The organism is Paraburkholderia solisilvae (assembly GCF_902859875.1).
Classification (GTDB): Bacteria; Pseudomonadota; Gammaproteobacteria; order Burkholderiales; family Burkholderiaceae; genus Paraburkholderia; species Paraburkholderia solisilvae.
Genome location: NZ_CADIKF010000044.1, coordinates 1 through 57,671, shown reverse-complemented (window position 1 = coordinate 57,671; position 57,671 = coordinate 1). Strand labels below are relative to the sequence as shown.

Here is a 57,671-nt window from a genome sequence, read left to right as displayed (position 1 = left end):
TGCCGATCGCGCACAAGGATGTGTTCGTTACGCGCGGCTGGCGCTCGACCGCCGGCTCGAAGATGCTCGAAAACTATACGAGCCCGTTCGATGCGACGGTCGTCGAGCGTCTCGCGCGCGCAGGCATGGTATGCGTCGGCAAGACCAATATGGACGAGTTCGCGATGGGTTCGTCCAATGAGAACTCCCATTTCGGCCCGGTGCACAACCCGTGGGACACCGCGGCGGTGCCCGGCGGTTCGTCGGGCGGCTCGGCCGCGGCGGTCGCCGCGCGTCTCGCGCCGGCCGCGACCGGCACCGACACCGGCGGTTCGATCCGTCAGCCCGCGTCGTTTTCGGGCGTCACCGGCATCAAGCCGACCTACGGCCGCGTGTCGCGCTACGGGATGATCGCGTTCGCTTCGTCGCTCGACCAGGGCGGCCCGTTTGCGCAAAGCGCGGCGGATTGCGCGCTGCTGCTCAACGCGATGGCCGGTTTCGACGAACGCGATTCGACCAGTCTCACGCGCGACGACGAAGACTTCACGCGTTATCTCGGTCAGACGTGGCAAGGCGCTACCCGCACAGCGGGCGCCAGCGCCGCCGCCGGCGCGGCGGACAAGCCGCTCGCCGGTTTGCGTATCGGCTTGCCGAAGGAATACTTCGGCGCCGGTCTCGCCGACGATGTGCGAGCCGCGATCGATGCCGCGTTGAAACAGTACGAAGCGCTGGGCGCGACGCTCGTCGATGTGTCGCTGCCGAAAACCGAACTGTCGATCCCCGTCTATTACGTGATCGCGCCGGCGGAAGCGTCGTCGAACCTGTCGCGTTTCGACGGCGTGCGCTACGGCCATCGCGCGTCGGACTACCGCGATCTGCTCGACATGTACAAGAAAACGCGCGCCGAAGGCTTCGGACCCGAAGTGAAGCGCCGCATTCTGGTGGGCGCGTACGTGCTGTCGCACGGCTACTACGACGCGTACTACCTGCAGGCGCAGAAAATCCGCCGCATCATCGCGCAAGACTTCCAGGAAGCGTTCAGGCAGTGCGACGTGATCATGGGCCCGGTTTCGCCGTCGGTCGCATGGGATATCGGCGCGAAGGGCGACGATCCGGTGCAGATGTATCTGGCCGATATCTATACGCTGTCGGTGAGCCTCGCGGGTCTGCCCGGCATGAGCGTGCCGTGCGGTTTCGGCGCGGGCGCGAATGCGAAGCGGCCGGTCGGCTTGCAGATCGTCGGCAACTATTTCAACGAAGCACGCATGCTGCAGGTTGCGGACGCGTTCCAGCGCGCGACCGACTGGCATCGCAAGTCGCCAGTAGAGGTCTAGCCATGGCAACACAATGGGAAGTCGTTATCGGTCTCGAGACGCACGCGCAACTGTCGACGGTCTCGAAGATCTTCTCCGGCGCCGCGACGCAGTTCGGCGCCGATCCGAACACGCAGGCCTGCCCGGTCGATCTCGCGCTGCCCGGCGTGCTGCCGGTGGCGAACCGCGGCGCAGTCGAGCGCGCGATCCGCTTCGGCCTCGCGATCGGCGCAACGATCGCGCCGCGCAGCATTTTCGCGCGCAAGAACTACTTCTATCCGGATCTGCCGAAGGGCTATCAGATCAGCCAGTACGAGATTCCGGTCGTGCAAGGCGGGCAGGTGACGATTCTGGTGCCCGCCAACGAAAAGTCCGGTAGCGAAGCCTACGAAAAAACCATCAACCTGACCCGCGCGCACCTCGAGGAAGATGCCGGCAAGTCGCTGCACGAAGACTTCGCGGGCATGACCGGCATCGACCTGAACCGCGCCGGCACGCCGCTGCTCGAAATCGTCACCGAGCCGGAAATGCGCAGCGCCGCGGAAGCGGTCGCCTATGCGAAGGCGCTGCACGGGCTCGTCGTGTGGCTCGGCATCTGCGACGGCAACATGCAGGAAGGCTCGTTTCGCTGCGACGCGAACGTGTCGGTGCGGCCGGTCGGCCAGAAGGAATTCGGCACGCGCGCGGAGATCAAGAACCTGAACTCGTTCCGCTTCCTCGAAGAGGCGATCCAGTACGAAGTGCGTCGCCAGGTCGAATTGATCGAAGACGGCGGCACGGTCGTGCAGGAAACGCGTCTGTACGATCCGGACAAGCGCGAGACGCGCTCGATGCGCAGCAAGGAAGATGCGCACGATTACCGCTATTTCCCGGACCCGGACCTGATGCCGCTCGTGATCGAACCGGCGTGGGTCGAGCGCGTGAAAGGCGAGATGCCGGAACTGCCGGAAGCGATGCAGCAGCGCTTTGTCGAGCAGTACGGGCTCACGCGCTATGACGCGGGTGTCGTGACCTCGAGCAAGGCGATGGCGGTGTACTACGAGGCGGTGGTCGCGAAGGCCGGCGCCGCGCAGGCGAAGGTCGCGGCGAACTGGCTGATGGGCGAGGTGTCGTCGCAGTTGAACCGCGAAGACCGTACGATCGACGCGAGCCCGGTGAGCGCCGCGCAGCTCGCGCTGATCTTGCAGCGCATCGCCGACGGCACGATTTCGAACAAGATCGCGAAGGAAATCTTCCAGGCGATCTGGGACGAGAAGGCCACCGACGAAGCCGCCGCGGATCGCATCATCGAAGCGAAGGGGCTCAAGCAGATCTCGGATACCGGCGCGCTCGAAGCGATCATCGACGAAGTGCTCGCGGCCAATGCGAAGTCGGTGGAAGAGTATCGCGCCGGCAAGGAGAAGGCGTTCAATGCGCTGATCGGCCAGGCGATGAAGGCGACCAGGGGCAAGGCGAATCCGCAGCAGGTCAACGAGCTGCTGAAGAAGAAGCTATCCTGAGCGGACCTCATGCATGCGCGCCGCGCGAGCGGCGCGCTTCGGTCACAAGGGCTAAGGGCTGTTGCCGGATCGAACGCACCGGGCAACGGCCCTTTTCGTTGGCGCGCGCGGCTTCAATAGCGCGTTTCTTGTGCAGCGCGCGCAGCTCATATTCAGGAGACGGACCCGATGGCAAAGAAGCCGGAACTCGACGATTTCCGCATCCCGTTTTTCGATGAAGGCAAGAAAGGCTCCGCGTTCAAGCTGAGCGAATTCGATCCGGGCGGCAAGCCGTTCTCGGCCGGTTCGAAACAATCCGATCGCGAGCTTTTGCTCGAGCTCGGCACCAAGCTCGATGCGCAGCAGGAACGGTTGCACGCGCAACGGCGGCAGCGCGTGCTGCTGGTGCTGCAAGGCATGGATACGAGCGGCAAGGACGGTACGGTTCGCGGGGTGTTTCACGAGGTCGATCCGCTCGGGTTGCGCATCGTGCCGTTCAAGGCGCCGACACCGGCCGAGGCGGCTCACGACTTTCTCTGGCGCGTGCACGCGCAGGCGCCGGCGGCGGGCGAATTGACGATCTTCAACCGCAGCCACTACGAAGACGTGCTGGTGCCGGTCGTGCTCGGTGAACTGGACAACGCGCAACGCGAACGCCGTTATCGGCATATCCGCCATTTCGAAGCGATGCTCGCCGACAGCGGCACGACGATCATCAAATGCATGCTGCACATTTCGAAGGATGAGCAGCGCGAGCGCTTGCAGGCGCGCATCGACGATCCGACCAAACACTGGAAGTTCGATGTATCGGATCTGGACGCGCGCAAGCTGTGGGACAAGTATCAGGACGCGTACGCCGACGCGCTCGCCGCGACGTCGACCGACTACGCGCCGTGGTACGTGATTCCCGCCAATTCGAAGACGCATCGCAACGTGATGGTCGCGCAGTTGCTGGTGCGCACGATGGAGTCGCTGAAGCTCGAATTTCCGCCGCCGAAAGATTCGCTGAAAGGCGTGATCGTCGAATGATCGCGCCGCGTCTGCGTGGAAGCAAACACATACATTGAATCGACAATAAAGGAACGACATGTTGCGCGTCATCACCGCCAATCTGAACGGAATCCGCTCCGCGGCCAGCAAGGGCTTTTTCAACTGGTTCGGCGAACAGGGCGCCGACGTGCTGTGCGTGCAGGAAATCAAATGCTCGCAGGACGATATGACGCCCGAGTTCCTCGCGCCGCACGATTTCACCGGCTATTTCCAGCACGCGGTGAAAAAGGGCTATAGCGGTGCGGGCGTTTATACGCGGCACGAGCCCGACGACGTGGTGATCGGCTTCGGCAGTGAAGAGTTCGACGCCGAAGGGCGCTATGTCGAATTGCGCTTCGGCAAATTGTCGGTGGTGTCGGTGTATGTGCCGTCGGGCTCGAGCGGCGAGGACCGGCAGCAGGCGAAATACCGCTTCATGGACCTGTTCATGCCGCATCTCGCCGCGTTACGCAAGAAACGCGAGGTGATCCTGTGCGGCGATGTGAACATCGTGCACAAAGAGATCGACATCAAGAACTGGAAGAGCAATCAGAAGAACTCCGGCTGTCTGCCGGAGGAACGTGCGTGGCTCACGAAGCTCTTCGACGAAGTCGGCTACGTCGACGTCTTTCGCACGCTCGACCAGCGGCCCGAGCAATACACGTGGTGGAGCAATCGCGGGCAGGCGTATGCGAAGAACGTCGGGTGGCGGATCGATTATCAGATCGCGACGCCGGGCATCGCGGCCAAGGCGAAGCGCGTCGAGGTTTTCCGCGACATCAAGTTCAGCGACCACGCGCCGCTGACGATCGACTACGACGAGACGCTCGCGAGCTGACGGGCGGACGGCGCGTCGCGTCGCATCGCGCCACTGCGAGCGCATGCGGACGCGGTGCGGCTGCGCTCAGCTCAACGCGCGCTATTCCCACGGCGCGCCGCGCTAAACGTGCGCTATTCCCGCGCCGTGGTGCGACGCTGGCGTCCCGCGCCCTGATAGTCGGGCAATGTATCGACGGTCTCGCCGATTGCCTTCGCGTACAGCGGCAACATGTCGGAGAGCCGTTTCACGATGTCCTGGCGGCGCGCGCTCGTGTACGGGTGCACGTAGATAAAGCCCTGCGCGCGATTGCCGCGCGTCGCGCTTGCCAGTTTGTCCCACAGCGTGACCGCCGCACGCGGATCGTAGCCGCCACGCGAAGCGATCTCGCTGCCGATCACATCGGCTTCGGTTTCGTCCGCGCGTTCATACTTCATATCGAGCAGCTGCGAGCCGATGCCAAGCGGCGAGTGGCCGAGATCGGCGAGGCCGAACAGTTGCGGAATCGGGCCCGAGCCCAGTTGCGTGGCCTGCTGTTCGCCGAGACGCTCGCGCGCATGCTCGCGCAGCGCGTGCGCGATTTCATGGCCGAGCAGCATGCCGAGCTCGTTGTCGTTGAGTTTCACGCGATCGAGCATCCCGCTGTAGACCACGATCTTTCCGCCTGGCAGGCAGTACATCCGGATGTCCGGTGAGCGGATCACCGCGATGTCCCATTTCCAGTGCTTCGTGTGGTCGCTCCACTTCAGCGAGTACGGAATGAGCCTGTCGGTAATCGTGCGCACGCGCATGACGCGCGCGTCGGTGGGCGCATACAGGCGGTTTGCGTGGCTCGCGCCGCGCACGATCTGATCGAACTCTTCCGCCGCTTGCGCTTCGAGCATCGATGACGGAATCAGATTGCGGAACATCGCCGCGTTGCCGTAGCGGATTTGCGCGCTCGGCTGGAACGGTGTGGGTGGGGCGTTCGATGCAGCGGGCGCGGTTGGCGCGGCGGAGGTCGTGGACGCCGCGGCGGCGGGAGCGGACGGCGCACTGGCAGTCGCTGCGGCCTCGGACTTCGGCGTGGCCGGCGTGCCTGCGCCGCTTGTGCCGCTTGTGCCGCTTGTGCCGCTCACGGCGCTCGTCGGCGCGTTCACTGCCGCGGCGTTCGGTGCACCGCTCGCCGTGTTGTTCGCACCGCCGCTGGCCGCATTGTTGGCCGTGCTGCCAGTAGCGTTGCCGGCCGCATTATTCGCCGCATTCGCCGCATTCGCCGCTTTGGCGGCCGAGCCGGACATCGCCCCCGACGCCGATCCCGCTGCGGCACCAGGCGCAGGACTCGTACCGGCGCTCGCAGCGGACCCGGCGGACGCATCCGCCGCGAACGCACCCGACGATATCGCGCTCGCACTGCCCGCGCACAGCAGCGCAAGCATCAGATGCATCAGACGAAAACGGCTTCCACGCGCGTCAGTCCACAGGTCGAAAGACGGATGCGGCCGATGCGCGTGGCTCGTTGCGCACCGTGGAACGCTCTGCGTCACGACGGCCTCCTCCACGGAGCAATCCGGAACAGAAGTAGCATACCGGGCAACGCGAGAAGGGTGCAGGCGATGAAATAATGGAACCAGCCGAACTGTGCGACAACGTACCCGCTCGCGGCTGACGCGAGCGTGCGCGGCACCGACGCGAGACTGGTGAAGAGCGCGAACTGCGTCGCCGAATAGCGCGGATCGGTCGTGCTCGCGATGTACGCGATGAACGCGGCGAGCGTCAGACCGGTGGTAAAGGTCTCGAACCCATAGACGAGCGCGAGCGCAAAGAGCTTCGGATCGAGCTGCACGGTCCAGTCGAGGCCGAGCGACGAGAAAAGCTGGGTCGCGTTCCGGCTGATCGATGCCGCGATGTGATACGTCGGCGCGAGGTCTGATGCGCCGGAGCCGAACTGCGCGAGCCATGCGAAGCCGAGCGTCGACAGCATCTGCAGGATGCCGAAGATCCACAGCCCGCGGCCGATGCCGATTTTCATCAGCCAGATGCCGCCGATAATGCCGCCCGCGAGGCTCGCGCCGAACGCAGTGGTTTTCGCGATCACGCCGATTTCCGTGCGCGAGAAACCGATGTCCAGAAAGAATGATGTGGACAGCGTGGTCGCCATCACGTCGCCGAGCTTGTACAGAAAGATAAAGCTCAGCACGAACAGCGCGCCGCGCCAGCCGTCGCGCAGGATGAACTCGCGAAACGGCTCGATGACCGCGGCGCGCAGGTTTTTGGGCGGCGCGCCGCGTATTTCAGGTTCGCGCACGACGAGCGTCATGATGATGCCCGGCAGCATGAATGCGGCCGTGAACGCGAACACCGTCGCCCACGGCAGATGGTCCGACAGGATCAGCGAAAGCGAACCGGGTATCAGCGCCGCGATCTTGTACGCGTTCACATGCACCGCGTTGCCGAGCCCCTGCTCGGTATCGTGCAGCAGTTCGCGCCGGTACGCGTCGATCACGATGTCCTGGCTTGCGCCGAAGAATGCGACGAGCGCGGTGAGCGCGGCGACGGTCCAGATCGAATCGCGCGGCGACACGATGCCGAGCGACGCGATCGCGCCGGCCACGAGAAGCTGCGTGACGAGCATCCAGCCGCGTCGCCGTCCGGGCCGCCAGCCGGGCAGGCGCGGCACGAAACGGTCCATCAGCGGCGCCCAGATGAATTTCCACGTGTACGGAAACTGGATCAGCGCGAACAGGCCGATTTCCTTCAGGTTCACGCCTTCGGAGCGCAGCCACGCCTGCACGAGGTAGACGAGCGTGAATAGCGGTAGACCCGACGTGAAGCCGAGAAAGACGCAGATCAGCACGCGCGTGTTCAGGAACGCGCGCCAACCGGGATGTTCTTCGTGTGCGTTAAGTGCGGGCGCCTCGTGTGGCGGGTTCGACATGTGTGCAGAGGGCGTTAGATTTTCTTGACGCGATAGACCGCAAGACTACCACGCCAGTTCACGCCCCAACGCACCGTCTGGCCGCCGTGCAGCACGACGCGATCGAGAATCTCGATACCGACTTCGGGCGCGAGCGCTTCGAAGTCGCGGATGGTCAGCACGCGCACATTCGGCGTGTTGTGCCATTGATAAGGCAGCGACTTCGACACCGGCATCCGGCCCTGCAACACCGCGAGCCGATGCGGCCAGTAGCCGAAGTTCGGGAACGACACGATGCATTCCTTGCCGACTCGCAGCGTCTCGCGCAGGATCGCCGCGGTCTGATGAATGGTCTGCAGCGTCTGCGACAGAATCGCGAAATCGAAGCTGCCGTCTTCGAAAAGACGCAAGCCGTCTTCCAGGTTCTGCTGGATCACGTTGACGCCGTTCTTTGTCGCGGCCAGCACGCCCGCGTCGTTGATCTCGATGCCGTAGCCCTGCACTTCGAGCTCTTCGGTGAGCAGCGACAGCAGCGAGCCGTCGCCGCAGCCGAGGTCCAGCACCGTCGCGCGCGGCTCGACCCAGCGTGCGATCGCGCGGAAATCCGCGCGTGTCGAGAGAAGATCGAAGGCTTGCTGGTTCATGCGTTCACCTCGAGCGCGATGCGTTCATAGTAGGTGCGCATCAGGTTGTGATAACGCGCGTCGTCGAGCAGGAACGCGTCGTGGCCGTGCGGTGCGTCGATTTCGCCGTAGGTGACGTGGCGCTTGTGATCGAGCAGCGCCTTGACGAGCTCGCGCGAGCGCGCCGGCGCGAAACGCCAGTCGGTCGTGAAACTCGCAATCAGATATTTCGCCTTGGTGTGCGCGAGCGCCGCGGTGAGGTCGCCGTCGAATGCCTTGGCCGGATCGAAGTAGTCGAGCGCGCGGGTGATCAGCAGATAGGTGTTCGCGTCGAAGTAATCGGCGAACTTGTCGCCCTGGTAGCGCAGATAGGACTCCACTTCGAATTCGACGTCGAAGTTGAAGTTGTATTCGTCGAGCGCGCCTTCCGCGCGTCGCAGCGCGCGGCCGAATTTCGCGGCCATGTCGTCGTCGGACAGGTACGTGATGTGGCCGATCATGCGCGCGACGCGCAAGCCGCGCCGCGGCTTCACGCCGTGCGCGTAGTAGTCGCCGCCGTGGAAGTCCGGGTCCGACAGGATCGCCGAACGCGCGACTTCGTTGAACGCGATGTTCTGCGCGGACAGTTTAGGGGTGGACGCCACCACGATGCAGTGCGCGACGCGCTCCGGATACATCGTGCTCCATGCGAGCGCCTGCATGCCGCCGAGGCTGCCGCCCATCACCGCGGCGAAGCGCTCGATGCCGAACACGTCCGCGACACGCGCCTGCGCGTTCACCCAGTCTTCGACCGTGACGACCGGAAAGCTCGCGCCGTAGGGCCGGCCGGTCGACGCGTCGATGCTCATCGGCCCGGTCGAACCGAAGCACGAGCCGAGGTTGTTCACGCCGATCACGAAGAAGCGGTTCGTATCGAGCGGCTTGCCGGGGCCGACCATGTTGTCCCACCAGCCGACGTCTTTCGGATTGTCCGCATAGACGCCCGCCACATGATGCGACGCGTTCAGCGCATGGCAGACCAGCACCGCATTGCTGCGTGCGCGGTTGAGCGTGCCGTAGGTTTCGACCATCAGGTCGTAGCCGGCGAGCGAACTGCCGTTCTGCAACGGCAGCGGCTCGGAGAAATGCATTTTTTGTGGAGCGACGATCCCGATCGATTCCATTTATTTCGCCTGTAACGACTGCTGGGCGGCTAAACGGTGTCGGCGATGCGCAAAAGAGGCGAAGTTCGCGCTGACGACCTCTTTAGCCGCATTTATGTGAACCGCGGACGAGGTGTCCGGCAGGTTCGCGCGCCCGCAATCGAGTCAGCAAATCGGCGCGCTACAACGTGTTTTACCGCGTGCTCAGGTTGGGCCGGGTTTCCCTTCGCGTTGGCCTGAGAAGATTCAAGTTCGTTTCGTTGCAACGGTCGATACTTCGCGCGCTGCAGCAATCAGGCGAAGAGTATAGCGGAAAAACCGCCGCGGCAGCGCCGCCGGGCGGCGGGCTTGCCCGTGCGTCACTGCAGGATCAGCAGCAACTGCGCATCCGCATGCTCGCCCGGAGCACGCGCAAAACCGCTGCGCACATAGCGATGCCAGCGGCCGATGATGTAGCTGAGCAGCAGATTCGCGCGGACCGCGGGATCGTAGCCGGCAGGCAGCGGTATCGCGATGATGTCCGTTGCGAGGCCGCTGCTCAATGCGGCTGACGGCGGCGTCGGAGCGGCGTCCTTACCGTTCGCGCTGTCGTCGACGATGAGATTCGCCGCGCTCACGGCCGGCGCTTGCGCGACGGGAAGCGCGTCTGCGTCCTGCCCGTTCGCCTCCGTGACGCCGACCCGCAGACATTGCTTCAACGACGTCTCGATGCGTTCCAGTATCTGGTTCACCCGCTCAGTGAGCCGTTCATGCTCGCCGACCAGCGCCTCGCAGGTCAGCACGCGGGTCATGCCCGGGTTTTTCGCGGAGAAATTCAGCAGCGTCAGCGCGATTGCGCGCGCTTGCAGCACGCCGTTCGGCTCTTTCGTGACAATCTGGTTGATCAGGCCGAAGAGCGTTTGCTCGATAAACTCGATCAGCCCCTCGAACATCTGCGCCTTGCTCGCGAAGTGGCGGTACAGCGCGGCTTCGGAGACGCCGAGGCGCGCGGCGAGCGCCGCCGTCGTGATCTTTTCGTTTTTCGGCGCTTCGAGCATGGCCGCGAGCGTTTGCAGAATATGGACGCGGCGCTCGCCCGGCTTCAGGCGGGTCGCGCGGACGCTGCCGCCGTTCGGGTCGGCGGCGCTGCCCAGCGCGCCGGGTTGGTCCGGCTGGTCTTCGGTTACGGCCTCGTCATGCTTGCGGATCGGCTGCATGTCTGTCGTCCCTTCAGTCGCGCCGAGCGGTTGCCCAGTCGTAGCGATTTTAACGAACGAATGCGCCGGTCGACATAATGCGGGCGGCCGGTGCCCGGCAATCGCGCCAATACGCCGTCCTCGCGCGCTTTGCGCGGCAGGTGGCCGACGATCCACACCGTGCGCAACCCGAGCCGCTTGTAGCTTTTCAGATGCCCGCGCGTGTCTTCGACGAGGATCGCATCGGCAAGATGCACGTGCGCGTCGCGCATCGCCTTGCGCAGCATCGCCGGGTCGGGCTTCGCGCGCCAGCCGCGGCGGTCGCGCATATGCTCGACCGCGATCACGCGCTCGAACAGCCGGTCGATGCGCAGTTCCGCGAGCACCGCGTGCGCGTAGGCCTGCGGGCCGTTCGTCAGCACGATCTTGCGGCCCGGCAGCGCGGCGAGCAGGCGGGCGAGGCCGCGCTCGCTGCGCAGCATCGTGCGCAAATCCGCAAACGTGTGGACGACTTTCAGAAAGTCGTGAGGATCGACCGGATGGTGGCGCGTGAGGCCGAGCAGCGTCGCGCCGTAGCGTTGCGTATACCCGACGCGCAACCGGTCCGCTTCTTCGTGTTCGACTTGCAGCGCGTCGATGATGTATTGCGTCATCGCGGTGTTGATGGCGGGGAAGATCGCGTGCGATGCGCGGTGCAGTGTGTTGTCGAGATCGAACAGCCAGACGGGGCTGCCGGCCTCGACCCGCGGACGGCGTCTCGGGTGGGCGTGGCGCATGGTTTTATTTGGCATGCCGGGCGGCCGGCGCCGGCCGGGCGCGGTGGGCGTGCGGTTCGTGCTGCCGGTGTGCGGCGCAGGCGAACGCGCGAACACCGCGCAATGGGACGAAGTCCACAGTATGCCCTTTATTGTGCGCGTTGCGGCACGGTGCGGCGTGTCGAGGCTGGGCTGATGCGGCAACGCCGACCATGCAGACGCGCGTTGAGAACAGGCGATGGGCAGAGGCGATCCGCCGAACGACGCCGGCGGATCAGATCGAATGTGGGGAACGCGAGAGGCGGAACGTGAAGGGCGGAAGGTGGAAGCGCGGCGGGACAGAAGCGTCGCACGACAGAAGCGCGCTGCCCGAACGCGTGCGGCCTGCTACGGCGGCATCGTGCATCGCACGCCGCCGGGCCCACGGTTCAATGCGAGCGGATCATCGTGCCGAACGGCTGCTCGGTCAGAATTTCGAGCAGCACCGAATGCTCGATCCGCCCATCGATGATGTGCACCGAGCGCACGCCGCTCTTCGCCGCGTCGAGCGCCGACGAGATTTTCGGCAGCATGCCGCCCGAAATGGTGCCGTCCGCGAACAGCGCGTCGATTTCGCGCGCGGAGAGGTCGGTGAGCAGCGTGCCTTCCTTGTCCATCACGCCGGGGATATTCGTCATCATCACGAGCTTCTCGGCGTTGAGCACGACCGCGAGCTTGCCCGCGACGAGGTCCGCGTTGATGTTGTACGACAGGCCGTCTTCGCCGAAGCCGATCGGCGAGATGACCGGAATGAACGCGTCGTCCTGCAGCGCCTTCACGACCGCCGGATTGATCGCTTCCACTTCGCCGACCTGACCGATGTCGATGTACTGCCCCGGATTGTCCCGATCCGGCATCATCAGCTTGCGCGCGTGGATGAGGCCGCCGTCCTTGCCGGTGAGGCCCACCGCATGGCCGCCGAAATGGTTGATCAGCGTGACGATGTCCTGCTGCACCTCGCCGCCGAGCACCCATTCGACGACTTCCATCGTTTCTTCGTCGGTGACGCGCATGCCCTGGATAAAGGTGCCCTGCTTGCCGATTTTCTTCAGTGCCTGGTCGATCTGCGGGCCGCCGCCGTGCACGATGACCGGGTTGATGCCGACCAGCTTCAACAGAATGACGTCGCGCGCGAAGCCCTGCTTCAGACGCTCTTCGGTCATCGCGTTGCCGCCGTATTTGATGACCACGGTCTTGCCGTGATACTGGCGGATATACGGCAATGCTTCGGCCAGAATTTCGGCCTTCAGCGTGGGCGCGATCTGGGACAGGTCGGACAGCTCGGACATGGCGGCGGCTCGGCGGGGACAATTGAAAACAAGGGCGAATTGTACAGGACTGGCGCGCTGCAACAGCGATTTCGCCGTGCCCTGTTGCGCCGCACACAGCACGCGTTGCGCACCGCGCCATGCGGGTTTGGACGGCCCCGGCCGGTACTGCTCGCGAGCCAGACGTGGCATCATTTCCGCGTCCCCTGACCGGTTTCATCCAGCCGCTATGAGTCCGACTGCTTCCCGATCGGCCGCCGCCTCCGGCGCGCCCGAATCGCGCGACCCGAAAAGCGGTCGTTGCCCGCGCTGCGGCCGCTCGTTCGACTGCGGCAAGGCGGCCGACGCGAGCGGCTGCTGGTGCCGCGCGATGCCGCCGTTGCCCGCCGAGAGACTCAAGGCCGGCAGCCGCTGCCTGTGCCCGGAGTGCCTCGCCGAGGAAATCGCGCGCGCCCAAAACGACCCGGCGGCGGCCGCCGCCGCGGACGAATGAGGCGCCTGCCCGCGGGCGCCGCAGCCCGCCTCCGCAGCAGTCCTGCCCGGTCCGCTTTTCCTGCACCATCCCGCCGCCTGGCGCCACTGTTGCGTCAGTGACACAATGACGCGGCGCACGTTCAGGGGGCCGAACCGGCCCTTTCAGCGGTTAAACTGACACGATGCACCGCATCACGATTACCGGCCGGGTCAACCTCGGACATCTTTTCTGGCTGCGCAGCCTCGCCATCATCGGGCAGTTGCTGACCATCGCGTTCGTCCAGATCTTTGTCGGCGCCACGCTGCCGCTGCCCGCGATGCTGCTCGTCATCGGGCTCGAGGTCATTTTCAACGGCTTTACGTGGCTGCGCGTCGCGCAGCAGCGGCCGGAATCGAACCTCGAGCTGTTCGGCCAGCTGTGGGTCGATCTCGGTGCGCTGTCCGCGCTGCTGTTTCTGTCCGGCGGCACCACCAATCCGTTCGTTTCGCTTTATCTGCCGTCGCTCGCGATCGCCGCGGCCGTGCTGCCGTGGCATCTGATGGTGTGGCTCGCCGCTTTCGCGGTCGCCTGCTACGCGGTGCTCGGCTTCGAGTCGGTGCCGCTCAATCTGGACAACCCGGCGAACCTGTTCGACTACTACCGCGCCGGCATGTGGGTGAACTTCACGGTGAGCGTCGGGTTGATCGCGTGGTTCGTCGCGCGGATGTCGCACGCGTTGCGCCAGCGCGACGCGGCGCTCGGCGATGCGCAGCAGCGGCTGTTGCGCGACGAGCGCGCGGTGGCGCTCGGTGTGCAGGCGGCGACCGTCGCGCACGAGATCGGCACGCCGCTGTCGACGATCGCAATGCTCACCGAGGAACTGCGCGACGCGGCGCGCAGCGACGCGGGACTGAAACCGTATGCGGCCGATCTCGATCTGCTCGAGCAGCAGATGTCGATGTGCACGTCCGCGCTTGCGCGGCTGCGCAGCCGCGCGTCGACGCCGGGCACGCGCCAGGCGCTCGGCGAGTGGCTCGAGTCGTTTGTCCAGCAATGGCGGCTGCGCCATCCGCATGTCGAGCTCGACATGCCTGACGCGGCGCCGGCGCGCGCCGCGCTCGACGACACCGTCGCCGTCAGCCAGATTCTGACGATTCTGCTCGACAACGCCGCGCGCGCGAGCCGCGATCAGGTGACGCTGAAGGCGTCGCTGGTCGATAAGGACAGCACGATCGAGTTCGAGGTCTGCGACGCCGGGCCTGGCATTCCCGCGTCGCTGCGCGGCTCGCTCGGCTCGACGCCGGTCGACAGCACACAGGGCGGCCATGGCGTGGGGCTTTATCTGGCGTTTGCGGCGGCGGCGCGCCTTGGTGGCTCGATCGAGCTTACCGACGTGCGCGAAACGAAGCCGCGCGGCACGCGCGCGGTGCTGCGGCTACCGGTGGCGGCTTACGATTTATCCGGTGCGGGCGATAAGGGCTCGGCATCTAACAAGGAGAAGCAGGCATGAGCGATATGAATTTCCTCGTGATCGACGACGACGAGGTGTTCTCCGGCATCCTCGCGCGGGGGCTGACGCGGCGCGGCTATACGGTTGCCGAGGCGCACAACGCCGACGACGCGATCCATCTCGCGAACCAGCAGAAGTTCGGGCAGATCACCGTGGACCTGCATCTGGGCAAGGATTCCGGGCTCAACCTGGTCGCGCCGCTGCGCGAGCTGCAGCCGAACGCGCGGATGCTGGTGCTGACCGGCTACGCGAGCATCGCGACGGCGGTGCAGGCGGTGAAAGATGGCGCGGACAACTATCTGGCGAAGCCGGCCAATGTCGAGACGATTCTCGCGGCGCTGCAGACCGAAGCAAGCGCGGTGCAGGCGGAGGAAGCGATCGAGCATCCGGCGCCGCTGTCGGTCGCGCGGCTCGAATGGGAGCATATCCAGCGCGTGCTGGCGGAGAACGGCGGCAATATTTCGGCCACCGCGCGGGCGTTGAACATGCACCGGCGCACACTGCAGCGCAAGCTCGCGAAGCGGCCGGTGAAGCAGTAGCGGCGTTGGCGTGCGGGTCGCGCGCGGCGCCGCGGTGTGCGGTGACGCGGTGATGCGGCGCCGATCAACGAAGCCGCTGAGCGTGCCGCGGGCCGGCGCCTTTGCTCCGATGCCGTGCCGCCGGCCGGATATTCGCCGACAGCCTGTCGCTCGAGCTGTGTTCGTCGTGCTTCGCAATAAAAAACACCCCAAAAGTCGGGGTTCAACTTTTGGGGTGCAGTTCAGGCCGAAGCCGTCTGTCGCATTTTCCTGACCGGCGCGTTGCGCCGGTCCGCGCGATTTACAGCACGTAGCGAGAAAGATCTTCGTCGTCCGCGACTTCGTTCAGCGCGCGGTCGACATACGCGGCGTCGATCATCACGTTCTGCCCGGCGTGGTTGCCCGCCGCGAACGATACTTCTTCGAGCAGTTTTTCGATGACCGTATAGAGCCGCCGCGCGCCGATGTTCTCGGTCTTCTCGTTGACCGAAAACGCGATTTCGGCGAGACGCCGGATGCCGTCGTCGGCGAAATCGAGGTGCACGTCCTCCGTCTCGAGCAATGCCTGGTATTGCTTGACGAGGCTCGCGTCGGTGGCGACCAGAATCGCTTCGAAGTCCTTCACCGACAGCGAATCGAGTTCGACGCGAATCGGAAAGCGCCCCTGCAGCTCCGGAATCAGATCGCTCGGCTTGGCCAGATGAAACGCGCCGCTTGCGATAAACAGGATGTGATCGGTCTTCACCATCCCGTATTTGGTGTTGATCGTCGTGCCCTCGACGAGCGGCAGCAGGTCGCGCTGCACGCCCTGGCGCGACACCTCGCCGCCGCCGGCTTCGTTGCGTGACGCGATCTTGTCGATCTCGTCGAGAAACACGATGCCGTTCTGCTCGACGTTCTGCACCGAGCGCGTTTTGATCTCTTCGTCGTTGAGCATCTTCGACGCTTCTTCGTCGGTCAGCAGCTTCAGCGCTTCCTTCACCTTCAGTTTGCGACGCGACTTCTTGCCGCCGCCCAGATTCGCGAACATCGAACGGATCTGCTCGGTCATGTCTTCCATGCCCGGCGGGCCCATGATGTCCATGCCGGTCGCCGGCGTCTCGATGTCCAGTTCGATTTCCTTATCGTCGAGCTGGCCTTCGCGCAGGCGCTTGCGAAACGTCTGGCGCGTCGAGCCGGATTCTTCGTGATGCTCGCTCGCGCCTGAGCTGAAACCGACCGCGCGCGCGCCCGGCAGCAGGATGTCGAGAATGCGGTCTTCCGCCTGATCCTGCGCCTTTGTGCGCACCTTGCGCATTTCGCTCTCGCGCGTCTGCTTGACCGAGATTTCCATCAGATCGCGCACGATGCTGTCGACGTCGCGGCCCACGTAGCCCACCTCGGTGAACTTGGTCGCTTCGATCTTGATGAACGGCGCGTCCGCAAGTTTCGCGAGACGCCGCGCGATTTCGGTCTTGCCGACGCCGGTCGGTCCGATCATCAGGATGTTCTTCGGCGTAATTTCCTGCCGCAGTGGGTCGGCGACCTGCTGACGGCGCCAGCGATTGCGCAGCGCGACGGCGACGGCTTTTTTCGCGCGGTCCTGGCCGATGATGTGCTTGTCGAGTTCCGAGACGATCTCGGCGGGAGTCATGGTGCTCATCGTGGGTCCTTACTCGATCGTTTCGATGACGCGGTTGTGGTTCGTGTAGATGCACATGTCGCCGGCAATCTCCAGCGACTTCTCGACGATCTCGCGCGGCGACAGCGCCGTGTTGTCCGTCAGCGCTCTCGCCGCGGCCTGCGCATACGCGCCGCCGGAGCCGATCGCGCAAATGCCGCCTTCCGGGTCGAGCACGTCGCCGTTGCCGGTGATCACGAGCGTGGTCTGTGCGTCGGCGGCGATCAGCATCGCTTCGAGCCGGCGCAGCATGCGGTCGGTGCGCCAGTCCTTGGCGAGCTCGACGGCGGCGCGGGTGAGATTGCCCTGGTGCTTTTCCAGCTTCGCTTCGAAGCGATCGAGCAGCGAGAAGGCGTCGGCCGTGCCGCCGGCGAACCCGACCAGCACCTTGCCGTTGTAGATGCGCCGGACTTTCTTCGCGCCGCCTTTCATGACGATGTTGCCGAGTGTCACCTGGCCATCGCCGCCTAGTGCGACCTGGTCGCCGCGGCGCACGGAGACGATCGTCGTGCCGTGAAATTGCTCCATATGCGTTCCTTTTGCAAAACAGGTAGGACGCGGTGCCGGCGCTGCGTCACCGCGAAAATCCGTGACAGCGGACGGCGCGCGAGAGGGCATCGGGACGCGCGCGCGTGCAACGCATCGGGATTATTTTAGGGCTTGCGAGCCCATATCAAGGGCTCGTCGCGCTGAGCCGCAGGGAAACGCCGTGCGCTGTCGTGCGGGGTTTCGCCAGAAGAATTCGCGTTTTCCGGTAATTCGTGCGTGATATCGCGGGCCGGCGCCGGTGAGGCTTACCTGTCGATGGCCGGCACGTTCGCGATGAAGCGGGCTCGAGTCAGTCATGTGACGGCAGGACCAATACAGGACCACAAAACAAAAGAGGCGCACGAACCCGTGCGCCTCTCAAGGAAGCCGCCATCAGGACGCGGACCCCGCGCCGCGTCTTGCCAATGTTCAGTCGCCGAACAGCTTCTGGCGCAGCTCGCGGCGCTCCTGCGCTTCGAGCGACAGCGTCGCGGTCGGCCGCGCGATCAGACGCGGGATGCCGATCGGTTCGCCGGTTTCTTCGCACCAGCCGTACTCACCGGATTCGATCCGCCCGAGCGACTGCTGCACCTTCTTCAGGAGCTTGCGCTCGCGGTCGCGCGTGCGCAGTTCGAGCGCATGCTCTTCCTCGATCGTCGCGCGGTCGGCCGGGTCCGGCACGATCACGGTTTCGCGCAGATTCTCGGTGGTCTGGCCTGCATTGCGGAGAATCTCCGCCTGCAGCTGCTCGAGCCGGTTCTTGAAGAAAGCGAGCTGATCCTCGTTCATGTAATCCTTGTCGCTCATCTTCAGGATTTCGGCTTCAGTCAAGAGTCGTTTCGTCGTCATCTGGCTTGCTTCTTCAATGTGAGGCAAACGGTGATTTGCCCGCACTTTCGTGTTGCCCGCATAGGCGCGTCAAAGACGCTCGATTCTTGCGCCGGCGAACACGGACGGTGGGCTGTCGTGACGCCGAAGCGCCGATGCGGGGCCGAACTCCTCTGGAACCGATCTACAGATACTCCCGAGGCAATGCTTCCCTGGCAGCGCGCGTTATGAGCCGGCGTGCCTGCCGGCATATCGGCGTGTTACCCGGATCAGGTTTTCCGGCGCCGTTGCTTGCCCGGCACGGATGCGCGCTGACCGGGCGAATCATCTGCTTCTCTAGCGGGGCTGTATTGTAACTGAATCACAATAAGGCTCCGCAATCCGGGGCAATCCCTGCCACAGCCCCGGATATCGCCAAAATATAACGCGCCAACCGCTAAAAAGCGATGGTCCTACGTGCGTTAGACCGCAGGACGTTGATGCGATTCAGCCGCGTCATTGAACTTGTCTTAAATCGGTACGCGACAACCGGTGCAACCTAATGCAACTCTCAAGCAAATTTAAGCAAGGCACGCGTCCAGGCCGTCGATAATCAGGTCCTGCGGCAGTTCGATGCCGATAAAGACCATCTTGTTGGTCCTGGTCTCGGCCGGTTGCCATTTCGCGGCAAGATCGCTGCCCATCATCTGATGTACGCCCTGGAACACCACCTTGCGATCGACACCCTTCATATACAGCACGCCCTTGTAGCGCAACAGCCGCTCGCCGTAGATTTGCAGAATACCGCCAAGGAAGTCCTCGAGCTTGTTCGGATCGAACGGCCGGTCGCTGCGATACACGAACGATTTGATCTTGTCGTCGTGATGCGCGTGATGGTGGTGATGGCCGTGATCATGGCCTTCGTGATCGCAATGACCATGCTCGTGATCGCAGTTCGCATGGTCGTGATCATGGTCATGAGCGTGGTCATGGTCGTGATGCGCGTGATCGTGTTCGTCTTCGGCGAGGAAGTCGGGGTCGATCTCGAGCTTCGCGTTCAGGTTGAAGCCGCGCAGATCGAAGATTTCCTTGATGTCGGCCTCGCCGAAATTCACGACCTTGATGGCCGCTTTCGGGTTCATATGCAGCAGGCGATGCCGCAGGTCGCCTAGCGCGGCTTCGTCGACCAGATCCGACTTGGTGATGAAGAGCCGGTCTGCAAAGCCGACCTGGCGCTGCACGACCTCGTGCTCATCGAGCTGATGGTTCGCATGCTTGGCGTCGACGAGCGTGATGATCGCGTCGAGCAGATATTCGTCGGCGATGCTGTCGTCCATGAAGAAGGTCTGCGCGACCGGACCCGGGTTCGCGAGGCCGGTGGTTTCGATCACGACGCGGTCGAAATCGAGCTTGCCTGCCTGCTTCTGCGCGACGAGGTCCACCAACGCGCGCGCGAGGTCGCCGCGGATCGTGCAGCAGATGCAGCCGTTGCTCATCTGAATGATCTGCTCGTTGGACTCCTGCACGAGGATCTCATTGTCGATGTTTTCTTCGCCGAACTCGTTTTCGATCACGGCGATCTTCATGCCGTGCTTCTCGTTCAGGATGCGCTTGAGCAGCGTGGTTTTGCCGCTACCCAGAAAGCCGGTGAGGATGGTCACGGGAATCATGTTGGTCGCCATGTCGTATCGCCTGTCTGTTTATGCGAGGGTCCATCGGGTGGAATGCGGCCCGCACGTGAATCGGGGGCGGGAACCGCCGGCCGTGGCCGGTGGATCGAGCCGGATATTGAAACATATCTGCGGACCTGCTGCCGGAGGTTGACCGGGCTCATCGCGGTGGCCGGTGGCCGGTCCACTCTCAGCGCGCGCCCGGCCGGTTCTGGCTCGGAGCGGAACCCGGACCGGCATATAGCGGGCCGCGGGTCACGACCCACCGTCACGACCCGCAGCCTCGCCCGGTCGCCGTTACCAGCCTCGGGCCTGCCGCCATCGTCCGCCGCCGCCGTTCGCGTACGGGAAACACACCGAACTATGGGCGATCACGCGATTTGCAACAATAGGCCTTTCAGGTATTCGCCTTCCGGGAAGGCCGTGAGCAGCGGATGATCGACGCCGGCGCCGAGGCGCTTCAGAATCCGCGCGTCGACGCGCGCATCCGCCGCCGCGCCCGCGACGATCTTCTGGAACAGATCAGCATCGATCGCGCCTGAGCACGAGTACGTGAACAGCAGCCCGCCCGGACGCAGCAGCCGGAAGCCGCTCAGGTTGATGTCCTTGTAGGCGCGCGCCGCCCGGTCGACGTGCTCGCGCGACGGCGCGAACTTCGGCGGGTCCAGCACGATCAGGTCGAAGCGCTCGCCGTCGTCGGCGAGGCGCCGCAGCGTCTTGAACGCATCGGCGTCGAGCCACGTCGCGCGCGCGGCATCGAAGCCGTTGGCGACCACGTTTTGCTGCGCGAGCGCGAGCGCTTCGCCCGACGAATCGATCGACACGACGCGCTTCGCGCCGCCTTTGAGCGCCGCGAGCGAAAAGCCGCCGGTGTAGCAGAAGCAGTTCAGCACGTCGCGCTCGCCGGCGTACTGCTGAACCAGCGCGCGGTTGTCACGCTGGTCGACGTAGAAGCCGGTTTTGTGGCCATTGCGCACATCGACGTGGTACCGCACGCCGTTTTCGCTCGCAATCAGCGTGTCGGGCGGCGCGTCGCCGGCCAGCACGCCGGTGATCGGCTCGAGCCCTTCCTTGTCGCGGATCGACACATCCGAGCGCTCGTAGATGTTCGGGCAGCCGGTCACACCGGTCAGCGCGGCGACGATCGCATCCTTCCACGCTTCGACGCCCGCCGCCATGAACTGGCAGACCAGCTGGCCGCGCGCGGTTTCATCGTCGGCGACGTAGTAGTCGACGATCAGGCCCGGCAAGCCGTCCGCTTCGCCGAAAACCAGCCGTACCGCGCCGGTGTCGCGCACCATCGCTTGCCGGTGCGCGAGCGCGCGTTGCACGCGGCGCTTGAAGAACGCGTGATCGATCGGCTCGGTTTCATCGAAGCTCCAGGCGCGTGCGCGGATCTGCGAATGCGGGCTCCACGCGGCGCGCGCGAGAAAGCGGCCGTCGTGCGCGCGCACGAGCACGGTGGCGCCGACGCCCGGCTTGCCGTCGACCCGGTCGATCGCGTTTGCATAAACCCACGGATGGCGGCGCAACAGCGATTTTTCCTTCGACGGTTTCAGCGTGACGGTATTCATGAAAGTTGAGTATTCAGCAGAACAATGGGCCGTTGGGGCACGGCTTCAGGCGTTCAGGCCTGTTGGAAATGGTCAGAATGGCCGGCGAAAAAGCTCGTATCGTAGCCGCATTGGTGCGAAGCATGCCGTCATGCCGGCTTATGGCGACTCACGGTGGACAAGGGTCGGCGGCGCGCCGCGACACTGCGCGAGTGCGTCGCGAAGCGCAGCGCTTGCAGGGCGAAATAGGACGACGGCGCTTCCGATATCGCTCGCGGTTGCAGTCAGTTCGCGTTGTCGTCTTATGTGCTCGCCGAAATCCGCGCGCCCGTGAAGCGGCGGCACAGCGTATCAACTGGCTACGTCGCGTCGACGGTACGCTTCGCCCGCATCCGCATCCACTTTCGCGCTTGCATCTGCATCTGCATCTGCATCTGCATCGGCATCTGCATCTGCATCCGCGCCCGCCATCCGCTAGTCCCGCTTCTTCGCTCGCGGATGCGCCTGATCGTAGACCTTCGCGAGATGCTGGAAATCGAGCGACGTATAGACCTGGGTTGCCGTGATGCTCGCGTGGCCGAGCAGCTCCTGCACCGCGCGCAGATCGCCACTCGACTGCAGCACATGCGTCGCGAACGAGTGGCGCAGCACGTGCGGATGCACGTTCGCGGGAATGCCGGCCGTCAGCGCCACGCGCTTCACGCGTTCGCGCACCGCATTCGGCGACATCCGCTTGCCCCGCGCCGAAAGGAACAGCGGATGCGGGTCCAGCCGGACGAACTCGCCACGCACCGCGAGCCACGCGCGCAACGCGTCGAGCGCCTTGCTGCCGACCGGCACGACCCGCCGGCGATTGCCCTTGCCGAGCACTTCGACCTCGGCCGCGTCGAGCTTGAGCCAGCCCACTGAACGATGGCCGTCGGCATCCGCGAACTGGACATCGAGGCCGACCAGTTCCGCGAGACGCAAGCCCGATGAATAGAACAGTTCGAGCATCGCGTGATCGCGCAGCGCTTCGGCGTTTTCCGCAACCGGCGCTTCCATCAGCCGGTGCGTATCGTCGACCGACAGCGCCTTCGGCAGCGTCTTTGCCTGCTTCGGCGCGCGGACCGTCGCGACCGGATTGGCCGGCAGCGCGACGCGCCCCGCGAGCCAGCGATAGAACGCGCGCCACGCGGACAACCGATGCGCGATAGAGCGTGCGGTCAGGCCGGCCGCATGCGCGCGCACCACGGCGCCGCGAATATCGGTGGCGCTCAGGCTTTCGAGCGGGCGGCCGTTTGCCAGTTTCTTCAGCTCGTCGAGCTCATGCGTATAGCCGCGCAGCGTATGCGCGGACAGCCGCCGCTCGTGCTCGAGACCCGACAGATAGGCGGCGACCGGGTCGGCGAGCGTCACGATGCGAACATTCCGTCAGCGTGCGCGCGGCGGCGCATCGCAGGCACGTGAACGCATGGCCGGCGCACGATCAGCGCGGCAGCAGCCGGCTCAGCGCCGCGCTGGCGAGCGTGCCGATCTGCGTCAGAAAGTCGGTCGCCATGCCATCGTGAAAGCGCCGCGGATCGGGCGAACCCATCACGAGCAGCCCGAACACGTTGCCGGTTTCATCGCGTTCCGGGTCGCGCAGCGCGATCAGCGAGATCGATTCGATCGCGTCGCCGCCTGCGCCACCGCCCGCACTGCTTGCGCCACCGCTTGCGCCGTTCGCCCCGTTTGCTCCATTGCCTGCTTCGACGGCGCCCGACGCTTCACCCGACGCGGCCGTTGTCGCCAGCCACTGCGCGGCTTCGAACCCGCTGTTGGCGCCGCAATACGGGGTGGCGAGGCTGGCGGCGAAAATGCGCACTTCCTCACCGACCTGGCGCGTGAAATCCGCTTGCAGGTACGGCTCCGCGACGTCCCAGACGCGCAGCGCGGTCTGCGGCACGTCGAACACCTCACGCAAGCCGTATGAAATGGTGCGCGGCAGCGCGTACGGATCGCGCGCGGCCATCACGCGCGCGGTCCAGCGATTGAACTTGGCCGAGATGCTGTCGTTCTCGTGACCGTAGCGCAGCAGTTCGGCAAGGCGCCGCTCGAGCAGCTTGTTCTTGTCGCGCAGCATTTCCATCTGCCGTTCCTGCAGCGACACCGCGGCCTTGCCGTGCGGGTTCGCAAGACGGACCGTCGCAAGCAGTTCCGCGTGATCCGCGAAGAATTCGGGGTTAGCGAGCAGGTAGTCGGCGACTTCGCGATCGTTCATGGTTTCAGCCAAAAAGCCGCACAAGCGTTGGCGCCGCGCGGCGGTCAAATAATCAGTCGGCGAGCTCGATCTCGCCCTCGAACACCGTTGCGGCCGGCCCCGCCATCGACAGCGCCGCGTCGCCGCCGGCCCACGAGATGGTCAGCACGCCGCCGTGAGTGTGCACGGTGACCGGCGTATCCAGCAAGCCGCGCCGGATGCCGGCGGCGACCGCCGCGCACGCGCCGGTGCCGCACGCGAGCGTCTCGCCGGCGCCGCGTTCATGGACGCGCAGTCTGATCTCGTGACGCGAGACGATCTGCATGAAGCCCGCGTTGACGCGTTGCGGAAAGCGCACATGCGTTTCGATGAGCGGGCCGTCGACGCCGACCGGGAACGCTTCGACATCGTCGACCACCTGCACCGCGTGCGGATTGCCCATCGATACCACCGACACCCAGCGGATTGCGCCGCTTACGTCGAGCGGCCACAGCGTGTCGGCGCCTTCGCGGCGGCCGTCGAGGCCGCTCGCATCGAACGGCACCCGGGCAGGCTCGAATATTGGCGTGCCCATATCGACGGTGACGTCGCCGTTTTCAAGCATGGTCAACGTGAGCACGCCGTTTTGCACCTGCACGCGTACGCTGCGTTGATCGGTGAGGCCCGTGTCGCGCACGAACTTGACGAAGCAGCGCGCGCCGTTGCCGCAATGCTCGACCTCGCCGCCGTCGCAATTGAAGATGCGATAGCGGAAATCGACGCCGTCGACGGTCGGCTTTTCGACCAGCAGCAGCTGGTCCGCGCCGACGCCGAAATGACGGTTCGCGAGCGCGCGCACCTGCGCGGCGCTCAGATTGACTGGCCGCGTATAGCCGTCGAGCACGACGAAGTCGTTGCCCGCGCCGTGCATCTTGGTGAATTTCAGTTTCATGCCGCTATTGTAAGTGACCTCGGAAGTCCTGCCGTATGTCGCGTGGCGCCGCAGGCCGGCGCGCCGGCACGGCGTCCATCTGGCGCGCATGCGGCGCGTGGTCCGTTGCGGGGTTTTACGTGCGGTTTCACGTACGGCTGGGCGTGCAGCCTCGCGCATCGTTTCCCGCGCCATTTCCCGCGCCATTTCCCGCACCATTTCCCGCACCATTTCCCGGCGCAATCCGGTCTGAGATCCGGAGGATGAACGAGGGCGAACCTCGCCGAACCGCCGCTCGCCGCCGCCCGTTCAATAAAACCCCGGCTCGCCCGGCGGACGAGTCTTGAAGCGCTTGTGCACCCAGTAATACTGCTCGGGCATGCGCGGAATCTGCTCCTCGAGGAACGCGTTCATGCGGCGCGCGTCGGCCTCGTCATCGCCGCTCGGATAGTGGTCCCACGGCTTGAACACCCTCAGCCGGTAGCCTTTGTAGTTCGGCAGCACCTCGCCGATGAACGGCACCACCTGCGCGCGCCCGACCTTCGCCAGCCGGCCGACGGCGGTCAGCGTGCAGGTCGGCACGCCGAAGAACGGCACGAACGTCGAATTGCGCATGCCGTAGTCCATATCGGCGCCGAGCATCACCGGTTTGCGCTCGCGCAGCCAGCGCAGCACCACGCGCGCGCTGTCCGCGCGGCTTGCCATTTCCGCGTCGAAGCGGCCGCGCGCCGCTTTCGCGACCGCTTCGAGTTCCGGATTCGACATCGGCTGATAAAGCGAGCCGCACGGCCGCCGCAGCGAGTAATTGAGGAAAATCGAGCCCGCCTCGATACCGACGAAGTGGAAGCCGAGAAAGAGCGTCGGCGGCAAGTTCGGATCGGTCAGGTCGATTTCGCTATCGAGCTGCACCAGCTTTTCGAGCTTTTTCGCCGAACCGAACCACTGGACGCTGCGCTCCAGATAGCTGCGGATCGCATGGCGAAAATGCTTCTGCGCGATATCTTCGCGAACCTCGTCGCTCCATTCCGGAAAGCACAGCTTCAGGTTGATATGGACGATGCGCCGGCGCCGGCTCGGAATCTGGTAGAGCAGCCAGCCAAGGCCGTCGCCCAGTCGCGCAACGAACCCGTAAGGCAGCAGCGCGAACAACTTGAGCAGCCCGATGGCCAGCTTCGGCCCGAGGCGGCTCAGCATGCGATTCCTCGACGCGGACCTGCGAAGGAGCGCGCGCGGCGCGGCTGGACGGGGGGCGGATAGGAATACGGCACGCGTGGTTACTCTGTGGCGATTGGAAGAAGTCGCTATAATACGGGCTTCGCCGAGTTAATAGACAACTTGCGGGGCGAAGCCGGAAGCGCTTTATTTCCGTCGATCTGGAGCAATTGAACAGGTCGTCGGGTAGCGCAGCCGGAAGGGAAATCCGCTAAAGCGTCGCCGCTTCAGACTCAAGAAGTTGGCTACGTGAAACTCAACCGTATCCACATAACAAGGAGTCTGTAACGTGGCAAATGACTTTCTCTTCACCTCCGAATCCGTTTCCGAAGGCCATCCCGACAAGGTCGCGGACCAAATCTCCGACGCGATTCTCGATGCGATCCTCGCGCAGGACAAATACTCGCGCGTAGCGGCTGAAACGCTGTGCAACACGGGTCTCGTCGTGCTGGCCGGTGAAATCACCACGACGGCCAACGTCGACTACATCCAGGTCGCGCGCGAAACCATCAAGCGCATCGGCTACGACAACACCGATTACGGCATCGACTACCGCGGTTGCGCGGTGCTCGTCGCGTACGACAAGCAGTCGCCGGACATCGCGCAAGGCGTGGACCGCGCGCACGACAACAACCTCGATCAGGGCGCGGGCGACCAGGGCCTGATGTTCGGCTACGCGTGCGAGGAAACGCCGGAACTGATGCCGCTGCCGATCCACCTGTCGCACCGCCTTGTCGAACGCCAGGCGAATCTGCGCCGCGACGGCCGTCTGCCGTGGCTGCGTCCGGATGCGAAGTCGCAGGTCACGGTCCGTTACGTCGACGGCAAGCCGCATTCGATCGACACCGTCGTGCTGTCCACCCAGCATGCACCGGAAATCGAACTGTCGACGCTGCGCGAAGCGGTGATCGAAGAAGTGATCAAGCCGACGCTGCCGGCCGATCTGATCAAAGGCGACATCAAGTACCTCGTGAACCCGACCGGCCGTTTCGTGATCGGTGGTCCGCAAGGCGATTGCGGTCTGACCGGCCGCAAGATCATCGTCGATACGTACGGCGGCGCGGCTCCGCACGGCGGCGGCGCGTTCTCGGGCAAGGATCCGTCGAAGGTCGACCGTTCGGCCGCGTATGCGGGCCGCTATGTCGCGAAGAACATCGTCGCGGCGGGCCTCGCCTCGCGTGCGCTGATTCAGGTTTCCTACGCGATCGGCGTGGCGCAGCCGACGTCGGTGATGGTCAACACGTTCGGCACGGGCCGCGTGTCCGATGCGACCATTCAGCGTCTCGTGCTCGAGCACTTCGACCTGCGTCCGAAGGGCATCATCCAGATGCTCGATCTGCTGCGTCCGATCTATGAGAAGACTGCGGCTTATGGCCACTTCGGCCGCGAAGAGCCGGAATTCTCGTGGGAAGCGACCGACAAGGCGCTCGCGCTGGCCGAAGCCGCCGGCACCGAGCCGGTTGTGGCGATCGCGTAACGGCGCAGGTCCGGCTCGACGGTTTCGCTTCGCGACGAATGCACTTGCGGTGCATCGCGGCGAAGCGAACCCGGGTCCGCCGAGGTTATTCCGAAGCTGTTCTCATGCACCCTGCAGGCGTAACGCGCTTGCAGGGTGTTGTCGTTTACGTCCGACGTTATGACGGACGATCCGGTCGGCATCGGCGGCGCGCAGCCGATTGCTCACGCCGTGCACGGCAAGCGGGCGTCAGCAGCGCAGATGCGTGCTCGAGCGCGCGACGCGAACGGATGGTGAACGAACGAAAACTAGTGGGCGAACACGAACCAGCCAGTACTGGTCGTCGATGTGCGGCGTGGCCGGCGGCTCGTGCCGTGCGTGACCTGCTGCGCGCGCACGGCATTCGGTCCGCCTGCGCCAGCGGTGATACGCAGCGGCATCGGCCGGCGCGACAGCAGCGAGCGTAGCGAGAAGCGGCGCGATGCGCGCTGCATTCCCAGTGTCGAAAAGAAGGTGCGAAACCACGTGCGAACGCTGTCGACGGGGCTGGCATCGCGCCATTGTTCGGCGAGCGCGCGGGTGCGCGCCGAGTGATGCCGCAGCGCGCGCACGACACGGCGGCGCGCAGGGCGTGCGGCCGTGAGTGCGGCGCGCGTGAGTCGGGTGCTCAGAAATGTATGCATTAGCGTGTGTTTCAGGCGGTAGGGTGCGCGCACGGACAGTGCAGCAACCGTGCCAGCATGACAATGCAAAGGCGGGCGCGGGCGCTCCGGTCGCAAAAGCCTGACGAATGATGAAAGACCGCGCCGACGGCCCTGTATGGCCGCGCGCGCAAAGACGAATCGATGATTGCAATCGACATGCGTGCAGGCTACACGCGATCGATGACGGCCGGAAGTCGGGTTTTTACCCTTGCGGCCAGTCCCGCTACGCTGCGAAAGACACGTTCGGCCTGTCGCTGACCGGTCTCCTGCCGCACACCGATCGCGTCCTTCACTGTGCGACGCGTCGAATGATGTGCATTGTTGCATCCGCAACGTGCGGCATGCCCTCATCCGATACTGCCCCACTCGATCCGGCGCGTTTTACAATCGAGTTTCGGCAGTCGAACGCAACCGGAAACATCCATGTCGGTTCAATCGAAGAAAGAACAGGTAGAAGTGCTGCGCGAGCAAGGTTTCGTGATCGTGCCGGGTCTCGTGTCGCCCGAGCGCTGCGGCGAACTGAAGCAGGTCGCGCAACAGCAACTCGCCGCTGCGGCCGCGCCGCTCGAATTCGAGGCAGACCTGCGCTATCCGGGCGCGCCCGATTCGAAGCACGCGCCCGGTGGGCATACGGTGCGGCGGCTGCTCGACGCCTACGCGCGCCACGCGCTCTTTCGCGAATCGGCCACGTCTCCCGATATCCGCGGGTGGATGGAACTGTATTTCGGCGAGGAGCCGCGTCTGTCACGCGCGCACCACAACTGCATGATGACCAAGCACCCTGCATACGGCAGCCTGACCGGCTGGCACCGTGACGCGCGTTACTGGTCGTTCGAGCGTGACGATCTGGTGTCGGTGTGGTTCGCGCTGGGCCGCGAGACGGTCGATAACGGCGCGTTGTGGCTGGTGCCGGGATCGCATACCACCGCGCTCACGTCCGGTCGTTTCGACGACGCAAAATTCTTCCGCTCCGATCTGCCGGAAAACCAGGCGGTGATTCAGACCGCAGTGTCGCCGGAGCTGAATGCCGGAGACGTCGTATTTTTCCACTGCAACACGCTGCATTCGGCCGGCAAGAACCTGACGAACGATGTGAAATTTTCGCTCGTGTTCACTTATCACGGTGCGAGCAATGTGCCGTTGCCGGGTTCGCGTTCGGCGTCGATGCCGGAAGTGGCGTTCTGATTCGTTGCCGGCAACACGGCGACACGGTCATCCGCGCGCATGCGCGGGTCGCATGCAGCGTACCGGGCCGCTTCGCGGGCGCACACCAAGTCATTCATAAACGCTGTGGCTTGCGCATATTCACAAGTCACACAAAGCACGTAAAAAGAAACCACCGCGCCATGTGGCGCGCGTTCCGCGCGCCGGTTTCCCGCTCCTAGCGTTTGCCCGACAGCGTCAGCCCGACCAGCCCGGCAATGGTCGCGACCACGCCGCCGGCCAGCAGCCAGATCGTCTTGTTGGTCGGCGCGCCGGTGAATACGCGCGAGACGTCATTGCTGAACGAGTGAAACGACTGTCCGCCGAAATACAGCAGCACGATGCCGCCGACGAGCAACGCAACTGAAACCGCCTTGGTCATTGCAAAGTTCTCCCTGCAGTAGTTATCTTGAAGTCGATGTTTGCGGCCGGCCACGTTGCATGGACAAGCGGTGCCGGCGCGCGTCATTCTGCCTGATCCCGCAGTGTGGGCCGGCGCGCGATGCACATGCAGCACGCGCACCGATTGGCTACCATAACGCATTCGTCGTACGAACTTTCGTACGAATACGATTGGCGCATCGCACATGCGATGCCGCGCTCCCCCGAAGTCTTCCAGCGGTTTTCATCAAGAATCAAGGATTCGAGCCATGGCTTACGAAGCAGCTTCAGCACGCTATTCCGACATGCAATACCGCGTTTGCGGCAAGTCCGGCCTCAAGCTGCCGGCGCTGTCGCTCGGTTTGTGGCACAACTTCGGCGACACGACGCCGCTTTCGACGCAGCGTGAAATCCTGCGCACGTCGTTCGACCTCGGTGTCACGCACTTCGATCTCGCGAACAACTACGGGCCGCCGTACGGCAGCGCGGAGATCAACTTCGGGCGTCTCTTCAAGGAAGACTTCAAGCCCTACCGCGACGAACTGCTGATTTCGTCGAAGGCCGGCTGGGACATGTGGCCGGGTCCGTACGGCCAGGGCGGCGGTTCGCGCAAGTACGTGCTTGCGAGCCTCGATCAGAGCCTCCAGCGGATGGGGCTCGACTACGTCGATATCTTCTACTCGCATCGCTTCGACGCGGACACGCCGCTCGAGGAAACCGCAAGCGCACTCGCCACGGCCGTGCAGCAAGGCAAGGCGCTGTACATCGGCATCTCGTCGTATTCGGCGGCGAAGACCCGCGAGATGGTCGCGCTGTTGCGCGAGTACAAGGTTCCGCTGCTGATTCATCAACCGGCGTACAACATGCTGAACCGCTGGATCGAGCACGGCCTGCTCGATACGCTCGAAGAAGCAGGCGCCGGCACGATCGCGTTCACGCCGCTCGCGCAGGGTCTGCTGACCGGCAAGTACGTGAACGGCATCCCGGCGGATGCGCGCATCAACAAGGCGGGCGGCGACTCGTTCAACCGCGAGCATCTGAATGAGCAAAACCTCGAACACATCCGCAAGCTGAACGAGATCGCGCAGCGCCGCGGCCAGAGTCTCGCGCAGATGGCGCTCGCCTGGGCGCTGCGCGACCCGCGCGTGACGTCGGTGCTGATCGGCGCGAGCAAGCCGCAACAGGTGCGCGAAAATGTCGGCGCACTGGCCAACCTGTCGTTCACGAAGGACGAACTCGCGGAGATCGATCGCTATGCGACCGAAGGTGGGGTGAATCTGTGGGAGAAGCCGTCGACGGACCAGCGCGTCTGAGCGCGCAGCCGCCCGGACGATGTGATTCGTCCACCTCGTCCACCTGGTCCGCTTGACCCGATTGCGAGGCAAGCCGCCGTCAGGCGGCTTTTTTACGTTCTGGAGACCCGACTATCTGCGCGCCGCTACACGAGCGCGGGCAGACCTTCGACCAGCACCACCGCGAACATCACGCCTAGCAGCGCGCCCAATACCCGCAGCGAGTTATGCTTGAGTGCCGAGTTGCATGGCAAAGCGCCGAGAAAAAGCGCGCCGGCCAGCGCCATCGGAATGACCAGAATGAAATCACTCACTGTGAAATAGGTCATGTTTGTCTCCTTCCATTATTGCCGTCATCGCCGGATGGGCGCTTCAGCGTCTGGCCGGAATGGTGCGGCGAATCGAGCGGCCGCGCGGTCGTTCTTGTAGTGATGATGCCGCTGCAACGCTCGATTTGAGTATAGGTGACGTTGCGGATGCCGAAGTAGCTCGCGAGCGTCCGCAACGTGCCTTCGCGTCGGCTGCAAAGTCAAACCGGGCGGGGCTGAGCGGTTTTTCGCGAGGTTCTCGCAAGCTCGCGAAAAGCGTGACGCACGCTTACGTCGAGCTTTCTGAATATGCGTGTTGATGCCCGCTTGGGTGGTTTGGCGCACACGCGGCCGGCATCGCTTACGCGTTGCCGGCGCGCTCCTGACTCCGCAGCCGTGACGCGCCTGCGATGCCGATCAGCAGCAGCGACGTCACGAGTCCCGCGACGCCGTTCCATGCGTGCGAGGTCCAGACATGCCCGCCGTACGAGCCGACGATGCTCGAACCCAGGTAATACGCGAGCAGATAAAGTGCCGCGGCTTGCCCCTTCGCTTCTTTGGCGAGACGCCCGACCCAGCCGCTCGCCACCGCGTGACCCGCGAAAAAGCCGAACGTGAAGCACGCGATGCCGCCCGCGATAGCCGTGAGCGAATGCAGCATCGTCAATGCAACGCCGATCAGCATCAGCACGAGCGCGCCGCTCAGCACGCGCGCGCGGCCGAAGGTGTCGGCCATGCGGCCGGACCACGGCGACGCGACGACGCCGGTCAGATAGACGACGAAGATGCTGCCGATCGCGGTCTGGCTCAGATTGAACGGCGGCGCGAGCAGACGGTAGCCGATGTAGTTGTACAGCGTGACGAAGCTGCCCATCAGCACGAAACCCATCAGGAACAGCAGACGCAGGCCCGGCCGCGCGAACTGCTTGAGCAGCGCGCCGCGATGATGCGCGAAGCTCAGGCCGCGACGGGGCACGAAATGGCGGGACGGCGGCAGCAGTGCGCGAAAGGCGAGCATCGCCAGAATACCGAGCACGCCGATCGTGCCGATCGACACGCGCCATGAAAACAGATCCGCGACGATGCCGGTGATCACGCGCCCGGCCATTCCGCCAATCGCGGTGCCCCCGACATAGAGGCCCATCGCGAGCCCGAGGCCATCCGGATGAACTTCTTCCGCGAGATACGCCATCGCGACCGCCGGCACGCCGCCTAGCGCGATGCCTTCGAGCGCACGCAACAACAGCAGCGCTCCCCAATGCGGCGTGAAGGCCACCGCGAGTGTCAGCAGCGCCGATGCGGTGAGCGATGCGGTCATCAGCTTGTGCCGGCTCCATCCTTCAGAGACGAATCCGGCCACGAAAATCGCGAAAGCGAGCATCGCGGTGGTCAGCGACAACGACAGACTGCTTTGCGCAGGACTCACGCCAAAGCTCGCCGAAAAGGCCGGCAGCAGCGGCTGCACGCAATAGAGCAGGGAAAACGTCGCATAGCCGGCGAACAGCAATGCCAGGCTGGCTCGCCAGTAAGCGCGTGTACCGCGCTCGAGGAACGGAATGCCGGATGGAGAGGGGGACGTGGCAGACGAAGAAGCAGATGAAGAAGCAGACGAAGAAGGAACAGCCGAAGCCGAGCCCCGCTTGCATTCCGGCGGTGCGGTCACGAACGGAATCTCCCTGAAAACCTGCGAAACGTAAACGATACGCCGATCATTCGTTTCACGTCATTGAAACGTGCAGGAACATACACGTGAACTGGTCGCTCAGGCGAGGCGCGCGGCGCATATCGGGTGCGCGGCGCAAGCCGGAGCCGTGCCGGCCACGTGAGACCACCGGAGACCACCGGAGACCACGCGAGAGACCGCGGCGTGGCGGAACCGTCGCGTCGCTAACCGCGCGGCACGTGTGGCGCGCTCGCCGCGGGTTTGTCGTCGGCGTCCGGCGGATGGACGATCTGCTCGTCGGTGGGCAGTTGCGACACGTCCCAGCCGCCGCCCAGCGCCTTGATCAGCGCGACGCTCGCGGCCATCCGGCGGCGCGCGATCGAGACCGCCTGCACTTCGTTCGTGAGCGCGGTGGTCTGCGCAACGACCACGTCGAGATACGTGATCGCGCCATTCTTATAGCGGTCGTAGAGGATTGCGAGCGAGCGCTCGGCCGCGGACACCGCTTCGTCCTGCGCATGGGCTTCCTGTTCGAGCACGCGCAGCGCGGCGAGGTTGTCTTCGACCTGGCCGAACGCGTCCAGCACCGTTTGCCGGTACAGCGCGACGCTCTCGTCGTAGCCTGCCTGCGCCTCTTCCTTCTGCGCGGAACGCGCGCCGAAGTCGAGCAGCGTGCCCGCGACCGAAGGTCCGAGCGACCAGAAGCGGCTCGGCGCGAGAAGCCACTGGCTGTAGTTGGTGGCTTCGAGACCGCCGGTGACCGACAGAAACAGATTCGGGAAAAACGCGGCTTTCGCGACGCCGATCTGCGCGTTGGTGTTGACCATCTGCCGTTCCGCCGACGCGATATCCGGGCGCCGCTCGAGCAGCGCCGACGGCACGCCGGTCGGCGCGACTACCGGCACCGCATCGAGCGGCGCAACCGGCAGCGAGAAGGTCGCGGGCGGCTGGCCGGTCAGGATCGCGATCGCGTGTTCGAGCTGCGCGCGCTGCACGCCGAGATCGATCTGCTGGGCCTGCGTGGTGCGCAGTTGCGTTTGCGCCTGCGCGACATCCGCGTCGGTCGCGATGCCGCCGTTCAGCCGGTTCTGCGTCAGTTCGACCGCGTCCTTGTATGCGCCGATCGTATCGGTGAGCAGTTGCTGTTCGCGGTCGATGCCGCGCAGTTCGAAGTAGTCGGTCGCGATCTCGGCCTGGATCGACAGCAGCATGCTCTGCACGTCGGCGGCGCTCGCCTGCGCGTTGGCCTTCGCGCCTTCGACGCTGCGCGATACGCGGCCCCACAGGTCCGGTTCCCACGTCGCGTCCGCGCCGACCAGGTAGTCGTTCAGCGTCTTGCCCGCAGTCGATTTGAATTCGATGTTTTCCGACGATCGCGCGCGCGAGAAACCGCCGTTGTACGACACGACCGGGAAGAATTGCGAACGAAAGCCGGCCACGGCCGCGCGCGCCGAACGGAAGCGCGCCTCGGCGGCCTTCACGTTCTGGTTCGCGCTCGCCACCTGTTCTTCGAGCGCATTCAGTGCGGGATCCTGATAAACCTCCCACCATGCGCCGCGCAATTGCGTATCGGCGGGCTCGGCGGACTTCCAGCCGGTGCCTTCGAGCTCCTTGTAGCTTGCGGTTGTCGGCGCGGCGGGACGCACGTAGTCGGGCCCGAGCGTGCAGGCGCCCAGCAGCGCAGCCGCGGCCGCCGCGGCAAGCACCGCCGTCGCGCCGGTGGTTGGCCTGGCGCCGGCGACACTGCCGGCTCGACGGCGAACCGACGCGGCGATCGTAGCGAGTGCGCGCGGGCGCGGACGAACATCACGCATGCGCCGTTACCCCGCCGCCGCTTGCGCGTTCGCGGCGCCGCTCGCCGCACCGCTGGCGGGCTGCGCGGCGCCCTCGGCCTTCGCTTGCATGATGCGCACCGGCGCACCGTCGACGATCGAGTCCTGCGGATTCAGAATGACCTGCTCATTGCCCGCCAGACCCGATGCGATCGCGACGCGTGTGCCGTAGTCGGTGCCGAGCGACACTTTCACGAGCCGCACGCGCTGCTGTTCGTCGACGGTTGCGACCTTCACGCCGTCCGGGCGGAACAGCAGCGTGTTGCCGGGCAGCGTGTACGGCGTCGCCTGCGAACTCAGCGCGAAATGCACCTGCGCGTACGCGCCCGGCAGCAAATCCCCGTTGCGGTTGTCGACCGAGACTTCGACGAGCATGGTCCGCTGCGTCGGATCCACCGCGCCGGATGTGCGCGCGACGCTGCCCGGGTAGTGCTTGCCGGGCGTCTCCGTGAGCGTCAGATAGGCGCCTTCGCCGGAATGGATCTGCTGCGAATACGCTTGCGGCACGTTCACATACACGCGCAGCCGGTCCGCCTGTGCGACATGAAACAGTTCCTTCGCCGGGCCGCCGGCGCTGCCCGCGTCGATCAGCGCGCCGACGTCGACATTGCGCGCGGTGACGATGCCGTCGAACGGCGCATAGACTTTCTGGAACGACTGCGTCTTCTCGAGCCGCGCGACGTTGAAGCGCGCCGCATCGAGCGTGCCCTTCTTCGCGAGCATGTCGCCGACCTTTTCGTCGGTCTCCTGCTTCGACACCGACTTCGTCTTCAGCATGTCGGTCCAGCGGTCCGCGGTGGTCTTCGCGAGCGCATAGTTCGCTTCCGCGTTCGTGACGTCCGCGCGCGCGGCGCGCAACTGGTCGTCGACTTCCGGGGTATCGATTTCGGCGAGCAGCTGGCCGGCCTTCACATGGCTGCCGATATCGGCGTACCACTTTCGCAGATACCCGTTCGTGCGCGCGTAGATCGGCGTGTCGAGATAAGCCTGCACGTTGCCGGGCAGGACCAGATCGAGCGCCGCACTCGATTTTTCCGGATGCACGACTTCGACGGCCAGCCTCGCCGCATGCTCGGCATCGCGCTCGAGCGACGCGTGCGCGTCGCGGCGCGACCAGATGCCCTGCGCCGCCAGCGCGAGTACGACGATGACCGCGAGCACGGCAATCCAGCGCGCGCGCCGCGTCGTTGCCGCCGGCGGCGCGCCGCGGGTGACCGCGGATTCATCAAGAGGCTTCCCTTCCATCAACGCTCCATAATCAACGGCATCGCGCTTGCGCGCATCACGGCCTCGATACGACGTGCGCGGCGGCCCGCTGCCGCCGCTCGGCAAGCCGCCGGTAAATCATCGAGAACACGACCGGCACGAACACTAGCGTCGCGAGCGTGCCGATCGCGAGACCGCCGATCACCGCGCGGCCGAGCGGTGCATTCTGTTCGCCGCCTTCGCCGAGGCCGATCGCCATCGGCACCATGCCGATCACCATCGCCAGCGCCGTCATCAGCACCGGGCGGAAACGCGTGAAGCCCGCTTCGATGGCCGCGCGCACCGCGTCGCCATGCTCGAGCAACTGTTCGCGCGCAAAGCTCACCACCAGAATCGAGTTCGCGGTCGCGATGCCGATACACATGATCGCGCCGGTCAGCGCCGGAATGGACAGTGTCGTATGCGTGAGGAACAGTATCCAGACGATGCCCGCGAGGGCACCGGGCAGTGCGGTGATGATGATGAACGGATCGAGCCACGACTGGAAGTTCACGACAATTAGCAGATACACCAGCACGATCGCGAACAGCAGGCCCGTCAGCAGGCCGCTGAACGAGTCGTTCATGGTCTGAACCTGGCCGCGCACCTGGATCGTCGAGCCCTGCGGCAGATCCGCCTTCGACGCTTCGATGATCTTGTTGATATCGTCGGACACCGCGCCGAGATCCCGGCCGTCGGCCGTGCCGTAGATGTCGATCGTGGTTTGCGCGTTGTAGTGCGTGAGCACCGCGTTGCCGGCTTCGCGCCGCATCGTCGAAAGCGCGCCGAGAATATTGGTGTGGCCGTTCGCGTTGAGCGGAATGTTTGCAAGCGACTGCAGCGAATCCATCGTGTACTGCGGCGCCTCGGTAATCACGTTGTAGCTCACGCCATTGCGCGGATTGAGCCAGAACGTCGGCGTGGTTTGCTGGCTGCCGGACAGCGTGATGAGCAGGTTGCTCGCGACGTCGCGCTGCGTGAAGCCGGCTTGCTGCGCGCGCGTGCGGTCGACGTCGATAAAGATGCGCGGCAGGTCGGCGGGCTGCTGGATGCGTGCATCGGCGAGGCCCGGTATGTTGCGCAGCCTGTTCAGCAGGTTCGCGGCGAATGTGCGATTGGCCTGCACGTTGCGTCCGACAATCTGAATGTCGATGGGCGACGGCATCCCGAAGTTGAGCGTCTGGCTGACAATATCGGCCGGCAGGAACGAGAACTGCACGCCCGGGAACTCGTCCGACAGTGTGCGGCGCAGTTTGCGCACATAGTCGGCGGTCGGATGATGATCTTCGTTCAGCGTGATCAGTACATCCGCGTCCGAGGTGCCGATCGTGCCGGTGTTGCTGTATGACAGGTTGATGCCCGACACCGGCAGGCCGATGTTGTCGATGACCGAGTGCAGCTCGTCGGGCGGAATCAGCTGGCGGATCCGTCCGTCGATGCGATCGGTGAGCACCGCGGTTTCCTCGACGCGCATGCCGGTTTTCGCGCGCAGGTGCAGCGCGATCGTTCCGGCGTCGACCGATGGAAAGAAGTCGCGGCCGAGAAACGGAATCAGCAGCAGCGACAGAAGGCAGCAAAGCAGAAACCCGCTCACGAACAGACCGGGCTTCGCGACGCGCGCTTCGAGAAAGCGCCGGTAGCGCTCGCGCAGATTCGCAAAGCCCCGCTCGAACGCGAGATGCACGCGCATGAACGGGTTGCGCGTCGGGGTGGGCGCGTGGTGCAGGTCGGCTGCCTTATGGTGATGGCGCAGCAGATATTTCGCGAGCGTCGGCACGAGCGTGCGCGAAAAGAAGTACGACGCGAGCATCGCGAATACGACCGCTTCGGCGAGCGGAATGAACAGATAGTGCGCGACGCCCGACAGCAGGAACATCGGCACGAACACGATGCAGATGGACAGCGTCGACACCAGCGTCGGCACCGCGATCTGCTGCGCGCCGTCGAGAATCGCCTGCTCGAGGTTCTTGCCCTGCTCGAGCTGATGGCTGATGTTCTCGATCGCCACGGTTGCATCGTCAACCAGTATGCCGACCGCGAGCGCGAGGCCGCCGAGCGTCATGATGTTGATGGTCTCGCCGAGCGCCGACAGCGCGATGATCGAGGTGATCATCGACAGCGGAATCGACACCGCGATGATCAGCGTCGCGCGCCAGTTGCCGAGAAAGAGCAGGATCATCAGCCCGGTCAGGCACGCGGCGATCAGCGCTTCGCGCAACACGCCTTGCACCGACGCGCGCACGAACAGCGACTGGTCCGCCACCGGATCGATTTTCATCGACGCGGGCACGAGATTGCGCAGCGTCGGCATCATGTTCTTGATGTCGTTGACAATCTCGAGCGTCGACGTGTTGCCGCTCTTGTTGATGGTCAGCAGTGCCGCGCGCTGGCCGTTTACGCGCACGATATTGGTTTGCGGCTGGAAGCCGTCGCGCACATGCGCGACGTCGCGAATATAGATGGTGCCGTTCGCGCCGGTCTTGATCGGGATATTGTTCAGGCCTGCGAGCGAATCCGGGCTCGCGTTCAGTTCGACCGCATATTCGGTCGAGCCGATTTTCGCGGTGCCGGTCGGCACGATCAGATTCTGCGCGGTGACCGCGTTCACCACATCCATCGGCGACAGATTGCGCTCCTGCAGCTTGCGCGAATCGATGTCGATCATGATCTGACGCTGCTTGCCGCCGTACGGCAGCGGCGCCGACGCGCCGGGCACGGTCGCGAGCTGCGTCTTCAGGAAGTTGTTACCGAAGTCGAACAGTTCCTGCTCGGTAAGCGACGGCGATGCAAGCGCGAGCCGCAGAATCGGCACGGTCGACGCGTTGTAACGCAGAATGCTCGGCGGCGTGATGCTCGGCGGCAGCGAGCGCAATTGCGATTGCGACAACGCGGTGACTTGCGCGAGCGCTTCCTGAATATTCGCGTGCGGCTGAAAAAAGATCTTCACGACCGCAATGCCGTAAAGCGAAGTCGATTCGACGTGCTCGATATCGTTGACCGTCGTCGACAACCCGCGCTCGTAGTTGAGCACGACGCGCTTTTCCATCTCGTCGGCGGGCAGGCCCTGAAACGTCCAGATCACCGACAGCACCGGAATATCGATGTTCGGGAAGATATCCGTCGGAGTGCGCAGGATCGTCAGCGGCCCGACAATGAGCAGCAGCAGGGCGAGAACGATGAACGTATACGGGCGCCGCAGCGCGAGACGAACGATCCACATGTACGGTGCGGTCCGATGAGGGCCGAAGGGGACGGCGCCGCCGAAGCAGCGGGCTTTATGCGCGGACGAGGAGGCCGGATGCCGCGCGCGACAGGAATATAACGCGTATCGTAGTCTATATGTCCAATTTTGAGAGTTGCCTTGCGAACGGTTTATGATGAGCCCGTTTACTGCCGGTTACAGTTAGCGTTTCGTAAGTCGATTTGATCGAAACAGTGGTATATATGCCTTGTTTTTCCGCTTTTGGCGATGCGGGCAATGTGGTAACAATGAGGTCGCCTCGCCGATGAAGTTCGGGTTGTGTGCACAACGTTTTGTACTGAGGCAGCGTTTTTTATCGTCACATTGACCGGCGCAGTCCTCCCAAGCCGGCAGACGCAGAACGGGGAAATATCATGCAAGTCGGTTCTATTGTCCGATCCGTGCATATCGCTGTGCCTGCGGGCGCACGCGGAATCGTCATGCGCATTCTGGGCGACATGGCCATGGTGGCGTGGTACGCGGGTGAGCCCGGCACGTCGCTGCAACTGAACACGGAACCCTTCTTCCTGGAAGATCTGATCGACACCGGCGAATGTGTGCGTCCGGCCGGCGCGCCGCTGCACTGAGCCGATTGTCGCGGGTTGGCGGCCGTCATCCGACGGGCCGCGCGGTGTCGTCGTGATATGCCGTTGCGATTTGCCGGCGCGCTCCGTTGTCGCCGGTTAATGCCGCGCGTCAGCGGGCTTCCCGTCCGCCAACGCTACGGCAACGCTCGTCTTTGACGGCGGCGCGGCGCACAATGCGGGCATGAACGAAGACACCCAGGATATCGGGGACGGCTCAGCCGTGCCCTTCGCCCGGCTAACGCCGGAATGCATGCTCGACGCGATCGACAGCGTGCTGATGAGCGCCGGCGCGCGCACCGACGGGCGCATGCTGCCGCTCAACAGTTACGAGAACCGCGTGTATCAGGTCGGCGTCGAGGATGGCGCACCGCTGGTCGCGAAGTTTTATCGGCCGCAGCGCTGGTCGGACGCTGCGATTCTCGAAGAACATGCATTCGTCGCCGAGCTTGCCGAACGCGAGATTCCCGCGGTGTCGGCGCGCGAGTTCGAAGGCCGCACGCTGCACACGTTCGACGGTTTTCGCTTCGCGCTCTTCGAGCGGCGCGGCGGCCGGGCGCCCGAACTCGAACAGCGCGACACGCTCGAGTGGCTCGGGCGCTTTATCGGGCGGATTCATGCCGTGGGCCGCACACAACAATACACGCAGCGTCCCACGCTCGACATTGCGACGTTCGGTTACGAGCCTCGCGATTTCCTGATCGCGCAAGGCTTCATTCCGGAAAATCTGCGCGAAGCCTGGCTGACCGTTGTGAATCTCGCGCTGGAGGGCGTCGAACACGCGTTCGAGCGCGCCGGCGATATCGCGACGCTGCGCGTGCATGGCGATTGCCATCCGAGCAACGTGCTATGGACCGATGCCGGCCCGCATTTCGTCGATTTCGACGACAGCCGGATGGGTCCCGCAGTGCAGGATCTGTGGCTGCTGCTGCCCGGCGAACGGGCTGACGCATCGCGCGCGTTGACGGACCTGCTCGCCGGCTACGAGGACTTCTGCGAATTCGAGCCGCGCGAGTTGCATCTGATCGAAGCGCTGCGCACGCTGCGGCTGATTCACTACTCGGCATGGATCGCGCGGCGCTGGAACGACCCGGCTTTTCCGGTCGCGTTTCCGTGGTTCAACACGCAGCGCTATTGGGAAGATCGCGTCCTCGAACTGCGCGAGCAGGTCGGCGCGATGCAGGAAGGGCCGCTATGGCCGGTTTGATCGATTGTCGTACGGCGCGCCTGCGCGCAACAGGTTCACGGCCCTTCTGCGATGACTTTCCGCGCGGCCGGCGGCGCCCCGTCCGGCAGGCTTGAGTTGCCCGCGCCCACACCTTGATCGGCGTTACGCGCGCCGGCCAGGGTCGATTTGACGATCACCTGCGCGCGCACGTCGCGCCCGATCGTCTCGATGCCGGCGCGCATCTGCGCAAACTCGTCCGGTGAGCACACTTCGCGGCTAAAGCGCGTGTTGCCGTCGCGCGTGATCGTGATCGCGTTCGCCTGCGGATCGTACCGGTAGGTCGAGTGGAAATCGATAAAACGGTCTTCCGCTTGCGCGGCCACGGGCATGTCCAGCACGCTGAAATTCGCGGGCAGCACGATGCGTGCGCGCTCGTGCAATTCGACGTTGCGGCAGACAAACGGCTGCGTGCGCTGCCGTTCGCCGAGCCAGTAACGCGCATCGGACTGAAACCCGCCGACGAAGCTCGTCAGCGCCGGAATCGACGCGGCCGCGCCGGGCAGCACGAAATCGTCGAGCGAGCCTTTCATCGTGACGACTAGCGGACCGTCCGATGCATCGAGCGCATTGGTCGACAGCGTCGCATTGCCGCTCAGGTTGGCCGCGCGCAATTCCCCTTGAATCGCTTCTTCGCGTTGCGCGGGCGTTTGCAGGCGCAGCATCGCGCGACCCTGCTCGGCGCCCCAGCCGGTTGCCTGCAGGCGGTAGACGAAGCTTGCCGAGCCGTCGGGCGCCACGGTGATGGTCAGGTCGCTGTGGCGCGCAGTCGTTGCCGTGGCCGGCGTATGGCCGAGCACGCGTTGCTCGACGAGCACGGTGGGCCGGTCCATATCGGTCGACGGCAGGTAGCCGAACTCGACATTCGGCGCGGTGGAGTCCGCATACTGTTGCAGGTCCGGCAGCCATGTGATGACGTGGTTCAGTACGCCGAAACCCGGCACCGACGGCAGCGAATAGACCGTACCGCTGTTGATCAGCGCCGGCTCGTTGCGTATGCCGACGGCGTCGAGCAGCGCGCCGTAGAGCGCGACGTGGTCCTTGCAGTCGCCATAGCGCAACGCGAGGATGTCGGCGGCGTGATGCGGCACGACCGCGCCGCGCCCAATATTGACGGCGACATAGCGAATGTTCTTGCGTACCCAGTCGTACAACGTCTTCGCTTTGTCGTGCGGTGCGCTGTCCGCCTCGGTCAGCGTGCGCGCGAGACGGACGATGGCCGGGTCCGATGCGCTGGGGTCGGCTGCCGATGCCTCGTAGGTCGCCGCAAAGGCCGCGTAGTCGCGGAAGGTCGACACCATCAGCCGGTCGCCATAGCTGATGTACGAGATCGAACCGTATTCGAGACGCCCGAAACGGGCCTTGTCGTAGCGGAATTCGTAGCGCGTGCGGCGGGTCTCGCCCTGCCCATAGCTGACGGGCGGCACGGCGGTGAAACCGCGCGCGTCCGCGTAGAGCGGCATATCGGCGGGCAGGTCGTAGATCAGGCGGAAGTGATGGGTCGGCGCAAGGTCGGGAGGCGTGAAGTCGCTGAAATAGCCTGGCACGATGGGCACGCGCTGCGTTTTCCGGTACTTCAGGTGAATCAGCGCGCCGGGTTCCACAGCGGGAAACACAATGACCTTTTCGAGAATGTCCTGAAACGTCGGTGCGTCGAACGAACGCGCTTCCTGCACGTCGTGAATCTGCTCGGGCCGTACGTCGTGGCGCACGCCATCCGCGCCCACCGTATACGCGTCGAACACATCGACGCTCGCCATATTCCGGTTGAACCAGATGTAGTGTTGCGCAACGCGAGCGACGCCCGCTTCAGTGTTCACGCGTAGCGTGATGTCGTCGAGCTTCGTGTACGAGCCGTCGGCGTTGACGGTGAATGTCTGTGTTTCCTGCTCGTTCGTGTAGGGTTCGGCAGGATTGGATGACCCGACGGCAGAGCGCCTCGCCGGGTCGTTCGCGATGCGGTTGTCTGCGCTGATGCCGGCGCGCGGGCCGTCAGAATCGCTGCTGCTCGCGGCCCACGCGCGGGGCGCGGCAGCGCCGGCGTTCGAGACGCCGGCGGCCCAGACGCAAGCCGCCATGAAGGCGAGCACAAGAGGACGCATGAGGTCGTACACGCGCGATGACGGTGGGTGGGGTGGCCGGACTTCACACTTAAAAGGCCCACAAATCGGCTGTCAAGCGGCGAACGTACGTAATGCGGCGGGTTGGTCCCGCGCATAAGCGCGGCACATAAATACGACACGTGAATGCGGCGCGAATGCGCTACGCAAATGTGCCGAACGAATGTGCCGAACAAACGCGCCACGCAAACGCGCCACGCAAACGCGCCACGCAAACGCGCCACGCAAATGCGCCACGCAAATGCGCCACGCAAATGCGCCACGCAAATGCGCCACGCAAATGCGGTCCGTCAACGCGATACCTCGGCGCAAGATACTCAGCGAGATGCCCCGAGCGCGGGCTGACGTCACGCTAGCGGGCGTGACGTGGGACCGGCGCGATGCCCGTTGCATGCGCCGACCCATGACAGAAACCGCCGGTCTGGCTATGCCTTGCTGCTGAACACGCCAAAGTTGGTGATCTTCACTTCACCTTCGGGAAAGCGCGCGATGATATCCAGCTCTCCGCCGAGCCCGCGAATATGGTCGCGCAACGTCGAGACATACGAGTCCGCGCGCTGTTCGAACTTGGCAATGCTCGGCTGCTTCACGTGCAGCACGACGGCCAGTTCTTCCTGCGACATGCCGCGAGCCCGGCGCAGCTCGCTCAATGCCATTTCCGCCATCAGGCGGTGCGCCTTGTCATGGGCGCGTGCCTGAGATTCGGGCGACATTTTCGCCCGCAATTCCGCAAACTTTTTGGCCATGATTGATTTCCTCCTCTTTCAATTGCGCGAGATGCTCGCAATACAGTGCGTCGGCGCGCGGCACATTCTGCTCGTACCAACGCCCGTCGCCGGTCTTGTCGCCGCCCAGCAGCAAAATGGCGGTTCGCGTGGGGTCGAACGCGTACAGCACACGAAACGGCCGGCCGTCATGCTGGATGCGCAATTCGCGCATCGGACCGTAACGCGAGCCTTTGACCTGACTCGAATGCGGATGACACAAATACGGGCCGTACTCTTCGAGCAACTGCACCGACGCCGCGACCGACTCCTGTTCCGCTTCGCTCAGATCGCTCCACCAGTCACCGAATGGATCGGTGTATTCAACTTCCCAGCGCATGAACTATAGCCTCCAGAGAATATTCCGTCAAGGGAATGAACGGTGATGATGATCACCGGAATATCCGTGCGCGGAAATACCGCTGCACAAAGAGGCTCATGCTATGAAGATCGGGAGGAAAGCGGCAGTCAGCCAAATGGCCAACGTTGAGGAAAACGGAAGAAAGGGGAGCCGGCCGCGCGATTCGTCGCGCGGCCGGCGTCGCGGGCGTGTTACGCGTGCCGCTCGTTGAGTTCGGCGGGGATGCCGCAAACCGTCGCGCCGTTTGCCGCGACTTCCCGCGCGGCCTTCGCGCCTTCGACCTGCAGCAGCGTCGGCAGCGACACGCCGTTTTTCGCCGCCGTGACTTCGGCGAGAATCGACACCGCGATCTCAGGCGGCGTGCGGCTGCCGATGTAAATGCCGACCGGGCCGTGCAGCCGTGCAAGCTCGGTGTCGGTCAGATCGAATTCCTTGAGCCGTTCGCGGCGCGCCGCGTTGTTGCGCCGCGACCCGAGCGCGCCGACGTAGAACGCGGGTGTCTTCAGCGCTTCCATCAGCGCAAGATCGTCGAGCTTCGGGTCGTGTGTCAGCGCGATCACCGCACAGCGTTCATCGAGCTTCATCTCGAGCACCGTATCGTCGGGCATCGTGCGCACGATGGTCGTGCCCGGCACGTTCCACTCGTCCGTGTACTCCTCGCGCGGGTCGCAAACCGTGACCTGGTAGTCGAGACCGACCGCGATATTGCACAGGTAGCGCGACAGCTGGCCGGCGCCGATCACGAGCATCCGGTAGCGCGGCCCGTGAATGGTCAGCAGGCGCCGGTCGTCGAAGTCGACGCCGTCGGTTGCCTGCGCGGCGCCGTAGCGAACCGCGCCGTCGCTCATATCGAGCGTGCGCGCGACGAGCCGGCCTGCTTCGACCGCCTCGCACAGTTCGGCGATGCCGCTTGCGCGGCCGAGCGGTTCGAGCACGAGCTGGATCGTGCCGCCGCACGGCAGACCGAAGCGGTGGGCTTCTTCGGCGCTGATGCCGTACTTCACCGCCTCCGGAAGCGTCTGTTCGATGCCGCGGCGGCGCACGCGGTCGATCAGATCGTCCTCGATGCAGCCGCCCGACACCGAGCCCACCACCAGCCCGTCGTCGCGCACCGCGAGCATCGCGCCTTCCGGCCGCGGCGACGAGCCCCATGTCTTGACCACCGTCACCAGCAGTGCGCGGTGACCTTCATCGAGCCAGCGCGCACTGGATTTCAGGACCTCGAGATCCACGCTGTCCATGATTTCTTCCTCTTCGGTTCGGCGCCTTCGCCTTCGCCTGCGGCATCGGCGGCGCCGGTTGCTTCGTCGGTGGGCTTGTCGGCTTCCTGCAAGGAACTGTCGGTGCTTTCGCCGTCCGCGCCGCCGCCTGTCAACTGTGCGCTGAAGCGCTTGAAAAATTCGCCGGCGATCTTGCGCGCGGCGCCGTCGACGAGCCGCGAGCCGATCTGCGCAAGCTTGCCGCCGACTTGCGCGCTCGCCGTGTACGACAGCGTCGTGGCGTCGTCACCGTCCGGCGCGAGGGTGACGTGCGCATTGCCCTTGCCGAAGCCCGCCGCACCGCCCTGACCTTCAAACACAATCGTATACGTATGCGGCGCATCGATATCGGTCAGCAGCATACGCCCTTTGAAGCGCGCCTTAACGGGACCGACCGACGCGCTCATCGACACCGCGTAAGCATTCTCGCCGTCCGAGTCGATGCTCTCGCAGCCCGGAATCGACGCACGCAGCACCGCGGTGTCGTTCAATGCTTCCCATGCGCGTTGTTGCGACACGGGCAGCGTGTAACTCTCGGTCAATTCCATCGCGTGCCTCCTGCAGGTGGGGTTGCACTCGCGGCGGTGCGGGGCGCCGCCGTTGTTGCGCGCTGCTGCTCGCGGTGCATGGCGTGCGGCGCGTGCGTCAGATGGGTCGCGTGCGACAGCTGGCCGAGTTGTGCGAGATCGCGGCCGAACGCGCTCAGGCTGTCGAGATTATGGACCGGCCGGTGTGCGTCCACATGCGGCAGGATCGCCAGAACGCCGCGCGCTTTCGGTGCGAACTCGCTGTAGCGCAGCAACGGATTGAGCCAGACGATGCGGTGCGCGAAGCGGCGCAGGCGGCTCATTTCGTCGGCGAGCAGGTCGATGGCCTCGTGGTCGAGGCCATCGGTCACGAGGAGCACGGTTGCCCTGCCGGTCAGCACACGGCGTGCCCAACGCCGGTTGAACTCGGCGAGCGCCGCACCGATGCGCGTGCCGCCGGACCAGTCGACCACCTGCTCCGCGAGCGCCGCGATCGCCACGTCCGGATCGCGCTCGCGCAGCGCGCGCGTCGCATTGGTCAGACGCGTGCCGAACAGGAACACCTGCAGCCGCTCGCGTGATTGCAGCAACGCATGGCAGAAGTACAGCACTGCCCGCGAGTAGCTGCTCATCGAGCCGGAAATGTCGAGCAGCAGCACGAGCGGCGGTTTGCGTTCGACTGCCGCGCGATATTTCCAGACGGTCCAGTCGCCGCCGGCGCGCACCGCGTGGCGCGCGCTCGCGCGCAGGTCCGCATGCGTGCCGCGCGATGCGGCCTTCAGACGGCGCGTGCGTTCCATCGCGAGCGGCAGACGGTGGCTGCGGATCACATGGCGCAGCGTGCGCCATTCGTCCGCGGTGAGCGTATCGAAGTCGCGATGGCGCAGCCGTTCTTCGGCGCTGAACGTGACGTGCGCATGCAGTTCGTGCTGCTCCATCACCGGCGCGCGGCGCGCGGGGTGTTGCGCGGGCGGCCGCGCGGCGAGCGCGTCGGCGAGGCGGTTGTTGCGTTTGGGCGGCGGGATCGCGCTGCCTACTTTCGGCAGCAGCAGCGCGCGCACCTTGCCGGTCCAGTCGGGGTCGCGCCAGAACAGATCGAACGCGGCGTCGAACAGCTCCCGTTCATCGGGCGCACGCACGAGCAGCGCGGCCAGTGCCGCGCGCACATCGTCGCGGCGCTCGAGGCCGACCCAACGCAATGCGTCGAGCACGTCGACCGCTTGCGCCGGCGACATCGGCAGGCCTGCCGCGCGCAACAGCCGCACGAAATGGACGACGTTGCGGGCGAGCATCGGCAAGCCTTCGATGGCTGACGGATCCGACGCATCGCCTGGTTTGCGCGAGGCGCGATCGGCGCGCGTGGCGGCGCGGCGCGCGTCGGTTTGCGCGCTGCCATGCGCGTCTCGCGCGGCATTCGGTCCGGCATCCGGCCCGGCATTTTCACCGGCATCCGGTGCGGCAGGTGTGCGCGGCGTTGGGTTCATCGGCGTCACTCCGCTGCGGCGAGGCATTGTGCGATCTGCTCGGGGTCCATGCGCGCGAGATCGTCCTGATACTTGAGCAGCACGCCCAGCGTGTCCTGCACCGATTGCGGATCGAGTTCCGCGATGCTCAGCGCGGCAAGCGCGCGGCACCAGTCGATCGTCTCCGCGATGCCCGGCGCCTTGAACAGATCCATGCCGCGCAACTGATGCACGAAGCCCACCGCACGCCGTTGCAATGCTTCGCTCGTGTCCGGTGCGCGCGCGGCGACGATCGCCAGTTCGCGCTCGCGTTCCGGGTAGCCGATCCACTGGTACAAACAGCGTCGCTTCAGCGCGTCATGCACCTCGCGTGTGCGGTTCGACGTCATCACGACGAGCGGCCGCTGCTGCGCGCGCACCGTGCCGTACTCGGGAATCGACACCTGAAAGTCGGACAGCAATTCGAGCAGAAACGCTTCGAACGGTTCGTCGGCGCGATCGATCTCGTCGATCAGCAGCACGCGGCGCGCACCAGGATGCCGTTCATCCGGCAGCAGCGCCTGCAGCAGCGGGCGCTTCAACAGGAATTCGCTGCGATACAGCGTGTCGTTGCCGGGCCTTTCGCCGGCCGCCTCCGCGATGCGCAATGCCATGATCTGCCGCGGATAGTCCCATTCGTACAGCGCGCTCGCGGTGTCGAGACCTTCGTAGCACTGCAGCCGCAGCATCGACGTGCCGAGCATGCCGGCCGCCGCCTTCGCGAGCTCGGTTTTGCCGACGCCGGGCTCGCCTTCGACGAAGAGCGGCCGTTCCATCCGCAACGCGAGAAACAGCGCGGTCGCGAGTTCGCGGCTCGCGAAGTAGTCTTGCGCGGCGAGTTGTGCGAGGGTGTCGTCGATCGAAGCGGGTTGCATGATTGTCTCGGACGCAAGGCATCGCGCTGACGGTGCGGGAACGGCCCAGCCCGGACGCGCCGGGCGGGCCGCTCGATGGTCGCGCGACGGTTAAGGGACTCAATGGCGCCGCCGCGGCGTCGCAGTGGCGCGCAGTGGCGTCTTGAACCCGCGTTAGCCGGTTGCCCGCTCGACCGCGCGCGCAGCGAGGATCGGAATCAGATGTGCCCGATATTCTGCGCTTGCGTGCAGATCTGTGTTGAGTCCGTCCGCCGAGACCGTCACCGCGCGGGCCGCCGCCGGCGAGAAGTCGGCCGAGAGCGCCTGCTCGAGCGCGGCCACGCGAAACACCGAGGGCGCCGCGCCGGTCACCGCGACCCGCACGCCGCCCGCCTGCTGCGCGACGAACACGCCGACGAGCGCGAAGTGCGAAGCCGGATTACGGAACTTCTCGTAAGCGGCTTTTTCCGCGCGCGGAAACTCGACCGACACGATCAGCTCGTCGGGTGCGAGCGCGGTTTCATACATGCCGACGAAAAAGTCTTCGGCGCCGATGCGGCGGCGATCGGTGACCACCGTCGCGCCGAGGCCGAGCACCGCGGCCGGATAGCACGCGGCCGGATCGTCGTTCGCGAGTGAGCCGCCGATCGTGCCGAGCGCGCGCACCTGGCGGTCGCCGATATGCGCGGCGAGATCGGCGAGGCCGGGCAGCATGCGGCGCACCTCCGCATGGCTCGCGACATCCGCGTGACACACCGCGGCGCCGATCGTCAACGTTTTGCCATCCGTACGAATCTCCTTCAACGCCGGAATGCGCGTGACGTCGATCAGCTTCGACGGCTGCGCAAGACGCAGACGCATCGTCGGCAACAGGCTCTGGCCGCCGGCCAGGTATTTGGCTTCGCCGTCCGCGGCGAGCGCCGACACCGCGGCTTTCGGATCGGCCGCGCGTTGATAGTCGAACGTGTACATGTGGGCTCCTCCGCTCAGGCTTGATGGGGTGCGGCTTGCGATGCGCTGGCCGCCTGCATCGCGGACCAGATCCGATGCGGCGTCGCCGGCATCTGCAGGTCGGTGACGCCAAGCGGCGCGAGCGCATCGATGAGCGCGTTGATCACCGCCGGCGGCGAGCCGATTGCGCCTGCCTCGCCGCAGCCCTTCACACCGAGCGGATTGTGCGTGCAGGGCGTGCCCTTGGCGGTTTCCACCGTGAAGTTCGGCAGGTCGGACGCATGCGGCATCGCGTAGTCCATGTACGAGCCGGACAGCAGCTGGCCGGTTTCATTGTCGTACACGCAGCGCTCGAGCATCGCCTGACCGATACCCTGCCCGAGGCCCCCATGCACCTGTCCTTCGACGATCATCGGGTTGATCACATTGCCGAAGTCGTCGACCGCGGTGAAGCGCTCGATGCGCGCCTCGCCGGTGTCGACATCGACTTCGACTTCGCAGATATACGCGCCCGCCGGATACGTGAAGTTGGTCGGATCGTAAAACGCGCTTTCGTCGAGGCCGGGTTCGAGCTTGTCGAGCGGATAGTTGTGCGGCACATACGCGGCGAGCGAGACGTCGGTGAAGGTCCTGGTGCGATCGGTGCCGGCCACGCGGAATGCGCCGTCCTTGAACTCGATATCGTCCGGCGACGCTTCGAGCAGATGCGCGGCAATCTTCTTCGCTTTCGCTTCGATCTTGTCGAGCGCCTTCACGATTGCCGAGCCGCCGACCGCGATCGAGCGCGACCCGTAGGTGCCCATACCGAATGGAATCCGGCCGGTATCGCCGTGCACGATCTCGACGTTTTCGATCGGCATGCCGAGCCGGTCGGCAACGACTTGCGCGAAGGTCGTCTCGTGTCCCTGGCCGTGGCTGTGCGAGCCGGTAAACACGGTGACCGAGCCGGTCGGATGCACGCGGATCTCGCCCGCCTCGAACAGGCCCGCACGTGCGCCGAGCGCGCCCGCGACGTTCGACGGCGCGAGCCCGCACGCTTCGATATAGCACGAGTAGCCGAGCCCGCGCCGTTTGCCTTTCTGCTCCGACGCCTGTCTGCGTGCCGCGAATCCTTCGACATCGGCAAGCTGCATCGCGCGCGACAGGATGGTGTCGTAATCGCCGGTGTCGTAGGTGAGGCCGACCGGCGTCGCATACGGGAACGAACGGATAAAGTTGCGGCGCCGCAATTCGGCCGGGTCCATATGCAGTTCGCGCGCCGCGGTTTCGACGAGGCGCTCGACCACATAGGTCGCTTCCGGGCGCCCGGCGCCGCGGTATGCGTCGACCGGCACGGTGTTGGTGAACACCGCTTTGACTTCGGCGTAGATCGCGGGCGTCGCGTACTGGCCGGCGAGCAGCGTCGCGTACAGCACCGTCGGCACGCTCGACGCGAACGTCGACAGATACGCGCCCATATTCGCGATCGTATGAACGCGCATTGCGAGGAACGTGCCGTCCTTGTCCATCGCGAGCTCGGCCCTGGTCACGTGATCGCGGCCGTGCGCGTCGGAGAGGAACGCTTCGGAACGCTCGGCGGTCCACTTGACCGGGCGCCGCACCTTCTTCGACGCCCACGTCACCGCGACGTCTTCCGCGTACAGGAAAATCTTCGAGCCGAAGCCGCCGCCGACGTCCGGCGCGATCACGCGCACCTTCGATTCAGGCAACGCGAGCACGAACGCGGCCATCAGCAGCCGTTCGACATGCGGGTTCTGGTTCGCGACGTACACGGTGTAGCTGTCGTCGTGCGGCGCCCAGGCGGCGTTGACCGCGCGCGGCTCGATCGCATTCGGCACGAGGCGGTTGTTGACGATGTCGAGCGTCGTCACGTGCGCGGCCTTCGCGAACGCGGCGTCGGTCGCGGCCTTGTCGCCGTGGCCCCACGTGAAGCACGTGTTGTCGGGCAGTTCGTCGTGCACCGCCGGCCGGCCGGCGTCGGCCGCATGCGCGGTATCGACGTTGGCGGGCAGCGCCTCGTAGTCGACGTCGATCAGCTCGAGCGCGTCTTTTGCCGCGTTCACCGAATCGGCGATCACGAGCGCGACCTGGTCGCCGACATGACGCACCTTCGTATGCGCGATCACCGGATGCGGCGGCTCGTTCATCGGCTTGCCGTCGATGCTGTGAATCAGCCAGCCGCATGGCAGCCCGCCGACCTTGTCCCCCGCGAGGTCCGCGCCGGTGAAGATCGCGACGACGCCGGGCGACTGCCTGGCCGCCGTCGTATCGATGCTTCTGATGCGCGCATGCGCGTGCGGCGAGCGCAGAAACACCGCGTACGACTGCTGCGGCAGGATCACGTCGTCGGTGTATTGGCCGTTGCCGGTCAGAAAGCGCGCGTCTTCCTTGCGAAGGACGGAGGCGCCGATCATGCGATGGGTTTCGGGTGCGTTCATCGTCGGGCTCCTCAGGCGGTGACCTTGGCGGTGTTTGGCGTGGCGCCCGCGCCGGCCTGCATTGCGGCCGCGCCCTCGACGATCGCCCTCACGATATTGTGATAGCCCGTACAGCGGCACAGGTTGCCGTCGAGCTGTGCGCGCACGTCGTCACCGGTGAGTTGCGGGTGGGTCGCGACCAGTGCGGTTGCGCTCATTACCATGCCGGGCGTGCAGAACCCGCATTGCAGCCCATGGCACTCGCGAAACGCGGCCTGCATCGGATGCAGTTCGCCGTTCTTCGACAGTCCTTCGATGGTCGTGAGGTCCGCGCCGTCCGCCTGGGCCGCGAGCATGTTGCACGATTTGATCGCGCGCCCGTTCAGATGGATCGTGCACGCGCCGCACTGCGCGGTGTCGCAGCCGATATGCGTGCCGGTCAGCCGCAGCTGATCGCGCAAAAACTGAACAAGTAGCGTGTGGGGCTCGACGTTCGCGGTAACGGGTGCGCCGTTTACCGTCAGGCTGATGCTGATCGGCATGGATGTCTCCGGTGTCGACCAGAGTTAGCGCTTCAGCGCTTACTCTGGTCCCACGCCGCGTTACTGCAGGTCAGCGCTTCAGCGCTTACCTGGAGTTGCGCGGCGAGTCGACCACAGCTGAGCGCATTAGCACATCACTCCAGTCCCATGTCTTGCGGGGATAGAGACCGGCACGGGCCCACACTCACTACCTACCGCCTGCCTGCTGTGAGGGTCCGGTTCGGTTGGTGCTTGTTGTGATTTGCGAATAAAAAGTAAAACACAAATCGGCGGGGGCGGCTATCGGGGGAAATCGTCGCTGAGGTGGCGGCGGCATTCGGGGCAACGGCCGCGACAGCCAGCACGGCGGCGCGGCCGGGCCGGTTCGTATGCCAGCACCGTCAAGGATGCGCGGCGCGCCGCATCAGCGGGCGCGCCGTTCGAACTGCCTGGAATTGACTGGAAAGGAACGGGCAGGCGTGTTGCGCGCGTCAGTGCGGAAGCACACCATGCGCGAGCTTCGAGCGGCGGCGCGAGTAGCCGAAATAGATTGCCATGCCGAGCGCAAGCCAGATCACAAACGCGAGCCATGTGACGCCCGCGAGATTCACCATCAGGAACAGGCACGACGCGACCGCGAGCACCGGCACGACCGGCACGCCCGGACAGCGGAAGGCGCGCGGCAGGTCGGGGTGCGTGCGGCGCAGGATCAGCACCGCGATCGACACCATCGAGAAGGCCGCGAGCGTGCCGATATTGATCAGTTCGGCGAGCACGTCGAGCGGCACCAGCGCGCCGATCAACCCGAAGAAGAGTCCGCACAGCCAGGTGGTCAGGAACGGTGTCGCGAAACGCGGATGCACGCGCGAGAGCGCCGCCGGCAACAGGCCGTCGCGCGACATCGCGAAGATCACGCGCGTCTGGCCGTAGGCCATCACGAGTATCACCGTCAGCATGCCGAGCACCGCGCCGAGATCGATCAGGCCGGCGACCCAGTTCTGCCCCGCCACCTGCAGCGCATACGAAACCGGATGCGAGATATGCGCGAACTGCGCCGACGGCACGATGCCGGTGACGACCGCGGCCACCGCCACATACAGCACCGCGCAGACCGCGAGCGAGGCGATGATGCCGATCGGGAGGTCGCGTTTCGGGTCCTTCACCTCCTCGGCCGCCGACGATACGGAATCGAAGCCGATAAACGCGAAGAACATCACCGCGGCGGCGCCGAATACGCCCGACCAGCCATTCGGCATAAACGGATGCCAGTTCGCCGGGCTCACGTGAAAGACGCCGACGGCGATTACCAGCAGCACGACCGTCACCTTGATCGCAACCATCAGATTATTGACGCGCGTCGACTCGCGCACGCCGACCGACAGCAGCGTCGTGATCGCGATCATCACGACGAACGCGGGCAGGTTGAAGAGCGTGGTGTGACCGGGCAGCGCGCCGGGCGCCGCGGTGAGCGCGACCGGCAGCGAAACGCCGAAGCCCGCGAGCAGCGACTGCAGATAGCCGGACCAGCCGACCGACACCGCTGAAGTAGCAAGCCCGTATTCGAGCATCAGGTCCCAGCCGATGATCCATGCGGCGAGCTCGCCGAGCGTCGCATAGGAATACGTGTAGATCGAACCGGCGACCGGAATGGTCGACGCGAACTCCGCATAGGCGAGCGCCGCGAAGCCGCAGGCGATGGCGGCGATCACGAAGGAGATCATCAGGGCGGGGCCCGCCTGCACGGCGCCGGTGCCGGTGAGCACGAAAATGCCGGTGCCGATGATGGCGCCGACGCCAAGGAACGTCAGATCGAGCGCGCCGAGCGCTTTTTTCAGTCCGGCAGCTTGCGCGCCCGCGAGCATGTGCTCGACGTTCTTCCTGCGAAATACGGACATGGGCGAAGGGTCTCCAATAACGCGCGCATGGGGCGCGCCGAATGCCGGGGAACCTTCGATTTTAGCCGATGCGCGGTAGCAGCCTTCGGGGAGCTTTCGGTGGCGACGTCGAGACGGCGTGCAACGGATGTCTTTGCCCGGACGTACCGGCCGGTTGATGCAGGCGAGGCCGCAGCTCAGGCGGTCATCGCCGGATTCAGATCGACGAGCCGGTTCGTCATCACGTAGAAGGTCAGCTCCGCGTTATTGCGCAGCTTCATCTTTTCGAGCAGCCGCGTGCGGTACACGCTGACGGTCTTCACCGACAGCGACAGCGCGAGCGCGATATCGGTGAGCCGTTTGCCCGACGCGAGCATGCAAAGCGTCTGGTACTCGCGGTCGGACAGCTTCTCGTGCGGCATCTGCTCGCCGTCGAACGACACGTAGTTCGCGAGCGCCTCGGCCATCGCCGGGCTCACGTACTTGCGGCCCGCGGCGACCTGCTGGATCGCGGCGATCATCTGCGCGGCGTCGACGGTTTTCGACAGATAGCCGGCCGCGCCCGCCTTCAGCGCGCGCACCGCATACTGGTCCTCGCGGTACATCGAAAACATCAGCACCGGTACGCGCGGCACCTTGCGCTTCATGCGCTTGAGCACTTCGACGCCGTTCAGGTCCGGCAACGAGACGTCGAGCAGGATCACGTCGTACACACGCTGTCCGGCTTCCATCAGCGCTTCCGCGCCGCTTTGGGCTTCCGCGACCTCGCTGGCGACGCCCCGGTCGAGCAGCAACTGGCGCACGCCCTGGCGAACCACGGCGTGATCTTCGGCGAGAAGGATACGCAGATTCATCGTTGCGTCGTGATCAACTCATGAAAGTGCGGCGTGGCGCCGCAGACCGGATTCGGGGGCAAGCAGCGCGCGCCACGCGAACCGCGCATGAATCGTGGTGCCTGGCCGCGCGTTGCGCGCGATCTGCTTCGACCGGGATGTCCGGAGGATGGCGAGCTCGCCATCGTATGCGTCGCAGCGGGCACGGATGCCGGCAAGGCCGAACTGTCGCTCGCCGCAAGCGGCGCCGCGCGGCAGGCCGATGCCGTCATCGGCGACGACGAGCGTCAGGTACTCGGCATCGGTTTCGATGCGCAGGTCCGCGCCTGATGCGCGCGCGTGCTTCGCGACATTGTTCAGCGCCTCCTGTGCGACCCGGAAAACCGCGAGCACGGCGTCGCGCGGCAGGTATGTCAAACGTGCGTCGGCCGCGTACACGAAGCCTGTGCGCAGGCCGGTGCGGGTCGCGAAGCTGCGGGTCCATTGCGACAACGCGTGCACGATTCCACTGTCGAGTGACGGCGCGTGAAGGGCGTCGATCGCGCCACGCGTCGCGTCCGACACCGCGTCGAGCGAGTCCTTTGCAATCGCGAGCGATGCGCTGCATTGCGCCGGCGCGTCGGCGGGCAGCCAGGTTTCGAGGTTCGCGAGCGCGAAGCGCGTTGCGGTCAGCTCGGCGCCCGCGCTGTCGTGCAATTCCTGCGCGAGGTGGCGCAGCGCGGTTTCCTGTGCGCGCACGACCTCGGCCGCCAGTTCGCGCACGCGGGCGCGCAGGCGGTCGATCTCGGCTTCAGCGGCGACTCGGGATGGCGCGCCGGTGGCGGCGGCATCCGCGCCGGCGGCGGGCGCGCGTTCGTCGGCGCTGCGCGATGCGGCAAGCGCATTGCCGACATCGTGTGCAATCGGGTGCGGTGTATGGGCGCCAATCGGTACTACGGTCGACCTGTCCATGCTTTCCCTGTCAGAAAGTGGCTTGACCGGCGAACTGGCGGTGCGCCGACAGCGAAAATGCAGAAAAACGCATGCGAACCCCTAACCTCCCAGACGTGCCCGCCCGCGGACCTCGCGTTGACGGACAATCGCTACGCCCGGGCGTAACGAAATTTACATTCGGTAACAAGTCGGCGGCAACTTGGTCGTAAGCGCCGCGTGTGGGTACTGCGCCGCGATGATATCCCAAAAAAAGAAAAAAATGCAGGCAGGGCAAGGCTGAGCGCGTAAATTTCACCTGCGGAATTGCGCCTTTTCGGACCCGGTATGTAGGAAAAATGCTGACAAGGCAGGTGCGCTCGGTGCGTCAATTTGTAACGCCAGCCGGCAGGGTGCGGTACGGACGGGGCGACGCGATCTGCTTTAGGCAAATGACATGCTTCAGAAAGCAAATCGAATGAAAAGCGCGCGCAAAAAAAAGACCGGGACGCGGTCCCGGTCTTGTTGTTTTTTTGCCGAGCGCCGGCAGGCGTGTTCGGCGAAAAACGATCGCGCTCGTGCAGCCGATCAGCCGACGAACGCCTTTTCGATCACATAGTGGCCCGGCGAGTTGTTGCTGCCTTCCTCGAAGCCCATGCTGTCCAGCAGCTCGCGCGTGTCGCGCAGCATGTGCGGGCTGCCGCATAGCATCACGCGGTCGTTGTCTTTCGAGAAGTGCGGCAGATCGAGGTCGGCGAAGAGCTTTTGCGTTTCGATCAGCTCGGTGATACGCCCGCGATTCTGGAACGCTTCGCGCGTGACCGTCGGGTAGTACACGAGCTTGTCGCGGATCAGTTCGCCGATATGCTCGTGAGCCGGCAGGTGATCGGTGATGTATTCCTTGTACGCGAGCTCGTCGACGAAACGGCACGTGTGCGTGAGCACGACCTTCTCGTAGCGGTCGTACACGTCCGGGTCCTTGATGATCGACATGAACGGCGCGAGGCCCGTGCCGGTCGACAGCAGCCACAGCGTCTTGCCGGGCAGCAGGTTGTCGGCCATCAGCGTGCCGGTCGGCTTCTTGCCGATCAGGACCTGGTCGCCGACCTTCAGGTGCTGCAGCCGCGACGTGAGCGGGCCGTCCTGCACCTTGATGCTGAGAAATTCGAGGTTCTCTTCGTAGTTCGCGCTCGCCATGCTGTAAGCGCGGATCAACGGCTTGCCGTCGACCTCGAGGCCGACCATGGTGAACTGGCCGTTTTCGAAGCGGAACGACGCGTCGCGCGTGCAGGTAAAGCTGAAAAGCGTGTCGGTCCAGTGATGGACGCTAAGGACGGTTTGTGAATTCAGATTGCTCATGGCTTCCTGGATGAGGCGAAAACAAGGCTGACCTGCGAGGCCGACCCGTCAGGTCGACCCGCGTGGCAGCCAGATCAGGCAGCCAGATCAAACTGAACTGCCGCCGCAGCCGCGCGTCGCCCCGTCAATTCAATGTATGGAAACAGGGCGGTGCTGCACGGAAAAATGCTGCGTAATCCCCTATTTTACCGCGTTACCGATCAACCAGCCGCTTCGCGGGTTAACCGGCGGGCCGATGCGGGCGCGGCGGCGTCGACGCGCCGCTGGTGCCCATGGTGCGATTGCGCGGGTTTTGCGTCGCGACCGCGGCGACGCAATGAACCTTGAAGCGCAGTGACCGGTATGCGGGAAGACAGCCGGGAAACGCATGTGACATGCGCTGTTGTGGGGCAGAGCGCCTTCGGTGCTCCAGAACATCACGGCACAAGCGCCGGAGCGGCCGACGGGTCACGCGATAATACCGAAACCCGCGCGGCGCGGGCGCATTGACCCTGCTTGCAAAGCTGGAACCCGGCTCGCTGGAACCATGGTGAAGACGGCTGCGGCCGGCGTTCTTCAGAAAGGGAGACGGGGGGTTACGGTGTGGTGCTCAGTCGTTCTGCGTCGTTCTGCGCCCGGCCGCGGCGAGCTTCGCGCCAAGGCCGGGTAACGTGGCCGCACCGCACCGCACCGCACCGCACCGCACCGCACCGCACGGCACCGCACGGCACCGCACGGCACCGCACGGCG

General features: G+C 65.0%; 49 protein-coding genes (1 of these 49 running past the window's edge). 12 read left to right on the top strand and 37 right to left on the bottom strand.

Annotation, left to right across the window (positions count from 1 at the left end; all coding sequences use genetic code 11):
* From gatA to HV675_RS23735, 4 genes are all read left to right on the top strand, one after another.
* Window positions 1–1,313, top strand: the 3' portion of a protein-coding gene (gene gatA / locus HV675_RS23750; RefSeq protein WP_175113763.1) for an Asp-tRNA(Asn)/Glu-tRNA(Gln) amidotransferase subunit GatA. The gene continues 208 nt to the left of window position 1, outside the view; the window shows 1,313 of its 1,521 coding nt (coding positions 209–1,521); its start codon lies beyond the left edge, outside the window; it ends in the stop codon at window positions 1,311–1,313.
* Window positions 1,314–1,315: 2 nt separating this feature from the next.
* Window positions 1,316–2,791, top strand: a complete 1,476-nt coding sequence (gene gatB / locus HV675_RS23745; protein WP_175113761.1) for an Asp-tRNA(Asn)/Glu-tRNA(Gln) amidotransferase subunit GatB — start codon at window positions 1,316–1,318, stop codon at window positions 2,789–2,791.
* 168 nt (window positions 2,792–2,959) lie between these two features.
* Entirely contained in the window at window positions 2,960–3,799 is an 840-nt protein-coding gene (locus HV675_RS23740; protein WP_175113759.1) for a PPK2 family polyphosphate kinase, read from the top strand.
* Window positions 3,800–3,857: 58 nt separating this feature from the next.
* Window positions 3,858–4,637, top strand: a complete 780-nt coding sequence (locus HV675_RS23735) for an exodeoxyribonuclease III (protein WP_175113757.1) — start codon at window positions 3,858–3,860, stop codon at window positions 4,635–4,637.
* A 113-nt stretch (window positions 4,638–4,750) separates the two neighbouring features.
* On the opposite strand, the gene HV675_RS23730 is transcribed toward HV675_RS23735, so the two are convergent.
* From HV675_RS23730 to argB, 7 genes are all read right to left on the bottom strand, one after another.
* Complete coding sequence (locus HV675_RS23730) at window positions 4,751–6,043, bottom strand: M48 family metallopeptidase (RefSeq protein WP_175113755.1); 1,293 nt, start codon at window positions 6,041–6,043, stop codon at window positions 4,751–4,753.
* 95 nt (window positions 6,044–6,138) lie between these two features.
* Window positions 6,139–7,533 (bottom strand): AmpG family muropeptide MFS transporter, encoded by a 1,395-nt coding sequence (locus tag HV675_RS23725; protein WP_175113753.1) that lies wholly within the window; start codon window positions 7,531–7,533, stop codon window positions 6,139–6,141.
* A 14-nt stretch (window positions 7,534–7,547) separates the two neighbouring features.
* Window positions 7,548–8,156 (bottom strand): methionine biosynthesis protein MetW, encoded by a 609-nt coding sequence (gene metW / locus HV675_RS23720; RefSeq protein ID WP_175113751.1) that lies wholly within the window; start codon window positions 8,154–8,156, stop codon window positions 7,548–7,550.
* Entirely contained in the window at window positions 8,153–9,298 is a 1,146-nt protein-coding gene (metX, locus tag HV675_RS23715) for a homoserine O-succinyltransferase MetX (RefSeq protein WP_175113749.1), read from the bottom strand. Before metX ends, metW begins: the two co-directional genes overlap by 4 nt.
* A 338-nt stretch (window positions 9,299–9,636) precedes the next feature.
* The gene (gene slmA / locus HV675_RS23710; protein ID WP_175113747.1) at window positions 9,637–10,473 is read right to left on the bottom strand and encodes a nucleoid occlusion factor SlmA; all 837 of its coding nucleotides are present in this window, start codon (window positions 10,471–10,473) and stop codon (window positions 9,637–9,639) included.
* On the bottom strand, window positions 10,440–11,228 hold the full coding sequence (locus HV675_RS23705) for a pyrimidine 5'-nucleotidase (RefSeq protein ID WP_175113779.1): 789 nt from the start codon (window positions 11,226–11,228) through the stop codon (window positions 10,440–10,442). The genes slmA and HV675_RS23705 overlap by 34 nt, the downstream gene beginning before the upstream one ends.
* Window positions 11,229–11,635: 407 nt before the next feature.
* Window positions 11,636–12,535, bottom strand: coding sequence for an acetylglutamate kinase (argB, locus tag HV675_RS23700; protein WP_075155482.1), 900 nt, complete (start codon window positions 12,533–12,535; stop codon window positions 11,636–11,638).
* A gap of 208 nt (window positions 12,536–12,743) precedes the next feature.
* Between argB and HV675_RS23695 the strand changes: the two genes are divergently transcribed.
* From HV675_RS23695 to HV675_RS23685, 3 genes are all read left to right on the top strand, one after another.
* Window positions 12,744–13,007, top strand: a complete 264-nt coding sequence (locus tag HV675_RS23695) for a cysteine-rich CWC family protein (protein WP_175113746.1) — start codon at window positions 12,744–12,746, stop codon at window positions 13,005–13,007.
* Window positions 13,008–13,170: 163 nt separating this feature from the next.
* Window positions 13,171–14,478, top strand: a complete 1,308-nt coding sequence (locus HV675_RS23690; protein WP_175113744.1) for an ATP-binding protein — start codon at window positions 13,171–13,173, stop codon at window positions 14,476–14,478.
* Window positions 14,475–15,017: a response regulator transcription factor gene (locus HV675_RS23685; protein WP_175113742.1), complete on the top strand. Its 543-nt coding sequence runs from the start codon at window positions 14,475–14,477 to the stop codon at window positions 15,015–15,017. The genes HV675_RS23690 and HV675_RS23685 overlap by 4 nt, the downstream gene beginning before the upstream one ends.
* A 280-nt stretch (window positions 15,018–15,297) precedes the next feature.
* Here the strand turns inward: HV675_RS23685 and hslU are convergent, their stop codons facing one another.
* The 9 genes from hslU to HV675_RS23640 form a co-directional block, all read right to left on the bottom strand.
* Window positions 15,298–16,638 (bottom strand): ATP-dependent protease ATPase subunit HslU, encoded by a 1,341-nt coding sequence (gene hslU, locus HV675_RS23680; RefSeq protein WP_175113741.1) that lies wholly within the window; start codon window positions 16,636–16,638, stop codon window positions 15,298–15,300.
* 9 nt (window positions 16,639–16,647) lie between these two features.
* Complete coding sequence (hslV, locus tag HV675_RS23675) at window positions 16,648–17,184, bottom strand: ATP-dependent protease subunit HslV (RefSeq protein ID WP_175113740.1); 537 nt, start codon at window positions 17,182–17,184, stop codon at window positions 16,648–16,650.
* A 429-nt stretch (window positions 17,185–17,613) separates the two neighbouring features.
* Window positions 17,614–18,033, bottom strand: a complete 420-nt coding sequence (gene dksA / locus HV675_RS23670; RefSeq protein ID WP_175113738.1) for an RNA polymerase-binding protein DksA — start codon at window positions 18,031–18,033, stop codon at window positions 17,614–17,616.
* 539 nt (window positions 18,034–18,572) lie between these two features.
* Complete coding sequence (locus HV675_RS23665; protein WP_175113777.1) at window positions 18,573–19,661, bottom strand: CobW family GTP-binding protein; 1,089 nt, start codon at window positions 19,659–19,661, stop codon at window positions 18,573–18,575.
* 371 nt (window positions 19,662–20,032) lie between these two features.
* Window positions 20,033–21,235, bottom strand: a complete 1,203-nt coding sequence (locus HV675_RS23660; RefSeq protein ID WP_175113736.1) for a class I SAM-dependent rRNA methyltransferase — start codon at window positions 21,233–21,235, stop codon at window positions 20,033–20,035.
* Between the two features lie 453 nt (window positions 21,236–21,688).
* Window positions 21,689–22,612 (bottom strand): tyrosine recombinase XerC, encoded by a 924-nt coding sequence (gene xerC, locus HV675_RS23655; RefSeq protein WP_175113734.1) that lies wholly within the window; start codon window positions 22,610–22,612, stop codon window positions 21,689–21,691.
* Between the two features lie 70 nt (window positions 22,613–22,682).
* A complete protein-coding gene (locus HV675_RS23650; RefSeq protein ID WP_175113733.1) occupies window positions 22,683–23,456 on the bottom strand; it encodes a DUF484 family protein in 774 nt (257 codons plus the stop codon).
* 52 nt (window positions 23,457–23,508) lie between these two features.
* Window positions 23,509–24,366 (bottom strand): diaminopimelate epimerase, encoded by an 858-nt coding sequence (dapF, locus tag HV675_RS23645; RefSeq protein ID WP_175113731.1) that lies wholly within the window; start codon window positions 24,364–24,366, stop codon window positions 23,509–23,511.
* A 288-nt stretch (window positions 24,367–24,654) separates the two neighbouring features.
* Window positions 24,655–25,539 (bottom strand): lipid A biosynthesis lauroyl acyltransferase, encoded by an 885-nt coding sequence (locus HV675_RS23640; RefSeq protein ID WP_175113729.1) that lies wholly within the window; start codon window positions 25,537–25,539, stop codon window positions 24,655–24,657.
* A 307-nt stretch (window positions 25,540–25,846) separates the two neighbouring features.
* On the opposite strand from HV675_RS23640, the gene metK reads away from it, so the two are divergent.
* Entirely contained in the window at window positions 25,847–27,034 is a 1,188-nt protein-coding gene (gene metK, locus HV675_RS23635) for a methionine adenosyltransferase (protein ID WP_175113727.1), read from the top strand.
* A gap of 287 nt (window positions 27,035–27,321) precedes the next feature.
* On the opposite strand, the gene HV675_RS23630 is transcribed toward metK, so the two are convergent.
* Window positions 27,322–27,696, bottom strand: coding sequence for a hypothetical protein (locus HV675_RS23630; RefSeq protein WP_175113725.1), 375 nt, complete (start codon window positions 27,694–27,696; stop codon window positions 27,322–27,324).
* 444 nt (window positions 27,697–28,140) lie between these two features.
* Between HV675_RS23630 and HV675_RS23625 the strand changes: the two genes are divergently transcribed.
* Window positions 28,141–28,902: a phytanoyl-CoA dioxygenase family protein gene (locus tag HV675_RS23625; protein ID WP_175113723.1), complete on the top strand. Its 762-nt coding sequence runs from the start codon at window positions 28,141–28,143 to the stop codon at window positions 28,900–28,902.
* Window positions 28,903–29,098: 196 nt separating this feature from the next.
* Here HV675_RS23625 and HV675_RS23620 read toward each other — a convergent pair whose 3' ends face one another.
* Entirely contained in the window at window positions 29,099–29,302 is a 204-nt protein-coding gene (locus tag HV675_RS23620; protein WP_175113721.1) for a DUF3185 family protein, read from the bottom strand.
* 268 nt (window positions 29,303–29,570) lie between these two features.
* Here HV675_RS23620 and mgrA point away from each other — a divergent pair, with 268 nt between their 5' ends.
* Complete coding sequence (gene mgrA / locus HV675_RS23615) at window positions 29,571–30,614, top strand: L-glyceraldehyde 3-phosphate reductase (RefSeq protein ID WP_175113719.1); 1,044 nt, start codon at window positions 29,571–29,573, stop codon at window positions 30,612–30,614.
* A 125-nt stretch (window positions 30,615–30,739) separates the two neighbouring features.
* Here the strand turns inward: mgrA and HV675_RS23610 are convergent, their stop codons facing one another.
* From HV675_RS23610 to HV675_RS23590, 5 genes are all read right to left on the bottom strand, one after another.
* Window positions 30,740–30,922: a hypothetical protein gene (locus HV675_RS23610; protein ID WP_175113717.1), complete on the bottom strand. Its 183-nt coding sequence runs from the start codon at window positions 30,920–30,922 to the stop codon at window positions 30,740–30,742.
* 340 nt (window positions 30,923–31,262) lie between these two features.
* Window positions 31,263–32,459 carry an MFS transporter gene (locus HV675_RS23605; RefSeq protein WP_417629472.1) on the bottom strand — a complete coding sequence of 399 codons (1,197 nt, stop codon included), beginning with the start codon at window positions 32,457–32,459 and terminating at the stop codon, window positions 31,263–31,265.
* Between the two features lie 329 nt (window positions 32,460–32,788).
* On the bottom strand, window positions 32,789–34,378 hold the full coding sequence (locus HV675_RS23600; protein ID WP_175113713.1) for an efflux transporter outer membrane subunit: 1,590 nt from the start codon (window positions 34,376–34,378) through the stop codon (window positions 32,789–32,791).
* 6 nt (window positions 34,379–34,384) lie between these two features.
* Complete coding sequence (locus HV675_RS23595; protein ID WP_175113711.1) at window positions 34,385–35,641, bottom strand: efflux RND transporter periplasmic adaptor subunit; 1,257 nt, start codon at window positions 35,639–35,641, stop codon at window positions 34,385–34,387.
* 37 nt (window positions 35,642–35,678) lie between these two features.
* Window positions 35,679–38,861, bottom strand: a complete 3,183-nt coding sequence (locus HV675_RS23590; protein ID WP_175113709.1) for an efflux RND transporter permease subunit — start codon at window positions 38,859–38,861, stop codon at window positions 35,679–35,681.
* Window positions 38,862–39,256: 395 nt separating this feature from the next.
* On the opposite strand from HV675_RS23590, the gene HV675_RS23585 reads away from it, so the two are divergent.
* Both HV675_RS23585 and HV675_RS23580 read left to right on the top strand, forming a co-directional pair.
* Complete coding sequence (locus HV675_RS23585; protein ID WP_175113707.1) at window positions 39,257–39,469, top strand: hypothetical protein; 213 nt, start codon at window positions 39,257–39,259, stop codon at window positions 39,467–39,469.
* 181 nt (window positions 39,470–39,650) lie between these two features.
* Window positions 39,651–40,673 (top strand): serine/threonine protein kinase, encoded by a 1,023-nt coding sequence (locus HV675_RS23580; protein ID WP_175113704.1) that lies wholly within the window; start codon window positions 39,651–39,653, stop codon window positions 40,671–40,673.
* Between the two features lie 35 nt (window positions 40,674–40,708).
* On the opposite strand, the gene HV675_RS23575 is transcribed toward HV675_RS23580, so the two are convergent.
* The 14 genes from HV675_RS23575 to HV675_RS23510 form a co-directional block, all read right to left on the bottom strand.
* The gene (locus tag HV675_RS23575) at window positions 40,709–42,793 is read right to left on the bottom strand and encodes a DUF3857 domain-containing transglutaminase family protein (RefSeq protein WP_246270500.1); all 2,085 of its coding nucleotides are present in this window, start codon (window positions 42,791–42,793) and stop codon (window positions 40,709–40,711) included.
* A gap of 443 nt (window positions 42,794–43,236) precedes the next feature.
* A complete protein-coding gene (locus HV675_RS23570) occupies window positions 43,237–43,557 on the bottom strand; it encodes a helix-turn-helix domain-containing protein (RefSeq protein WP_175113702.1) in 321 nt (106 codons plus the stop codon).
* Window positions 43,493–43,915, bottom strand: coding sequence for a type II toxin-antitoxin system RelE/ParE family toxin (locus HV675_RS23565; protein ID WP_175113700.1), 423 nt, complete (start codon window positions 43,913–43,915; stop codon window positions 43,493–43,495). Before HV675_RS23565 ends, HV675_RS23570 begins: the two co-directional genes overlap by 65 nt.
* Before the next feature lie 212 nt (window positions 43,916–44,127).
* Complete coding sequence (locus tag HV675_RS23560; protein ID WP_175113699.1) at window positions 44,128–45,177, bottom strand: XdhC family protein; 1,050 nt, start codon at window positions 45,175–45,177, stop codon at window positions 44,128–44,130.
* Window positions 45,150–45,743 carry an SRPBCC family protein gene (locus HV675_RS23555; RefSeq protein ID WP_175113697.1) on the bottom strand — a complete coding sequence of 198 codons (594 nt, stop codon included), beginning with the start codon at window positions 45,741–45,743 and terminating at the stop codon, window positions 45,150–45,152. The genes HV675_RS23560 and HV675_RS23555 overlap by 28 nt, the downstream gene beginning before the upstream one ends.
* Window positions 45,734–47,014, bottom strand: coding sequence for a vWA domain-containing protein (locus HV675_RS23550; RefSeq protein WP_175113773.1), 1,281 nt, complete (start codon window positions 47,012–47,014; stop codon window positions 45,734–45,736). Before HV675_RS23550 ends, HV675_RS23555 begins: the two co-directional genes overlap by 10 nt.
* A 197-nt stretch (window positions 47,015–47,211) precedes the next feature.
* Complete coding sequence (locus HV675_RS23545) at window positions 47,212–48,099, bottom strand: AAA family ATPase (protein WP_175113695.1); 888 nt, start codon at window positions 48,097–48,099, stop codon at window positions 47,212–47,214.
* A gap of 153 nt (window positions 48,100–48,252) precedes the next feature.
* On the bottom strand, window positions 48,253–49,050 hold the full coding sequence (locus HV675_RS23540; RefSeq protein WP_175113693.1) for an FAD binding domain-containing protein: 798 nt from the start codon (window positions 49,048–49,050) through the stop codon (window positions 48,253–48,255).
* 14 nt (window positions 49,051–49,064) lie between these two features.
* A complete protein-coding gene (locus HV675_RS23535; protein WP_175113691.1) occupies window positions 49,065–51,467 on the bottom strand; it encodes a xanthine dehydrogenase family protein molybdopterin-binding subunit in 2,403 nt (800 codons plus the stop codon).
* An 11-nt stretch (window positions 51,468–51,478) separates the two neighbouring features.
* The gene (locus tag HV675_RS23530) at window positions 51,479–51,988 is read right to left on the bottom strand and encodes a (2Fe-2S)-binding protein (protein ID WP_175113689.1); all 510 of its coding nucleotides are present in this window, start codon (window positions 51,986–51,988) and stop codon (window positions 51,479–51,481) included.
* Between the two features lie 470 nt (window positions 51,989–52,458).
* The gene (gene bcaP, locus HV675_RS23525; protein ID WP_175113687.1) at window positions 52,459–53,862 is read right to left on the bottom strand and encodes a branched-chain amino acid transporter BcaP; all 1,404 of its coding nucleotides are present in this window, start codon (window positions 53,860–53,862) and stop codon (window positions 52,459–52,461) included.
* 176 nt (window positions 53,863–54,038) lie between these two features.
* The gene (gene rqpR, locus HV675_RS23520) at window positions 54,039–54,695 is read right to left on the bottom strand and encodes a response regulator transcription factor RqpR (RefSeq protein ID WP_175113685.1); all 657 of its coding nucleotides are present in this window, start codon (window positions 54,693–54,695) and stop codon (window positions 54,039–54,041) included.
* A gap of 18 nt (window positions 54,696–54,713) precedes the next feature.
* Window positions 54,714–55,625, bottom strand: a complete 912-nt coding sequence (locus HV675_RS23515; RefSeq protein WP_175113683.1) for a sensor histidine kinase — start codon at window positions 55,623–55,625, stop codon at window positions 54,714–54,716.
* Window positions 55,626–56,171: 546 nt separating this feature from the next.
* The gene (locus tag HV675_RS23510; RefSeq protein WP_175113681.1) at window positions 56,172–56,942 is read right to left on the bottom strand and encodes a ferredoxin--NADP reductase; all 771 of its coding nucleotides are present in this window, start codon (window positions 56,940–56,942) and stop codon (window positions 56,172–56,174) included.
* Window positions 56,943–57,671 lie beyond the last annotated feature (729 nt).

Bases quoted from the DNA above. Each gene is read 5' to 3' on its own strand.
- HV675_RS23600 (WP_175113713.1), bottom strand. From the start codon at position 34,378: ATGCGTGATGTTCGTCCGCGCCCGCGCGCACTCGCTACGATCGCCGCG.
- HV675_RS23640 (WP_175113729.1), bottom strand. From the start codon at position 25,539: ATGCTGAGCCGCCTCGGGCCGAAGCTGGCCATCGGGCTGCTCAAGTTG.
- HV675_RS23725 (WP_175113753.1), bottom strand. From the start codon at position 7,533: ATGTCGAACCCGCCACACGAGGCGCCCGCACTTAACGCACACGAAGAA.
- HV675_RS23535 (WP_175113691.1), bottom strand. From the start codon at position 51,467: ATGAACGCACCCGAAACCCATCGCATGATCGGCGCCTCCGTCCTTCGC.
- mgrA (WP_175113719.1), top strand. From the start codon at position 29,571: ATGGCTTACGAAGCAGCTTCAGCACGCTATTCCGACATGCAATACCGC.
- HV675_RS23565 (WP_175113700.1), bottom strand. From the start codon at position 43,915: ATGCGCTGGGAAGTTGAATACACCGATCCATTCGGTGACTGGTGGAGC.
- HV675_RS23695 (WP_175113746.1), top strand. From the start codon at position 12,744: ATGAGTCCGACTGCTTCCCGATCGGCCGCCGCCTCCGGCGCGCCCGAA.
- HV675_RS23665 (WP_175113777.1), bottom strand. From the start codon at position 19,661: ATGATTCCCGTGACCATCCTCACCGGCTTTCTGGGTAGCGGCAAAACC.
- HV675_RS23610 (WP_175113717.1), bottom strand. From the start codon at position 30,922: ATGACCTATTTCACAGTGAGTGATTTCATTCTGGTCATTCCGATGGCG.
- HV675_RS23545 (WP_175113695.1), bottom strand. From the start codon at position 48,099: ATGCAACCCGCTTCGATCGACGACACCCTCGCACAACTCGCCGCGCAA.
- bcaP (WP_175113687.1), bottom strand. From the start codon at position 53,862: ATGTCCGTATTTCGCAGGAAGAACGTCGAGCACATGCTCGCGGGCGCG.
- slmA (WP_175113747.1), bottom strand. From the start codon at position 10,473: ATGCAGCCGATCCGCAAGCATGACGAGGCCGTAACCGAAGACCAGCCG.
- HV675_RS23660 (WP_175113736.1), bottom strand. From the start codon at position 21,235: ATGAATACCGTCACGCTGAAACCGTCGAAGGAAAAATCGCTGTTGCGC.
- HV675_RS23740 (WP_175113759.1), top strand. From the start codon at position 2,960: ATGGCAAAGAAGCCGGAACTCGACGATTTCCGCATCCCGTTTTTCGAT.
- HV675_RS23590 (WP_175113709.1), bottom strand. From the start codon at position 38,861: ATGTGGATCGTTCGTCTCGCGCTGCGGCGCCCGTATACGTTCATCGTT.
- HV675_RS23705 (WP_175113779.1), bottom strand. From the start codon at position 11,228: ATGCGCCACGCCCACCCGAGACGCCGTCCGCGGGTCGAGGCCGGCAGC.
- HV675_RS23620 (WP_175113721.1), bottom strand. From the start codon at position 29,302: ATGACCAAGGCGGTTTCAGTTGCGTTGCTCGTCGGCGGCATCGTGCTG.
- HV675_RS23585 (WP_175113707.1), top strand. From the start codon at position 39,257: ATGCAAGTCGGTTCTATTGTCCGATCCGTGCATATCGCTGTGCCTGCG.
- HV675_RS23730 (WP_175113755.1), bottom strand. From the start codon at position 6,043: ATGCATCTGATGCTTGCGCTGCTGTGCGCGGGCAGTGCGAGCGCGATA.
- HV675_RS23515 (WP_175113683.1), bottom strand. From the start codon at position 55,625: ATGGACAGGTCGACCGTAGTACCGATTGGCGCCCATACACCGCACCCG.
- hslV (WP_175113740.1), bottom strand. From the start codon at position 17,184: ATGGAGCAATTTCACGGCACGACGATCGTCTCCGTGCGCCGCGGCGAC.
- HV675_RS23595 (WP_175113711.1), bottom strand. From the start codon at position 35,641: ATGGAAGGGAAGCCTCTTGATGAATCCGCGGTCACCCGCGGCGCGCCG.
- HV675_RS23580 (WP_175113704.1), top strand. From the start codon at position 39,651: ATGAACGAAGACACCCAGGATATCGGGGACGGCTCAGCCGTGCCCTTC.
- HV675_RS23555 (WP_175113697.1), bottom strand. From the start codon at position 45,743: ATGGAATTGACCGAGAGTTACACGCTGCCCGTGTCGCAACAACGCGCA.
- HV675_RS23630 (WP_175113725.1), bottom strand. From the start codon at position 27,696: ATGCATACATTTCTGAGCACCCGACTCACGCGCGCCGCACTCACGGCC.
- hslU (WP_175113741.1), bottom strand. From the start codon at position 16,638: ATGAGCACCATGACTCCCGCCGAGATCGTCTCGGAACTCGACAAGCAC.
- HV675_RS23570 (WP_175113702.1), bottom strand. From the start codon at position 43,557: ATGGCCAAAAAGTTTGCGGAATTGCGGGCGAAAATGTCGCCCGAATCT.
- dksA (WP_175113738.1), bottom strand. From the start codon at position 18,033: ATGACGACGAAACGACTCTTGACTGAAGCCGAAATCCTGAAGATGAGC.
- argB (WP_075155482.1), bottom strand. From the start codon at position 12,535: ATGTCCGAGCTGTCCGACCTGTCCCAGATCGCGCCCACGCTGAAGGCC.
- HV675_RS23530 (WP_175113689.1), bottom strand. From the start codon at position 51,988: ATGCCGATCAGCATCAGCCTGACGGTAAACGGCGCACCCGTTACCGCG.
- HV675_RS23625 (WP_175113723.1), top strand. From the start codon at position 28,141: ATGTCGGTTCAATCGAAGAAAGAACAGGTAGAAGTGCTGCGCGAGCAA.
- HV675_RS23650 (WP_175113733.1), bottom strand. From the start codon at position 23,456: ATGAACGATCGCGAAGTCGCCGACTACCTGCTCGCTAACCCCGAATTC.
- HV675_RS23540 (WP_175113693.1), bottom strand. From the start codon at position 49,050: ATGTACACGTTCGACTATCAACGCGCGGCCGATCCGAAAGCCGCGGTG.
- HV675_RS23690 (WP_175113744.1), top strand. From the start codon at position 13,171: ATGCACCGCATCACGATTACCGGCCGGGTCAACCTCGGACATCTTTTC.
- metW (WP_175113751.1), bottom strand. From the start codon at position 8,156: ATGAACCAGCAAGCCTTCGATCTTCTCTCGACACGCGCGGATTTCCGC.
- HV675_RS23685 (WP_175113742.1), top strand. From the start codon at position 14,475: ATGAGCGATATGAATTTCCTCGTGATCGACGACGACGAGGTGTTCTCC.
- HV675_RS23560 (WP_175113699.1), bottom strand. From the start codon at position 45,177: ATGGACAGCGTGGATCTCGAGGTCCTGAAATCCAGTGCGCGCTGGCTC.
- HV675_RS23510 (WP_175113681.1), bottom strand. From the start codon at position 56,942: ATGAGCAATCTGAATTCACAAACCGTCCTTAGCGTCCATCACTGGACC.
- HV675_RS23735 (WP_175113757.1), top strand. From the start codon at position 3,858: ATGTTGCGCGTCATCACCGCCAATCTGAACGGAATCCGCTCCGCGGCC.
- gatB (WP_175113761.1), top strand. From the start codon at position 1,316: ATGGCAACACAATGGGAAGTCGTTATCGGTCTCGAGACGCACGCGCAA.
- rqpR (WP_175113685.1), bottom strand. From the start codon at position 54,695: ATGAATCTGCGTATCCTTCTCGCCGAAGATCACGCCGTGGTTCGCCAG.
- HV675_RS23550 (WP_175113773.1), bottom strand. From the start codon at position 47,014: ATGCTCGCCCGCAACGTCGTCCATTTCGTGCGGCTGTTGCGCGCGGCA.
- HV675_RS23575 (WP_246270500.1), bottom strand. From the start codon at position 42,793: ATGCGTCCTCTTGTGCTCGCCTTCATGGCGGCTTGCGTCTGGGCCGCC.
- metX (WP_175113749.1), bottom strand. From the start codon at position 9,298: ATGGAATCGATCGGGATCGTCGCTCCACAAAAAATGCATTTCTCCGAG.
- dapF (WP_175113731.1), bottom strand. From the start codon at position 24,366: ATGAAACTGAAATTCACCAAGATGCACGGCGCGGGCAACGACTTCGTC.